Source organism: Photobacterium salinisoli (assembly GCF_003614885.1).
Taxonomy (GTDB): domain Bacteria; phylum Pseudomonadota; class Gammaproteobacteria; order Enterobacterales; family Vibrionaceae; genus Photobacterium; species Photobacterium salinisoli.
In genome coordinates this window covers 1,498,118-1,554,832 of the sequence record NZ_QZMS01000007.1, presented here as the reverse complement: position 1 = coordinate 1,554,832, position 56,715 = coordinate 1,498,118, and the positions used below count along the sequence as shown (strand labels likewise).

57 protein-coding genes and 1 riboswitch (1 of these 58 running past the window's edge) are annotated in these 56,715 nt (G+C 49.2%); of the genes, 39 read left to right on the top strand and 18 right to left on the bottom strand.

Features of this window, described 5'->3' with window-relative positions:
• Positions 1 to 50 precede the first annotated feature (50 nt).
• From udk to D6M16_RS07810, 4 genes are all read left to right on the top strand, one after another.
• Complete coding sequence (gene udk, locus D6M16_RS07825; RefSeq protein ID WP_120511312.1) at positions 51 to 695, top strand: uridine kinase; 645 nt, start codon at positions 51 to 53, stop codon at positions 693 to 695.
• A gap of 187 nt (positions 696 to 882) precedes the next feature.
• Entirely contained in the window at positions 883 to 1,479 is a 597-nt protein-coding gene (gene dcd / locus D6M16_RS07820; protein ID WP_120511919.1) for a dCTP deaminase, read from the top strand.
• 167 nt (positions 1,480 to 1,646) lie between these two features.
• The gene (locus D6M16_RS07815; protein WP_120511311.1) at positions 1,647 to 3,863 is read left to right on the top strand and encodes an AsmA family protein; all 2,217 of its coding nucleotides are present in this window, start codon (positions 1,647 to 1,649) and stop codon (positions 3,861 to 3,863) included.
• 154 nt (positions 3,864 to 4,017) lie between these two features.
• Entirely contained in the window at positions 4,018 to 5,061 is a 1,044-nt protein-coding gene (locus tag D6M16_RS07810) for a metal-dependent hydrolase (RefSeq protein WP_120511310.1), read from the top strand.
• Here D6M16_RS07810 and cobO read toward each other — a convergent pair whose 3' ends face one another.
• Positions 5,062 to 5,667 carry a cob(I)yrinic acid a,c-diamide adenosyltransferase gene (gene cobO / locus D6M16_RS07805; RefSeq protein ID WP_120511309.1) on the bottom strand — a complete coding sequence of 202 codons (606 nt, stop codon included), beginning with the start codon at positions 5,665 to 5,667 and terminating at the stop codon, positions 5,062 to 5,064.
• Between the two features lie 163 nt (positions 5,668 to 5,830).
• On the opposite strand from cobO, the gene D6M16_RS07800 reads away from it, so the two are divergent.
• Positions 5,831 to 6,313, top strand: a complete 483-nt coding sequence (locus D6M16_RS07800; RefSeq protein ID WP_120511308.1) for an outer membrane lipoprotein — start codon at positions 5,831 to 5,833, stop codon at positions 6,311 to 6,313.
• Positions 6,314 to 6,438: 125 nt separating this feature from the next.
• Here the strand turns inward: D6M16_RS07800 and D6M16_RS07795 are convergent, their stop codons facing one another.
• Together D6M16_RS07795 and D6M16_RS07790 are read right to left on the bottom strand one after the other, a co-directional pair.
• Positions 6,439 to 6,996: an NADPH-dependent FMN reductase gene (locus D6M16_RS07795; protein WP_120511307.1), complete on the bottom strand. Its 558-nt coding sequence runs from the start codon at positions 6,994 to 6,996 to the stop codon at positions 6,439 to 6,441.
• Positions 6,997 to 7,168: 172 nt separating this feature from the next.
• On the bottom strand, positions 7,169 to 7,501 hold the full coding sequence (locus tag D6M16_RS07790; RefSeq protein WP_120511306.1) for a YnfA family protein: 333 nt from the start codon (positions 7,499 to 7,501) through the stop codon (positions 7,169 to 7,171).
• Positions 7,502 to 7,787: 286 nt separating this feature from the next.
• Here D6M16_RS07790 and D6M16_RS07785 point away from each other — a divergent pair, with 286 nt between their 5' ends.
• From D6M16_RS07785 to D6M16_RS07775, 3 genes are all read left to right on the top strand, one after another.
• On the top strand, positions 7,788 to 9,278 hold the full coding sequence (locus tag D6M16_RS07785; protein WP_120511305.1) for a SulP family inorganic anion transporter: 1,491 nt from the start codon (positions 7,788 to 7,790) through the stop codon (positions 9,276 to 9,278).
• Between the two features lie 9 nt (positions 9,279 to 9,287).
• A complete protein-coding gene (locus tag D6M16_RS07780) occupies positions 9,288 to 10,139 on the top strand; it encodes a universal stress protein (RefSeq protein ID WP_120511304.1) in 852 nt (283 codons plus the stop codon).
• Between the two features lie 223 nt (positions 10,140 to 10,362).
• The gene (locus D6M16_RS07775) at positions 10,363 to 10,836 is read left to right on the top strand and encodes a low molecular weight protein-tyrosine-phosphatase (protein ID WP_162940951.1); all 474 of its coding nucleotides are present in this window, start codon (positions 10,363 to 10,365) and stop codon (positions 10,834 to 10,836) included.
• 122 nt (positions 10,837 to 10,958) lie between these two features.
• Here the strand turns inward: D6M16_RS07775 and rne are convergent, their stop codons facing one another.
• On the bottom strand, positions 10,959 to 14,237 hold the full coding sequence (gene rne, locus D6M16_RS07770) for a ribonuclease E (RefSeq protein WP_120511303.1): 3,279 nt from the start codon (positions 14,235 to 14,237) through the stop codon (positions 10,959 to 10,961).
• A 465-nt stretch (positions 14,238 to 14,702) separates the two neighbouring features.
• On the opposite strand from rne, the gene rluC reads away from it, so the two are divergent.
• On the top strand, positions 14,703 to 15,647 hold the full coding sequence (gene rluC, locus D6M16_RS07765) for a 23S rRNA pseudouridine(955/2504/2580) synthase RluC (RefSeq protein WP_120511302.1): 945 nt from the start codon (positions 14,703 to 14,705) through the stop codon (positions 15,645 to 15,647).
• Positions 15,648 to 15,653: 6 nt separating this feature from the next.
• On the opposite strand, the gene D6M16_RS07760 is transcribed toward rluC, so the two are convergent.
• Positions 15,654 to 16,235: a Maf family protein gene (locus D6M16_RS07760; protein WP_120511301.1), complete on the bottom strand. Its 582-nt coding sequence runs from the start codon at positions 16,233 to 16,235 to the stop codon at positions 15,654 to 15,656.
• A gap of 232 nt (positions 16,236 to 16,467) precedes the next feature.
• Between D6M16_RS07760 and yceD the strand changes: the two genes are divergently transcribed.
• From yceD to ptsG, 14 genes are all read left to right on the top strand, one after another.
• The gene (gene yceD / locus D6M16_RS07755; RefSeq protein ID WP_120511300.1) at positions 16,468 to 16,998 is read left to right on the top strand and encodes a 23S rRNA accumulation protein YceD; all 531 of its coding nucleotides are present in this window, start codon (positions 16,468 to 16,470) and stop codon (positions 16,996 to 16,998) included.
• 5 nt (positions 16,999 to 17,003) lie between these two features.
• Positions 17,004 to 17,174 (top strand): 50S ribosomal protein L32, encoded by a 171-nt coding sequence (gene rpmF, locus D6M16_RS07750; RefSeq protein ID WP_027253512.1) that lies wholly within the window; start codon positions 17,004 to 17,006, stop codon positions 17,172 to 17,174.
• A gap of 9 nt (positions 17,175 to 17,183) precedes the next feature.
• Entirely contained in the window at positions 17,184 to 18,212 is a 1,029-nt protein-coding gene (plsX, locus tag D6M16_RS07745; protein ID WP_120511299.1) for a phosphate acyltransferase PlsX, read from the top strand.
• Between the two features lie 5 nt (positions 18,213 to 18,217).
• Positions 18,218 to 19,174 carry a beta-ketoacyl-ACP synthase III gene (locus D6M16_RS07740; protein ID WP_120511298.1) on the top strand — a complete coding sequence of 319 codons (957 nt, stop codon included), beginning with the start codon at positions 18,218 to 18,220 and terminating at the stop codon, positions 19,172 to 19,174.
• A 114-nt stretch (positions 19,175 to 19,288) separates the two neighbouring features.
• Positions 19,289 to 20,212, top strand: a complete 924-nt coding sequence (gene fabD / locus D6M16_RS07735) for an ACP S-malonyltransferase (RefSeq protein WP_120511297.1) — start codon at positions 19,289 to 19,291, stop codon at positions 20,210 to 20,212.
• 91 nt (positions 20,213 to 20,303) lie between these two features.
• Positions 20,304 to 21,038: a 3-oxoacyl-ACP reductase FabG gene (fabG, locus tag D6M16_RS07730; protein ID WP_027253508.1), complete on the top strand. Its 735-nt coding sequence runs from the start codon at positions 20,304 to 20,306 to the stop codon at positions 21,036 to 21,038.
• Between the two features lie 157 nt (positions 21,039 to 21,195).
• Positions 21,196 to 21,435 carry an acyl carrier protein gene (gene acpP, locus D6M16_RS07725; RefSeq protein ID WP_027253507.1) on the top strand — a complete coding sequence of 80 codons (240 nt, stop codon included), beginning with the start codon at positions 21,196 to 21,198 and terminating at the stop codon, positions 21,433 to 21,435.
• Between the two features lie 89 nt (positions 21,436 to 21,524).
• Positions 21,525 to 22,763 (top strand): beta-ketoacyl-ACP synthase II, encoded by a 1,239-nt coding sequence (fabF, locus tag D6M16_RS07720; protein WP_120511296.1) that lies wholly within the window; start codon positions 21,525 to 21,527, stop codon positions 22,761 to 22,763.
• 63 nt (positions 22,764 to 22,826) lie between these two features.
• Positions 22,827 to 23,657, top strand: coding sequence for an aminodeoxychorismate lyase (gene pabC, locus D6M16_RS07715; RefSeq protein ID WP_120511295.1), 831 nt, complete (start codon positions 22,827 to 22,829; stop codon positions 23,655 to 23,657).
• Positions 23,651 to 24,661, top strand: coding sequence for an endolytic transglycosylase MltG (gene mltG, locus D6M16_RS07710; RefSeq protein WP_120511294.1), 1,011 nt, complete (start codon positions 23,651 to 23,653; stop codon positions 24,659 to 24,661). Before pabC ends, mltG begins: the two co-directional genes overlap by 7 nt.
• Complete coding sequence (tmk, locus tag D6M16_RS07705) at positions 24,662 to 25,300, top strand: dTMP kinase (RefSeq protein WP_120511293.1); 639 nt, start codon at positions 24,662 to 24,664, stop codon at positions 25,298 to 25,300. It abuts the gene before it with no gap.
• Positions 25,297 to 26,259, top strand: coding sequence for a DNA polymerase III subunit delta' (gene holB, locus D6M16_RS07700; RefSeq protein WP_120511292.1), 963 nt, complete (start codon positions 25,297 to 25,299; stop codon positions 26,257 to 26,259). The genes tmk and holB overlap by 4 nt, the downstream gene beginning before the upstream one ends.
• A gap of 28 nt (positions 26,260 to 26,287) precedes the next feature.
• Entirely contained in the window at positions 26,288 to 27,064 is a 777-nt protein-coding gene (locus D6M16_RS07695) for a TatD family hydrolase (protein ID WP_120511917.1), read from the top strand.
• Positions 27,065 to 27,519: 455 nt separating this feature from the next.
• Complete coding sequence (gene ptsG / locus D6M16_RS07690; protein WP_120511291.1) at positions 27,520 to 28,950, top strand: PTS glucose transporter subunit IIBC; 1,431 nt, start codon at positions 27,520 to 27,522, stop codon at positions 28,948 to 28,950.
• A 69-nt stretch (positions 28,951 to 29,019) separates the two neighbouring features.
• Here the strand turns inward: ptsG and D6M16_RS07685 are convergent, their stop codons facing one another.
• The 3 genes from D6M16_RS07685 to D6M16_RS07675 all read right to left on the bottom strand — a co-directional run bounded on the left by D6M16_RS07685 (position 29,020) and on the right by D6M16_RS07675 (position 31,750).
• The gene (locus D6M16_RS07685; protein WP_120511290.1) at positions 29,020 to 29,919 is read right to left on the bottom strand and encodes a LysO family transporter; all 900 of its coding nucleotides are present in this window, start codon (positions 29,917 to 29,919) and stop codon (positions 29,020 to 29,022) included.
• Positions 29,920 to 30,129: 210 nt separating this feature from the next.
• Positions 30,130 to 31,053: an HDOD domain-containing protein gene (locus tag D6M16_RS07680; protein WP_120511289.1), complete on the bottom strand. Its 924-nt coding sequence runs from the start codon at positions 31,051 to 31,053 to the stop codon at positions 30,130 to 30,132.
• 94 nt (positions 31,054 to 31,147) lie between these two features.
• Positions 31,148 to 31,750, bottom strand: coding sequence for an LON peptidase substrate-binding domain-containing protein (locus D6M16_RS07675; protein ID WP_120511288.1), 603 nt, complete (start codon positions 31,748 to 31,750; stop codon positions 31,148 to 31,150).
• 289 nt (positions 31,751 to 32,039) lie between these two features.
• Between D6M16_RS07675 and D6M16_RS07670 the strand changes: the two genes are divergently transcribed.
• Entirely contained in the window at positions 32,040 to 32,687 is a 648-nt protein-coding gene (locus D6M16_RS07670; RefSeq protein WP_120511287.1) for a TfoX/Sxy family DNA transformation protein, read from the top strand.
• A 213-nt stretch (positions 32,688 to 32,900) separates the two neighbouring features.
• Positions 32,901 to 33,218, top strand: coding sequence for a VF_A0006 family four-cysteine protein (locus D6M16_RS07665; RefSeq protein ID WP_120511286.1), 318 nt, complete (start codon positions 32,901 to 32,903; stop codon positions 33,216 to 33,218).
• Here the strand turns inward: D6M16_RS07665 and znuB are convergent, their stop codons facing one another.
• Together znuB and znuC are read right to left on the bottom strand one after the other, a co-directional pair.
• A complete protein-coding gene (gene znuB / locus D6M16_RS07660) occupies positions 33,219 to 34,004 on the bottom strand; it encodes a zinc ABC transporter permease subunit ZnuB (protein ID WP_120511285.1) in 786 nt (261 codons plus the stop codon). It abuts the gene before it with no gap.
• Positions 33,997 to 34,764 (bottom strand): zinc ABC transporter ATP-binding protein ZnuC, encoded by a 768-nt coding sequence (znuC, locus tag D6M16_RS07655; protein ID WP_120511916.1) that lies wholly within the window; start codon positions 34,762 to 34,764, stop codon positions 33,997 to 33,999. Before znuC ends, znuB begins: the two co-directional genes overlap by 8 nt.
• 100 nt (positions 34,765 to 34,864) lie before the next feature.
• On the opposite strand from znuC, the gene znuA reads away from it, so the two are divergent.
• Both znuA and mepM read left to right on the top strand, forming a co-directional pair.
• Positions 34,865 to 35,797 (top strand): zinc ABC transporter substrate-binding protein ZnuA, encoded by a 933-nt coding sequence (gene znuA, locus D6M16_RS07650; protein ID WP_420812211.1) that lies wholly within the window; start codon positions 34,865 to 34,867, stop codon positions 35,795 to 35,797.
• A gap of 6 nt (positions 35,798 to 35,803) precedes the next feature.
• Complete coding sequence (gene mepM, locus D6M16_RS07645) at positions 35,804 to 37,165, top strand: murein DD-endopeptidase MepM (protein ID WP_120511284.1); 1,362 nt, start codon at positions 35,804 to 35,806, stop codon at positions 37,163 to 37,165.
• Positions 37,166 to 37,281: 116 nt separating this feature from the next.
• On the opposite strand, the gene D6M16_RS07640 is transcribed toward mepM, so the two are convergent.
• Positions 37,282 to 37,710, bottom strand: coding sequence for an HIT domain-containing protein (locus D6M16_RS07640; protein ID WP_120511283.1), 429 nt, complete (start codon positions 37,708 to 37,710; stop codon positions 37,282 to 37,284).
• 165 nt (positions 37,711 to 37,875) lie between these two features.
• Here D6M16_RS07640 and D6M16_RS07635 point away from each other — a divergent pair, with 165 nt between their 5' ends.
• Positions 37,876 to 38,475, top strand: a complete 600-nt coding sequence (locus D6M16_RS07635; protein ID WP_120511282.1) for a DUF924 family protein — start codon at positions 37,876 to 37,878, stop codon at positions 38,473 to 38,475.
• Between the two features lie 5 nt (positions 38,476 to 38,480).
• Here the strand turns inward: D6M16_RS07635 and D6M16_RS07630 are convergent, their stop codons facing one another.
• Together D6M16_RS07630 and argS are read right to left on the bottom strand one after the other, a co-directional pair.
• Positions 38,481 to 39,533 carry a GGDEF domain-containing protein gene (locus D6M16_RS07630; RefSeq protein ID WP_120511281.1) on the bottom strand — a complete coding sequence of 351 codons (1,053 nt, stop codon included), beginning with the start codon at positions 39,531 to 39,533 and terminating at the stop codon, positions 38,481 to 38,483.
• Between the two features lie 129 nt (positions 39,534 to 39,662).
• The gene (gene argS / locus D6M16_RS07625) at positions 39,663 to 41,393 is read right to left on the bottom strand and encodes an arginine--tRNA ligase (protein WP_120511280.1); all 1,731 of its coding nucleotides are present in this window, start codon (positions 41,391 to 41,393) and stop codon (positions 39,663 to 39,665) included.
• A gap of 394 nt (positions 41,394 to 41,787) precedes the next feature.
• On the opposite strand from argS, the gene D6M16_RS07620 reads away from it, so the two are divergent.
• Positions 41,788 to 42,369 carry a VOC family protein gene (locus D6M16_RS07620; RefSeq protein WP_120511279.1) on the top strand — a complete coding sequence of 194 codons (582 nt, stop codon included), beginning with the start codon at positions 41,788 to 41,790 and terminating at the stop codon, positions 42,367 to 42,369.
• A gap of 53 nt (positions 42,370 to 42,422) precedes the next feature.
• On the opposite strand, the gene purU is transcribed toward D6M16_RS07620, so the two are convergent.
• Positions 42,423 to 43,256: a formyltetrahydrofolate deformylase gene (gene purU / locus D6M16_RS07615; RefSeq protein ID WP_027253486.1), complete on the bottom strand. Its 834-nt coding sequence runs from the start codon at positions 43,254 to 43,256 to the stop codon at positions 42,423 to 42,425.
• A 189-nt stretch (positions 43,257 to 43,445) separates the two neighbouring features.
• Between purU and D6M16_RS07610 the strand changes: the two genes are divergently transcribed.
• The 7 genes from D6M16_RS07610 to rnd all read left to right on the top strand — a co-directional run bounded on the left by D6M16_RS07610 (position 43,446) and on the right by rnd (position 51,094).
• A complete protein-coding gene (locus D6M16_RS07610; protein ID WP_120511278.1) occupies positions 43,446 to 45,398 on the top strand; it encodes a DNA repair helicase YoaA in 1,953 nt (650 codons plus the stop codon).
• Positions 45,399 to 46,103, top strand: coding sequence for a tRNA (adenosine(37)-N6)-threonylcarbamoyltransferase complex dimerization subunit type 1 TsaB (tsaB, locus tag D6M16_RS07605; protein ID WP_120511277.1), 705 nt, complete (start codon positions 45,399 to 45,401; stop codon positions 46,101 to 46,103).
• A 35-nt stretch (positions 46,104 to 46,138) separates the two neighbouring features.
• Positions 46,139 to 46,435: a chromosome partitioning protein ParA gene (locus D6M16_RS07600; RefSeq protein WP_120511276.1), complete on the top strand. Its 297-nt coding sequence runs from the start codon at positions 46,139 to 46,141 to the stop codon at positions 46,433 to 46,435.
• Positions 46,436 to 46,492: 57 nt separating this feature from the next.
• Entirely contained in the window at positions 46,493 to 47,044 is a 552-nt protein-coding gene (locus D6M16_RS07595; RefSeq protein ID WP_240435546.1) for a Slp family lipoprotein, read from the top strand.
• Between the two features lie 38 nt (positions 47,045 to 47,082).
• Entirely contained in the window at positions 47,083 to 48,000 is a 918-nt protein-coding gene (locus D6M16_RS07590; RefSeq protein ID WP_240435545.1) for an alpha/beta fold hydrolase, read from the top strand.
• 119 nt (positions 48,001 to 48,119) lie between these two features.
• Positions 48,120 to 49,817, top strand: coding sequence for a long-chain-fatty-acid--CoA ligase FadD (gene fadD / locus D6M16_RS07585; protein ID WP_120511913.1), 1,698 nt, complete (start codon positions 48,120 to 48,122; stop codon positions 49,815 to 49,817).
• Between the two features lie 155 nt (positions 49,818 to 49,972).
• Positions 49,973 to 51,094: a ribonuclease D gene (gene rnd / locus D6M16_RS07580; protein ID WP_120511274.1), complete on the top strand. Its 1,122-nt coding sequence runs from the start codon at positions 49,973 to 49,975 to the stop codon at positions 51,092 to 51,094.
• Between the two features lie 61 nt (positions 51,095 to 51,155).
• Here the strand turns inward: rnd and minE are convergent, their stop codons facing one another.
• From minE to minC, 3 genes are read right to left on the bottom strand one after another with little or no spacing between them, the layout of a single operon-like run.
• Complete coding sequence (gene minE, locus D6M16_RS07575; protein WP_027253478.1) at positions 51,156 to 51,416, bottom strand: cell division topological specificity factor MinE; 261 nt, start codon at positions 51,414 to 51,416, stop codon at positions 51,156 to 51,158.
• Positions 51,417 to 51,423: 7 nt separating this feature from the next.
• Positions 51,424 to 52,236, bottom strand: a complete 813-nt coding sequence (gene minD, locus D6M16_RS07570) for a septum site-determining protein MinD (protein ID WP_120511273.1) — start codon at positions 52,234 to 52,236, stop codon at positions 51,424 to 51,426.
• Positions 52,237 to 52,257: 21 nt separating this feature from the next.
• A complete protein-coding gene (minC, locus tag D6M16_RS07565) occupies positions 52,258 to 52,920 on the bottom strand; it encodes a septum site-determining protein MinC (protein ID WP_120511272.1) in 663 nt (220 codons plus the stop codon).
• Between the two features lie 238 nt (positions 52,921 to 53,158).
• On the opposite strand from minC, the gene D6M16_RS07560 reads away from it, so the two are divergent.
• Together D6M16_RS07560 and D6M16_RS07555 are read left to right on the top strand one after the other, a co-directional pair.
• A complete protein-coding gene (locus D6M16_RS07560; protein WP_120511271.1) occupies positions 53,159 to 53,440 on the top strand; it encodes a YcgL domain-containing protein in 282 nt (93 codons plus the stop codon).
• A 16-nt stretch (positions 53,441 to 53,456) separates the two neighbouring features.
• Complete coding sequence (locus D6M16_RS07555; RefSeq protein ID WP_120511270.1) at positions 53,457 to 54,428, top strand: lytic murein transglycosylase; 972 nt, start codon at positions 53,457 to 53,459, stop codon at positions 54,426 to 54,428.
• A gap of 108 nt (positions 54,429 to 54,536) precedes the next feature.
• Here D6M16_RS07555 and D6M16_RS07550 read toward each other — a convergent pair whose 3' ends face one another.
• On the bottom strand, positions 54,537 to 54,929 hold the full coding sequence (locus tag D6M16_RS07550) for an H-NS family histone-like protein (protein WP_027253473.1): 393 nt from the start codon (positions 54,927 to 54,929) through the stop codon (positions 54,537 to 54,539).
• A 374-nt stretch (positions 54,930 to 55,303) separates the two neighbouring features.
• Positions 55,304 to 55,483: riboswitch (Lysine riboswitch) on the top strand.
• Positions 55,484 to 55,588: 105 nt separating this feature from the next.
• Here D6M16_RS07550 and D6M16_RS07545 point away from each other — a divergent pair.
• A protein-coding gene (locus tag D6M16_RS07545; protein ID WP_120511269.1) for a Na+/H+ antiporter NhaC family protein crosses the window boundary here: on the top strand, positions 55,589 to 56,715 show its 5' portion. The gene runs 460 nt beyond the window's last position; only the first 1,127 of its 1,587 coding nucleotides appear in the window; its start codon is at positions 55,589 to 55,591; its stop codon lies beyond the right edge, outside the window.

Here is a 56,715-nt window from a genome sequence, read left to right as displayed (position 1 = left end):
ACTGAATTTGGGTAATAACCCGCTAGATATTCTTACAGGTGCTTTCTGATATGTCTGAACATTCACACCAATGCGTAATTATCGGGATTGCAGGCGCGTCTGCTTCCGGTAAAAGTTTGATTGCCAGAACGGTTTACAACGAACTTAGAGAAAAAGTTGGCGATCAACAGATCGGTGTTATTACGGAAGATTGTTACTATAACGATCAAAGTCACCTGAGTATGGATGAACGGGTTAAGACGAACTACGACCATCCCAATGCCCTTGACCACGACTTGCTTTGTGATCATCTCGAAACCCTGATTCGCGGTGAGGCCGTCGAAGTGCCGCAGTACAGCTATAGCGAGCACACCCGCATGACAGAAACCACCACGCTTACCCCAAAGAAGGTGATCATTCTGGAAGGCATCCTGCTGCTGACAGACCCTCGTTTACGTGACCTGATGCATGCCACCGTTTTTATGGACACCCCTCTGGATATCTGCCTGCTTCGCCGATTGCAGCGTGATGTGGCAGAGCGCGGCCGGACAATGTCATCGGTACTGCAGCAATACCAGAAAACTGTTCGTCCTATGTTTATGCAGTTCATTGAACCGTCTAAACAATATGCCGATATTATTGTGCCGCGAGGCGGCAAGAACCGCATTGCTATCGATGTACTAAAAGCGCATATTGCCCGCTTACTTAAAGCGTAAAGGTATGGCAAAGGCTGGCTCAGGTCAGCCTTTTTTGTCACCTGAATTCTGTGTTGTAATAAAAAGGCGTGACCTCATGTCACGCAAGCGGCTGCAAAGATAGACCTGCTGCGAGCAGGTCGTTATAGTGGCGGCAAACATTTCTGATAGTCTTTTTGATTTTTTTGCCCTGGAGATAACCCGCAACATGAGACTTTGTGACAAGGACATCAAGGCCTATCTTGATGAAGGTAAGATCAGTATTGAGCCGCGCCCCTCAAATGATGTGATTAGCGGTCTGACAATCGATGTCACCTTAGGTAATAATTTCCGTATTTTTACTGACCACGGTGCACCGTATATCGATCTCTCCGGCAAAAAAGAAGATGTTGCGGCACAGCTCGAAAAAGTCATGAGTGATGAGATTGAAGTCGCTGACGGCGATGCCTTTTTCCTGCATCCGGGACAACTGGCGCTGGCGGTGACTCACGAATCTGTTACTTTGCCGGATAATATTGTCGGCTGGCTGGACGGCCGTTCTTCACTGGCCCGCCTGGGTTTGATGGTACATGTCACTGCGCACCGTATCGACCCGGGCTGGTCTGGCAGAATCGTACTGGAATTCTATAACAGTGGCCGGCTGCCGCTGGCGCTGCGCCCGCATATGCCGATTGGGGCTCTAAGTTTTGAGGTCCTTTCAGGTTCTGCTGAGAAGCCTTATAACAAGCGCGCCAATGCGAAATATCACAATCAGCAGGGTGCGGTTGCCAGCCGAATCAATGAAGACGAGAAGAAACAGCGCTGATTATTGTCAGAAGCATATTAAATTGTAGACAGAATGATAAGGTCACCTTAACGGTGGCCTTATTTTTTGCTTTAATAAATCAGGTATTTTGACATTTTTTGTTGGCATTTTTAGTGTGTCACAGGTCAATAAATGTTGTTCAACATGGCACACACTCCGAGGACAAAATGAAAAAAATTCTCTATGTATTGCTGGCCATTGTGCTGGTTGTGGTGGTGGCAATCGGCGTTCTGGTGACGCTGGTCGACCCGAACCAATTTAAGCCTTTGATTACGGAACAGGTGAAAAAGGCCACCGGCCGTGATTTGGTCATTGAAGGGGATATCGGCTGGCGTTTTTTTCCGAGCGTAGGTTTCGCGATTGGCCGGACCGAGTTTCGTAATCCGGCAGGTTTTGATGAAGCGAACCTGGTTCAGTTCAATGAAGCCGGTGTGTCTGTGTCTGTACTGCCGCTGCTGTCTAACCGGCTGGAAATTGGTCAGGTCACGCTCAAAGATGCCCGTGTGTTTATTCAGACGCGCAAAGATGGTGTCAGTAACCTGGATGGCATAGGCGGTGATAAACCGGCCACAGACAGGGCGGCGCCAGACTCTCGTAAGACGGATGCTCAGCCGCCAGCTTCTGGTGAAGGTGAAGTGGTGGCCGAAGGCGAAACAGCAACCGGCGAGAAGTGGGTGATCAGCCTGGCAGGCATTGCGCTTGAAAACGCCAGTGTCAGCCTGCGTGACGATCAAGCAGGCACTGTGACTGCACTGGACTCGCTGAACATGAATCTGAGTCAGTTTGCGCCGGGTGAATGGGCGGATCTGAATTTTGATCTGGCGGGACAAAATGGTGCGATGCGCTTCTCTGCCCAGGGTAAAACCAGCCTGCAATTGGCGGAAACCCTGGACAACGCGGCGCTGAAAAACACTGAGCTTTCCGCCAGTATGACAGAAGCCGGCACACAGCTGGAGAATGTCACGGTAAAACTGGATGCTTTTAATCTGGGTGAGTGGAGCGAGGTGACGCTGTCTGCAAAGGGGCAAATCCCTGATCTTGCTTTCAACGCTGACGGTAAAACCCGGTTAATGGTCAGCCAGGATAAGACAAAAATTTCGCTGCAGGCGCTGGATCTGACTTCCGATCTGGAAGGTGCCGCTTTACCCCGACCGACGATGAAAGTGGCTGTGTCCGGTGATGCTGAATACGATCTCAAAGCCGCACTGGCGACCCTGAGCGGATTGACGGTTAAGGCGGATGAACTGGCATTGAACGGTGATGCCTCTTTCAAACAGGCGGATATTCCGGTGATCCGTTTTGCGCTGAGCAGTGAGGAGATTAATGTCGATAACTGGACAGGTGGCGAAGCAGAGGCTGCAGCCAATGAGGAGGCTGCATCAGCTGATACGTCGGATGCGGCACCGGCTGACAGTGCACCTGTCAGCGAACAGGAGCCGGATCTGTCGGTTCTGAAACAGCTGGATGTCGACGGTACTGTGACGGTGAAGCGCTTTGTGGCGGCAAACGCCAAGCTGAGCAATGTTGATCTGGCGATAGCGATTAAAAATGGCGTATTTTCGCTCAATAAGTTTGCAGCCCAGCTGTACGATGGGACAATAACCGCCACAGCCAGACTGGATGCGAACGGTTCAGTGCCTGTGTACCAGATCAGCAATGCCATCAAAGGTGTACAGGTACAGCCTTTGCTGGTGGATGTTGCCGAGAATGATATTCTGGCGGGCACGGGTAACATTGATGTTGAAGTGGCAGGCAAAGGCCTGGCGGAGTCGCGGCTCAAGAAGAACCTGGATGGGACAATTGCCATCAATTTTGCCGACGGTGCGGTTAACGGGATCAATATTGCCAAGATGATCCGTGAAGCCAAGGCCAAGCTGAAAGGTCAGTCAGATACTGTGCAGGACGAACCGAAAAAGACAGATTTCTCCGCGCTGACGGCGACCTTTATGCTGAAGGACGGCAAAGCGACGACCAATAATATGCATCTGGCTTCGCCTCTTTTGCGTGTCGATGGCAAAGGAAATACGGATCTGACCGAGCAGTCACTGGCGTTTCAGATTGATACCTCTGTGGTGGCCACCAGCAAAGGGCAGGGCGGTAAATCGGTAGACGAAGTCGCTGATATCACAGTGCCGCTCGATATTACCGGTACCTGGCAGGCGCCAGAGTATGCCATCAACTTTAAAGAGCTGGTAAAGCGAAACAGCGAGCTGGATAAGCGGGCGAAAGAGCTGGAAGCGAAAGCCAGAAAAGAAGCTGACAGGCTGGAAGAAAAGGCCAATAAGGAAGTACAGCGCGGGCTGGATAAACTGCTGGGTGACAAAGCCAGCGATGATAAAGTCAAAGAAGCCACGGATAAGCTGCTGAAAGGACTGTTTAACTAACGCGCAGTTTGCGAACAAGCCAATAATATCAGGGCCAGCCGGGTAAACCGCTGGCCTTTTTTATAACCGTCGCTATTTTGTTACTGATAATGTAGTTGGGCTATCTCTGACTGAGCGGTTTGGTACAATTTGAAAAAAATCATGGAGAGTGACCTTGGATTCAGTTACACAGGCGGCGTTGGGCGCTGCAGTTGCCGGCATGATAGCGGGCCGAAACGCTTCACCCAAAGTGCTGGTGGCCGGTGCCATGCTGGGCACGCTGCCGGATCTTGATGTGGTAATCGATTATGGCGATCCCGTTTCGGATATGGTGAAGCATCGTGGGTTCAGCCACTCTCTTTTTGTGCTGTTTCCGTTTTCATTGCTGCTGGCGTGGTGCTGGCACAGATGGCGGCCAGCCCCCTCATTCAGTTTCTTGCGGTTGTGGGGACTGGTCGCTGCCTGTTTAATCACCCATCCCATTCTGGATGCCTTCACCGCTTACGGCACTCAGCTCTTATGGCCTTTGCCTGTCAGCGTGGCGGTGTCCAGTATCTTCATCATTGACCCGCTATATACTCTGCCGCTGTTAGTGACGCTTCTGGCGGCATTGATGTGGCGTGATCGTATAGCCAGTTTGTGTAAAGCCGGTGTTATCTTGTCAAGTCTGTACCTTATCTGGTCGGTAGTGGCGATGCACATGATTGAGCAGAGAGTGGAAAATCAGGTGGCAGGCACCCCCCTGGAAGGCAAACCGGTTTTTGTCTCGCCAACACCTTTTAATACTGTGTTATGGCGAATTGTGGTGTTAGGCGAGGACAGCTACTGGGAAGGTTTGTCGTCACTGCTTGATGAGTCAGACACTGTGGACTTTCTCGAGAAAGCCCGTGGTCACTGGCCATTGACTGATAAGCCATCAACATTGCAGGCGCTTGAACGTTTTACTCGTGAGTTCATTCGCTATGAAGATAACGGCAGCCAGATCATCGCCACCGATCTGCGGCTGGGCATGGTAGATTATCTACCGTTCCGGTTCGTGTTTGCCAGCCGGGAGAATCATTCAGACTGGCAATTCCCGCTGCCAGTGCAATTGAACAGCCCAGCGGTGCGGATAAAACATTTACCTTCATTGTGGCTGCGTCTGTTAGGCAATCAGGATATTGATGCAGACCTCTGCCATGCGTCTGAGGTCTGTCATCATTCGGCGCCGTCGTCCTGATTACCAGTCTACGCCTTTGCGGGCTTTAATACCGCTCTCAAAGGCGTGTTTGATGTTGCGGACTTCTGAAACGGTATCAGCCATGTCAGTCAGGCGACGGTGAGCCGCGCGGCCTGTTACCACCACGGATTGCTCCGGCGGGCGCTGCGCAATCGTGTCAAGCACTTCATCAATATCCAGGTAGCCGTAAGTCAGCATGTATGTCAGTTCGTCGAGTAGAACCACATCATAACTGGCGTCTGTCAGCATTTTTTTACATTCCGCCCAGGTGGTCTGCGCCGCGATTGTGTCGGCTTCTTTGTCTTGCGTATCCCAGGTAAATCCTGTGCCCATGACAGCGAAAGTGACGCCGTGCTGTTCCAGCAGGTTCCTTTCACCATTGTCCCAGGTGCCTTTAATAAACTGACCGACACCGCATTTCTGACCGTGGCCGACCGCACGGGCAATCGTACCAAAACCAGAGGTGGATTTACCTTTACCGTTACCGGTAATGACTAGCAAAATCCCTTTTTCAGTCTGCGCGGCAGCCACTCGGGCATCGACTTCGTCTTTGACTTTTTGCTGCCGGGTTTTGTAACGATCCTGTTTATTGTGTTCGTCTGCCATAACTGCCTCTTTATGTTGGCGTGCCTGCGGAAAAGAAAAGAGGTGATTGTGTTCGAGCAGAGCAGAAGACGCAAGTGGGATTGGTGATTTAATGATGTGTTGACTCTCTCACTCCTTAGTCAATGGCAGGAAACAGGGATTGCTATACTTCTAGCGTGAACCCATGGCAGGTAAAGAAGGTGAAGTTGTGAAATATGTCCTTTTCGTCTTGTTTATTGTGGTGCTGGCAGTGAGCGGCTGCGCAAGAAACCCTTACGGTGATACCTATGGCCGATCTCAGGCACAGCAGATCCAGCAAGTAAAATACGGCACTATTGTTCAGATTGATCCTGTGACCTTGGAGGGTGAGCAGAATGTGATTGGCACCATAGCAGGTGCTGCCGTTGGCGGCATACTGGGCTCGAAAATTGGTGGCGGCAGCGGCTCAGATATTGCTGCCATCGGGGGTGGTTTACTGGGTGGTTATGCCGGGAGTAAAGCCTCACAGAATCTGTCTGAAAGTAACGGTGTTAACCTGACGATTAAACTCGATTCAGGCGAAACCATTGCTATCGTCCAGGCTGTCGATCCTAATATGCTTTTTCGGGTCGGGCAGAAAGTGCGGATTAATGTCACCGGCAGAACCGCACGGGTAGTGCCTCAGTAGTCCATGCTTTAACGCGGAGACCTCTATAATAAACAAGGCGTTAGCTCGGCTTGAACAGTCAGGTTCAGCCAGGCCGCGATATTGCGGCCTGGCTGATAGTTTGGATGACAGGGCCTGTGTGGTGTTTATGCCTTAGCGACAAGCTCTGCCATTCTTTGCAATTCCGTCAGCAAACCAGCGAGACCTTTATTCATCGCCTCATTGGCTTCCAGCACGCCTTCGTCATTAATGTATTGATTGTAAAAAGCAATTGGCACAGATGCTGACAGAGTCAGTGTGCCGACGCCAGACAGCAGCAACCGTAATGCCTGGGTTGAACGCAGTCCGCCAGACACTCCGCCATAACTGACAATACCGGCGGGCTTTCCAGCCCATTCTTTGGCCAGAAATTGAATGGCGTTGACTAAGGCGGCAGGGGGAAAGTAGTCGTACTCCGGAGTCACAAAGATAATGCCATCCGCTGCGGCAACGGTTTGGCTCCACTGCTTAGTATGGGCCTGGGTATATTTTTGCTGGGCAGGGTGATCAGGCTCGTCCAGTAAGGGCAGGTTCACTGTTTTCAGATCAGCAAATGCCACCTCAAACAGCCCTGCACTTTCTGCTTCTTGTACTACCCAGTTAGCAACCGGTAAACCACCACGGTTAGGCCGGGTACTGCCGAAAATTATCAGTAGTTTTTTCATATTTTTTCCTTGAATACTGACACAGGCTAATGACGTCAATGTTCAAGTGTAGTGGTGATTCGCTGTAAATGACGAAGGGCTAAGTACTTTTTTATGCCGCGGCAATAGAATTTGAGCTAAGACGGACAGTAAGGGCTGACAGAGACGCATCAGCCTTACCGGATGACAATATCTATGTATGCCTGGGGGCAAACATGATGATACACATGCCCGTTATGGCTACAGATGCACCGAGTAAATCCCAAAAGGTAGGGCGGACGCCGTCAACCAGCCATAGCCAGAAGATGGCAGCGAAGATATAAACCCCGCCATAGGCAGCGTATACCCGGCCGGACGCAGTAGGGTGCAAAGACAAAAGCCAGGCGAATATCGCCAGGCAGATAGCGGCAGGAAAAAGCAGCCAGATGGATTTGCCCTCCCTGAGCCACAAATAGGGAAGGTAGCAGCCAAGAATTTCTGCCAGTGCGGTGAATAAAAACAGCAGCAGGGTTTTCAGTTCTGTCATGGGGCGTATTTTCATTGTGGGTGATCAGCCGCCATTTAACCATAACAGCTTCTGTTAGGGGGAATTTACTGAAACAGCGGATACTTTTCATTCGGTGTACTCAGATTGCGTTTGATCCCGAACAGATTGGATAAAAAGGCATTTTTATTGACTAGGTCGAAAGGAGTGAATAGGATCACACTTTTTGCTTATCATGGAGAGACTGATGTCAATTACGCCGCCTTAGTCGACAACCCACCCCTCATCTTTCTAACCTCTTGTTAACACAATTTTTTTGAGAAATTTTATGATAGAAACGATAAAGCGCGATTGGTTGTCCAATGTGCGTGGTGATGTATTGTCCGGGCTTGTAGTTGCACTGGCTCTTATTCCAGAAGCGATTGCTTTTTCCATTATTGCCGGGGTTGATCCTAAAATCGGCCTGTATGCATCATTCAGTATCGCCGTCATTATTGCGTTTACCGGCGGCCGCCCTGGCATGATTTCAGCGGCCACCGGTGCCATGGCGCTGCTGATGGTGACTCTGGTCAAAGAGCATGGTTTGCAGTACTTGCTGGCAGCCACAGTATTAACCGGTATCTTGCAAATTGTTGCCGGGTATCTGAAGTTGGGCGATCTGATGCGCTTTGTTTCCCGTTCGGTCGTTACGGGATTTGTTAACGCATTAGCTATTTTGATCTTTATGGCCCAGTTACCTGAACTGACCAATGTGACCTGGCATGTTTATGCCCTGACGGCTGCCGGACTGGGTATTATCTATCTGTTTCCTTATTTGCCTTATGTCGGCAAAGTTCTGCCATCGCCCCTGGTCTGTATTCTTGTCATTACTGCGGTCACACTGACCTTTGGTATTGATATTCGCACTGTTGGTGACATGGGGCAGCTGCCTGACACCTTACCTGTTTTCCTGTGGCCGGATGTGCCGCTCAATCTGGAAACCTTATGGATTATCCTGCCATATTCAGTTGGGTTGGCTATAGTGGGTTTGCTGGAATCCATGATGACAGCCACAATCGTGGATGATCTCACCGATACCAGCAGCGATAAAAACCGGGAGTGTAAAGGTCAGGGGATAGCAAATATTGCGACTGGTTTCCTGGGCGGAATGGCCGGTTGCGCCATGATTGGCCAGTCGGTTATCAATATTAAATCCGGCGGCCGTGGCAGGTTATCAACCTTTATCGCGGGTTTGTTCCTGCTGATCATGGTGGTCTTTCTCAGTGACTGGATCAAGCAGATCCCAATGGCAGCGCTGGTTGCGGTCATGATCATGGTGTCTATTGGTACTTTTTCCTGGTCATCTATTAAAGACCTGAAGTCACACCCGCTTTCTACCAATATAGTGATGGTTACGACTGTCGCTGTGGTTGTGGCAACACACAACCTTGCTATCGGTGTGTTTGTCGGGGTTCTGCTGGCGGCCCTGTTCTTTGCCAACAAGATCGGCCACTTTATGGTGGTGAAGAGCGAGCTGGAAGAAAATGGCGAAGCAAGAACCTATCGTGTTGTGGGACAAGTCTTTTTTGCCTCTTCAGATCAATTTCTCGCCGCCTTTGACTACAAGGAAGTGCTGGAGCGTGTCACTATTGACCTGTCATCGGCTCACTTCTGGGATATCACAGCAGTCTCATCGCTGGACAAAGCCGTGCTTAAGTTCCGCCGTGAAGGCACCCAGGTCAATATTATCGGCATGAATGAAGCAACAGCGACCATAGTTGATAAATTTGGTGTTCATGACAAGCCAGAAGACGTTGAAAAACTGATGGGCGGCCATTAAGGAGATTTCATGACGCAATATATAACCGCATGTATAGACGGCCAGCATTACTCCCATGCTGTGGTGGAACTGGCTGCCTGGACGGCCAGGCGTTTGGATACGCCGCTAAAACTGCTGCATGTATTGGACAAAGACCGGTATCAGGCAGACTCGCAGCTGTCCGGGACAATTGGTCTGGGCAGCCGCGAAGCGTTACTGAAAGAGCTCAGCGAGCTGGATGAAAAACGTGCCAGGCTGGAAATACAACACAGTAAAGCTTTGCTCAATGATCTGGCCTCTCTTGTCACCGACACTGGCGTCCCTTCGCTGGTTAAGCAGCAACTGCATGGCCACCTTGTTGAGACGCTATTGGAACTGGAGCCGGAGATTCGGGTACTGGTGCTGGGCAAGTCCGGCGAGTTACACCAGAAAGATGCCAAGGCAATTGGCTCGCAGCTGGAAAGTGTGGTGCGGGCATTTTCAACCCATACCCTGATTGCGAACGGCGATTTCAATGAGCCGACAGAGTATCTGCTGGCGTTTGATGGCAGTGAAACCAGCCAGAAGCTGGTGCAGAAGGCCATTGATACCCCGTTACTGAAAGGAATGACATGCCACTTGGTGATGGTCGAAGATGCTGACAACAAACGCGATGCTTTTGAGTCGGCTGCTGAGACCCTGAACAATGCAGGCATTAATGTCATTAAAGTGTGCCTGACAGGATCAGTCGGCAGTGCGATTTTGCATTATCAGCAGGAAAAATCGATTGGCCTGATCGTGATGGGGGCTTTTGGCCACTCTAAACTGCGCCAGTTCTTTGTCGGCAGTAACACCACCCGGCTTCTGATTGATGCCACTGTCCCTATGCTGTTAATCAGATAACGCAGCAAAGAAACATCAGATACGTAGGCAAAGGGAGCGATTTCGCTCCCTTTTTTGATCTCTGTGGCACCTCAAGCAGTTGTGCTGAGTGTGAAACTTCAGAGCAAACAACGACGGGTAAGGCATAGACATGTATGGGGTTGTCTGGCGGTTGCATTTATCTTGCAGGAATGCGTAGTCTGTATCAAATACAAATGTAACCTGATGGTGATGAGGAATATTGATGTCAGAGATGAGAAAACCATCCGTGCTGTTAGTGTGCATGGGCAATATTTGCCGCTCGGCAACCGCAGAGGCTGTGTTGCGTGCTAAGGCAGTGAAAGCGGGTGTTGAGCTTGATATCGATTCTGCAGGAACGATTGGATTTCACGAAGGAAAGCGGCCGGACAGTCGTTCGCGTGCTGCCGGGGAAGCCAGAGGATACAGCTTTGCAGGGATTCGTGCCCGTCAGATATCTGTCGGTGATTTCGATAAGTTTGATTTAATTCTGGTCGCTGACAGGCAAAATTTATCGGATCTGACAGCCATCTGTCCGGCAGAGCATTTGTCTAAGCTGTCTTTGTTACTGGACTTCTCGGATGCAGAGGAAGAGGAAGTACCGGATCCCTATTATGGCGGCGAGGAGGGTTTCGAGCATGTGCTTGATTTGATCGAAACGGCTGCGGATAAGATAGTTGCCAGTCTGAAACAAAAGTGATCTTGTGTTAACGGTAGGGCTTATCGAGTTACAGGAGGTGGTGGGCGTTTCGTTAATACAGATACGTAAAACAAAAAAGCCATGCAAACGCATGGCTTTTTGTCTTTGTTGCGCTATCAGAATTAGTCTTGCGTCTCTGAGACCGCTTTGGTCATTGGCGCCGAAGCAACATTAGTTGCTGTCTGACTGCCTGCCTGACGAGTGTGAGCCAGACTGGTACGTAACGGTGCAATCGCCACCGGTGTTGTATCCAGAACTTGCTGCGGAGCAGGGGCTTTGGTCATCGGCGACACGCTGTGAATTCCACGCGGTGCGCTTGCCGTCACTTGTTGCTTAATGGCAACTGCCTCTTGGGCCGCAACGGGCTGTTCAATGTTCTCTTGCGGACTGGCTTCTTCTGCCTGCTTGTTCGCAACAGTTTCTGCAACAGTTTCCGCGACAGCTTCAGTGACAGTCTCTGCGACCAGAGGTGCGGCAACATCAGCGTCGGTAGCCGGGCTTTCAGAAACCTGAGTTGCTTCCGGTGCTTCAGTGGCCGTAGCTGGCGCTGCTTGAGCTTGCTCAACGCTGGCTTGCACTTGCTCACTTTGCGCTACAGGCTGACGAAGTGGCATGACTTTGCCCATTGCCAGTTCAGGCATTGCCACACCGCTTAGCGATGCAGTCTGTGCCGCGGCAGGTTCAGCCAGTAACGCTTCTGCTACAGGTGCTGCAGGTGCTTCAGTTTCTTCTGCAGTGTCCTCAACATGGACAGCAGGCTTGTCGTGACGAGGCCAGACTTTACCCATTGCCATTTCAGGAGACGCCACACCTGTCGTTGGGCGACGCTTAGGACGCTCAACAATGGAGACCACGTTTTCCATTTCGCCCAGGCTGTCAGACACTTCTTCTACCGCATGGGTAATGGCATCAGAGACGGCCTGATCGACCTGGTCTTCTTCCTGTTGAGGACGCGTATCGCGGATGCGACGACGACGTTGACCGCTGGCACGCAGGTGTCGTGGTGAGCGGCGGTTACGGCGTTGTCCTTCCTGACCTTCCTGAGCGTCTGTCTCCGACTGCACATCGGCAGATTCAAGCTCAGCGGCCGAGTTGGCTTCTTTAGCCATTTCGATACCGACGTTCTTAACACGGTTCGGCGTGTTATCGCTGACCGCAGCAGGTGCCTGCTCTGTGTCACCGGCTGGCTGCAGGTCTGCAGATTCCAGGCGGATCTTCTTATGCAGCTGGCGACGTTGACGGCGTTGTTTTACCTTCTCGGTCTTTGGTTGCTCAACGTTGTCGGTGGCCGCTTCAACGGTGTCAATTGCTTCTGCCGTTTCAGCTTGTTGCTGCTTTTCTTTTCGGCGTTGCTTTTGCACTTCATCGCGGCGTTGGCGCTTTTGCTCTTTGATTTCATCGTCAGCTAAGGTGCGCGGTGCAGCTGCTTTCACTGGCTTTTCAGCCTGAGCGTTACGGTCTTGCTTAGGACGCTCATTGCGGCGGCGTTGCTGACGCTGACCTTTTTCGCCAGCTTTAGTATCGCGTGAATCGCGATCGTCATCCTGACGGTTACGGCTCTGGCCCTGACGGCTGCCGTCTTTGCCGCGGCGGTTATCACGACGGTTGTCACGGCGGTTATCCTGTCTTGCAGCAGGTTTTGCCTCTTGTTTCTCCGCCGGCTTCTCTTCAGGCGTGCTGCTAAAGAGGCTGGCGAGCGCGCTGAACAGACGCTGGAACAGACCTGGCTTGCTTTCTGTTTTAACCGTCGGCTCAGCAACGGCAGGGGCAGGCTTAACAACCGGTGCCGGTGCTTTTGGCGCAGTGAATCCTTGCAGAACGGGCTCTTCACGCTTCTTGGTTGCGCGCTCTGGTGCGGTTTCTGCCGCTTCTGTCTCACGAGTGGCTTCCAGCACCTGCGGAATGTGGTAAGACAGAGTGTCTTTTTCTTCGCCGGTGCGCACACGCAGCACTTCAAAATGCGGTGTTTCAATATCTGCGTTAGGAACGATCACTACTTTCACATCGTGATATTTTTCGATGTGTTGTACAGAGCGACGTTTTTCGTTCAGCAGGTAGGATGCGACAGCAACCGGTACGATAGCCTGTACCTGGGAGCTGTTGTCTTTCAGTGCCTCTTCCTCAATCAAGCGAAGAATAGACAGAGACAGTGATTCGTTATCACGTACCACACCTGTACCCGTACAGCGAGGGCAGACATGGTGGCTGGCTTCTGCCAGAGAAGGACTCAGGCGCTGACGCGACATTTCCAGCAGGCCGAAGCGGGAGATACGGCCGATTTGCACACGGGCACGGTCCATTCGCACGGCTTCACGCAGGCGGTTTTCCACTTCACGCTGGTGACGAACCGGGGTCATATCAATGAAGTCGATAACTACCAGGCCGCCTAAGTCGCGCAAACGCAGTTGACGGGCGATTTCGTCGGCCGCTTCCAGGTTGGTCTGCAGTGCGGTTTCTTCGATATCACCGCCTTTCGTGGCACGGGCAGAGTTAATATCGATAGAAGTCAGGGCTTCAGTCGGGTCAATAACCACAGAACCACCGGAAGGCAGACGCACTTCACGCTGGAAAGCCGATTCAATCTGGCTTTCAATCTGATAGTGGCTGAACAGCGGCACTTCGCCTTCGTAACGTTTTACTTTGGGCAGAAAATCAGGGCGTATCAGCTTAATGTGATCACGGGCGCGGTCGAAGATTTTCGGGCTGTCGATCAAAATCTCGCCAATATCACGGCGCAGATAGTCACGAATAGCACGGGCAATGACGTTACTTTCCTGATGGATCAGGAAAGGAGCAGGGTGGGCATCGGCGGCTTCTTTCACTGCGCTCCAGTGATTGAGCAGTACGTTTAAATCCCACTCAAGTTCTTCAGCAGATTTGCCCACGCCAGCCGTACGTACGATCAGGCCCATGCCATCTGGTAGCTGAAGGGTGCTCAGTGCGGCTTTCAGTTGTGTACGTTCTTCCCCTTCGATTCGGCGTGATATACCGCCGGCACGAGGGTTGTTTGGCATCAGTACCAGATAACTTCCCGCCAGAGAGATAAAGGTTGTCAGCGCAGCCCCTTTGTTGCCGCGTTCTTCTTTATCCACTTGAACGATAACTTCCTGGCCTTCTTTCAGCACTTCCTTGATATTAGGACGGCCCTGATAGGAGTAGTTGGCTGGGAAGTAGTCGCGCGCAATTTCTTTCAGAGGGAGGAAACCGTGACGCTCGGCACCATAGTCGACGAAAGCGGCTTCAAGACTAGGTTCGATACGGGTAATGCGGCCTTTGTAGATATTTGCTTTCTTAGATTCGTGTCCTGGGCTTTCGATATCAAGATCGAATAGCTTTTGACCGTCCACTAATGCGACGCGCAACTCTTCCTTCTGAGTTGCGTTGATCAACATTCTTTTCATTCTGTGTACTCATTTATTGTCGTTGTTTTAGTGAGCCAATATTGGATTTTCTACCGATGTTGCCTGACCCCAAGTCTGATTTACGGTTGCAACCTCACGGTTGGATGTTTCAGGAGTGCTCTGTGGCTACACGTATCTGCCAGCTGTACTTAAAGATGGTATAAGACCATTAAAAGTGGCTTTAAGACCCTACGGTACTCAGCCGGTAACACCGCGTCATCGCGGTTGTATCTCTAACACCGATAAAAAATCTGCAATCGGAACACTAATAATGACTCTGCATGACTTATCGTCTTACGCCTATTGCAGCGACGCCAAGCAGAGCAGGATAAAAAACATTCATCATGACGAAAATATGACCGCCATGGCACGGAAAGTGGGAAATTCCCCTGTTCCAGACTGCAATCATAGCAGGGTGACTTTTTTGCGGCAATCTGCTTTATAGCCGTGATAGAATCTTAGGCTATGAAAGATGACAAACCAAAAGTGCAATTCATCGCTATTGCTGATGATTTTGCCGGGCAAAGGATTGATAATTTTCTCCGTGCCCGACTGAAAAACGTGCCCAAAAGTATGATTTACCGGATTTTGCGTAAGGGTGAGGTGCGAGTAAACAAAAAACGGATAAAACCGGAGTACAAACTTCAGGAAGGGGATCTGGTGAGAGTACCGCCTGTGACCTTGCCAGAGAAAGAAGCAGCGGCACCTGTCAGTACCAAACTGGACAAAGTTGCCGAGCTTGAAAATTGCATCATTTATGAAGATGAGCACATGCTTATCCTCAATAAACCGTCAGGTACTGCTGTACACGGTGGCAGCGGCTTGAAATTTGGGGCAATCGAAGCGCTGCGGGCTTTGCGTCCGGATGCGCGCTTTCTGGAGTTAGTGCACAGGATAGACAGAGATACTTCAGGTATTTTGCTGGTAGCAAAGAAACGTTCAGCCCTGCGTAAACTTCAGGAACAGTTCAGGCAGAAAACGGTTCAGAAATATTATTTTGCGTTAGTCATGGGGCAGTGGCCAAAAGAATGCCGTAAAGTCACCGCTCCATTGCTAAAAAACGAAGTCAACAGTATTGTTCGGGTTAATCCAAACGGTAAAGCGTCTGATACACGCTTTAAAGTACTGGAAAGTTTTAAAGAGGCGACGCTGGTGCAGGCCAGCCCGGTTACAGGTCGCACGCACCAGATTCGTGTGCACTGTCAGTACACAGGTCACCCCATCGCCTGGGATGACAGATACGGTGATCCGCGGTTTGATGCGTATACCAAGACGACCGGCCTGAACCGTCTCTTTTTGCATGCAGCAAATATCCAGTTTGAACACCCGCTATCGGGTGAGAAAGTGGAAATCAGTGCTCCCATGGATGCCATGCTCAACAGAACGCTGGAAGCGCTTCGTCAGCGTTAATTGCATTTAAAGGACGTCAATACCCTGTCGGGACAGCATCTCCCGTAAACTGATGAGAGGCAAACCGATCAGGGTATTGGGATCCCGGCCTTCAAGGCGGTCAAACAAGGCGATACCTAAGCCTTCGCTTTTGAAGCTGCCGGCGCACTGTAAAGGTTGTTCACGTTCAACATATCGTTGGATTTCAGCCAGTGACAGGCTGCGAAAATGCACGTGAAAGGGTTCACAAATGACGTCGCTACTGTCAGTCGCTGCGTTATAGACGCACAGACCTGTATAAAAAGTGACTGTCTGACCGCTGGCGGCGGCGAGTTGGGCGCAGGCCTGCTCTGAGGTATGAGGTTTACCCACGATCTTGCCGTTAATGACGCAGACCTGATCCGAGCCGATGATGAGGTGGGACGTATGTTCCTCCCGGCATGCCCTGGCCTTAGCTTCTGCCAGACGCTTTACCAGTACCTCAGCAGATTCATTCGGAAGCGGGGTTTCATCAATATCGGGTGATGCGCAGTCGAACGGTAAACCGAACTTCTCCAGCAGACTGCGACGGAAGGGAGAAGTAGAAGCCAGAAGTAGCGGTTGTTTCATGGTTTGACCCAATGTGTGTAGGTGTGTTCAGTGTGTATTTGCCCGCCAGAGATTGGCGGAGCAATAAGCTGAAATCTACGCTAGTTTTAACTCAGAACCAACCTTATTATACCTGCCGTACCATGGACTTGGACGGGCAAAGAAAACCCCCTGGGGGGAAATGGTCAAAAGCTGGGATTTCGGACACATTTCCTTTGACTCAAACCAATTAGAAGGCTAATATTCGCGCCCTATGCAAAAGGTAAAATTGCCGCTGACGGTAGATCCGGTCCGCGCTGCTCAAAAAAAGCTCGACTATGATGGCATCATCAAAGCCGAGCTTTTAGAGCGTCTGGCTGAATCGGCTTCCAGCGTTTTAAGTGATGCAAACGTCATCTTATCATTTGACTTTGACCAGCGTCATATCGCATTCATGCGTGGGCATGCTGATGTCGATGTGATGTTAACCTGCCAGCGATGTCAGGAAGAATTCCAACACCATTACAGTGTGGATTTCTGTTATAGTCCGCTCCTCAGACCCGAGGAAGCAGATGAGTTTCCGGAAGCTTATGAGCCGGCTGAAGTCGACGAAAATGGTGAGATCAATCTGCTTCAACTCATTGAAGATGAGCTGATTCTGGAGTTGCCGCAAGTGCCAATGCATGATGAAGCTGACTGTTCAGTCTCTGCATCAGGTATGAGCTTCGGTGAGATCCCTGTTGCTGATGAGCGTCCGAATCCGTTTGCAGTATTAAAAAACTTGAGTAAAAGTAATAAGGAGTAGGGTTAATGGCCGTACAAAAGAGCAAAAAATCACGTTCAGCACGTGGTATGCGTCGTTCACACGATGCACTGACTAGCGCTGCTGTATCTGTCGATCAGAACAGCGGTGAAACCCATCTGCGTCACCACGTGACTGCTGACGGTTTTTACCGTGGCCGCAAGGTTATCAACAAATAAGGTTGAACCTTGACTGGTCTAACCGTTGCACTTGATGCAATGGGTGGGGATTTCGGTCCTCAGGTAACAGTGCCTGCCGCCGTGCAGGCACTGTTACAATACCCGTCGCTAACTCTGCTTCTTTTCGGTGATCAAAGTGCAATCACCGCTCAGCTTTCATCGCTCAATTCTACTCATCATCCCCGTTTGACTGTTGTCCACTGCGATCGTGCCATCGCTGATCACACTCGTCCGTCTCAGGCATTACGCCAAAGCCAGGGTTCGTCTATGCGCCGGGCATTGGATGCTGTGGCAGAAGGTGACGCAGATGCCTGTGTCAGCGCAGGGAATACCGGCGCTCTTATGGCTTTGGCTCGCTATACTTTGAAGCAATTACCAGGTGTGGAACGGCCTGCTTTGGTGTCCGCGATCCCCAGCCGCCGCGGCGGTAAAACCTGGTTGCTGGATCTGGGTGCCAATGTGTCTTGCGATGCCGATACCTTGTTTCAGTTTGCGGTAATGGGCTCGGTTTTGGCCGAGCAGGAAATGACAGGCAGACCACCCAGAGTGGCACTGCTGAACATCGGATCTGAAGAAATTAAAGGTAACGATCTCGTAAAACGCTGTGCTTCTATGCTGAGCCGTTCACCGGATGTGCATTACATAGGCTATGTCGAAGGCAATGAGTTGTATGACGGAAAAGCCGACGTGGTTGTCTGTGATGGTTTCGTCGGTAATGTCAGCCTGAAAACCAGTGAAGGGGTTGCTAATCTGTTTATTGAGAGCTTTAAACAGGCGGTCAGCCAGCATCCTATCAAGCGATTGATCGCTAAGTGGCTGTTTAGTGACCTGTTCCGTCAGATACAAAGCCTGAACCCCGACCAGTACAATGGTGCAAGTCTGTTAGGATTGCGCGGTATTGTCGTTAAAAGCCATGGAAGTGCTGACATTGCTGCTTTTACCAATGCAATTGGTGAAGCGGTACATGAAATCAAACGGAAGATACCGGCAAAAATCAGTGACCGTTTGGAACACGTACTACTTGAGAGGCATTTTTAGTCTTCATGTATAGCAGAATATTAGGCACTGGCAGCTATCTGCCAGAGCAGGTTCGTACCAATGCGGATCTGGAGAAAATGGTGGATACCAGCGATGAGTGGATTGTCGCTCGCACCGGTATTCGTGAGCGTCGCATCGCGGCAGAAGACGAAACAGTTGCAGTAATGGGGTATCACGCTGCTAGCCGTGCAATGGAAATGGCTGGTGTAGCGGCTGAAGAGATTGATTTAATTATCGTTGCGACAACGTCAGCCAGCCATGCTTTTCCGTCTGCAGCCTGTCAGGTACAGGGAATGCTTGGCGTCAAAGGTTGCCCGGCATTTGATCTGGCAGCGGCCTGTTCCGGGTTTGTCTATGCCTTGAGCGTGGCGGATCAACATATCAAAACCGGCATGGCGAACAAGGTTCTGGTTATAGGTGCGGACGCACTGTCACATAAGTGCGACCCGAAAGACCGTTCCACCATCATTTTATTTGGTGATGGTGCAGGGGCTGTCGTGCTGGGCGCCAGTGAAGAAGCCGGTATCATTTCTACCCACTTACACGCAGATGGCCATTTTGGCGGTTTGCTCAGTTTGGCTGTCCCTGAACACGGTGAGACATTTGATTGTAATAAATGGCTCTACATGGCTGGCAACGAAGTGTTCAAAGTGGCCGTCACGCAATTGTCGAACTTGGTGACGGATACACTGGCAGCCAACAATATGGAAAAATCCGATTTGGATTGGCTGGTGCCGCATCAGGCCAATTTGCGCATTATTACAGCGACGGCGAAAAAGCTGTCAATGTCGATGGATCAGGTTGTCGTGACTCTGGATAAGCAAGGGAACACGTCAGCTGCAACGGTGCCGGCCGCTCTGGATGAAGCCGTCCGTGATGGTCGTATCAAGCGGGGACAGACACTGTTGCTGGAAGCCTTTGGTGGTGGATTCACCTGGGGTTCGGCACTGGTGAAATTCTGATAGCACCGCACGTTTTTTACTATGAGGCACAGGCGGAATTAATCAATAGCCGCCTGATTACCGCATCAATGATGGCATCTTGGATGCCATTTCTCTTTGTATAAGGATTCTCGAATGTCTAAGTTCGCGATTGTTTTCCCAGGTCAGGGGTCTCAGGCTGTTGGCATGCTGGCTGAACTGGCTGAGCAGTATGACAGCGTACAGCAAACTTTTGCACAAGCATCTGATGCTCTGGGTTATGACCTGTGGGCACTGGTTCAGAACGGTCCGGCCGAAGAACTGAATCAGACCCACCGTACCCAGCCTGCTCTTCTGGCGGCATCTGTGGCTATCTGGCGTGTCTGGCAGCAAGAGGGAGGCGCACAGCCTGCTGTTCTGGCGGGTCACAGCCTGGGTGAATATTCTGCTCTGGTTTGTGCTGGTGTACTGGACTTTAGCGATGCTATTAAGCTGGTTGAGCTACGTGGTCAATTGATGCAGGAAGCGGTGCCTGCAGGTGTGGGTGCCATGTCGGCGATCATTGGTCTGGACAATGACGCTATCGCTAAAGCGTGTGAAGAAGCGGCACAGGGCGAAGTGGTTGCACCGGTTAACTTCAATTCACCGGGGCAGGTTGTTATTGCCGGGCATAAAGCCGCAGTGGAGCGTGCGAACGAGTTGTGTAAAGCCGCAGGTGCGAAACGCGCATTGCCGCTGCCAGTGTCTGTCCCGTCTCATTGTGCGTTGATGAAACCTGCTGCCGATAAGCTGGCCGTCGCACTTGAGTCTGTGACTTTCAATACACCGGCAATTCCTGTGATTAATAATGCGGACGTTGCGACTGAAACCGATCCGGCCGCAATTAAGCTGGCGCTGGTCAAACAGCTATATGGCCCTGTGCGTTGGACCGAATCAGTGGAGCGCATGGCCGCTGAAGGCGTCGAACTGTTACTTGAAGTAGGGCCGGGCAAAGTGCTGACGGGTCTGACTAAGCGCATTGATAAGTCACTGAATGGTGCGGCTGTGAATGATCCAGCCAGTCTGGCAGCGGCTAAATAATCTGACGTTGTCGCGATAGCTGCTTGTCAGTACGCGGCAAACTGAATAATCAGCCTGTAAACAACGACAGGCTATATAAAGAGGAAATAACATGAGCCTGGAAGGTAAAGTTGCTCTGGTCACCGGCGCAAGCCGTGGTATTGGCCGTGCGATCGCAGAAATCCTGGTTGAACGTGGTGCTACCGTAGTCGGCACTGCTACGTCTGAAAGTGGTGCGGAAGCGATTAGCGCCTACCTGGGTGATAAAGGTAAAGGCCTGGCACTGAATGTCACTTCGCAAGAGTCGATCGATGCAGTACTGAAGCAGATCAAAGAAGAATTTGGTGACGTTGATATTCTGGTGAACAACGCCGGTATAACGCGCGATAACCTGCTGATGCGAATGAAAGATGACGAATGGCAGGATATCATCAACACTAATCTGACCTCGATTTTCCGTCTGTCTAAAGCTGTGCTACGTTCAATGATGAAAAAGCGTTATGGACGTATTATCAGCATTGGCTCTGTGGTCGGTACTATGGGTAATGCTGGTCAGGCGAACTATTCAGCGGCAAAAGCCGGTGTGATCGGTTTCACTAAATCCATGGCTCGCGAAGTGGCTTCACGCGGTATCACAGTGAACGCTGTGGCACCTGGTTTTATTGAAACAGATATGACCAAAGCCCTGAATGATGAGCAACGTGCCTCTACTTTGTCTGCCGTGCCTGCGGGACGTTTAGGCGAGCCGCGTGAAATTGCAGCAGCTGTTGCATTTTTGGCTTCTGACGATGCTGGTTACGTTACAGGCGAAACCCTGCACGTTAACGGCGGCATGTACATGATTTAAGCAAAAAAGTTGAAATCTTTTTGGATGCAGGTCAAACTCACGTAGATTTGACGCAGAATCGTGGTTTGACCAGCACCCTGAGTGTTGCAACTTTTACAGTAATGAATAAACTACAGCAAATCGCAATAGCGAACTCTTGTTAAGGAAATAGATTAGTATGAGCAACATCGAAGAACGCGTAAAAAAAATCATCGTTGAGCAGCTGGGCGTAGATGAGTCTGAAGTAAAGAACGAAGCTTCTTTTGTTGACGATCTGGGTGCTGACTCTCTGGATACTGTTGAGCTGGTAATGGCTCTGGAAGAAGAATTCGACACAGAAATTCCAGATGAAGAAGCTGAGAAAATTACTACAGTTCAGGCAGCTATCGACTACGTTGTAAGCGCTTCTGCTGAGTAATCTCAAGAACACTTCCAGGCGGTCTCCATGACCGCCTGATTTTCATTTGTAAATCCTTATTTAATACTTCAGTTCCCGGAGAATAAATCGTGTCTAAGCGTCGCGTAGTTGTAACTGGCATGGGTATGCTGTCGCCGGTTGGCAATACTGTCGAATCTTCATGGAAAGCCTTGTTGGCAGGCCAGAGTGGTATCAGCAATATTGAGCACTTCGATACGAGTGATTTTGCAACCCGTTTTGCTGGCATGGTCAAAGACTTCAATTGCGAAGATTACATGTCAAAGAAAGATGCCCGCAAAATGGATTTGTTCATCCAGTATGGCGTGGCTGCTGGTATTCAGGCGCTGAAAGACTCTGGTATTGAAGTCAGCGAAGACAACGCCAATCGTTTTGGTGTTGCTATCGGTTCAGGCATTGGTGGTATTGGCCTGATTGAAGTCAATCATCAGGCAATGCTTGAAAAGGGTCCGCGTAAAATCAGCCCGTTCTTTGTACCATCCACTATTGTCAACATGATTGCAGGTCACTTGTCTATCATGTACGGCCTGCGCGGTCCAAACATTGCAATTTCTACTGCCTGTACCACAGGTCTGCACAACATTGGTCACGCCGCCCGAATGATTGTATACGGTGATGCAGACATGATGCTGGCTGGTGGTGCAGAAAAAGCCTCAACACCGCTGGGTATGGGAGGCTTTGCTGCGGCGAAGGCTCTGTCTACCCGTAACGATGATCCTCAGGGCGCGTCTCGTCCTTGGGACAAAGATCGTGACGGTTTCGTCTTGGGTGACGGCGCTGGCATGATGGTGTTGGAAGAGTACGAACACGCAAAAGCGCGTGGTGCCAAGATTTATGCTGAGCTGGTTGGCTTTGGTATGAGTGGTGATGCTTATCACATGACCTCGCCAAGTGCTGATGGATCTGGCGGTGCCCTGGCCATGGAAGCGGCTATTCGTGATGCAGCGATTTCGCAAGATCAGATTGGCTATGTAAATGCACACGGTACCTCTACACCGGCTGGTGACGTTGCTGAAACGCTGGGCATCAAACGTGCCTTGGGTGCAGCGGCAGACAAGGTGCTTGTCTCTTCTACTAAGTCAATGACAGGTCACTTGCTGGGCGCAGCAGGTTCTGTGGAATCCATTATTACTGTTATGTCTCTGGTTGATCAGGCGGTACCACCTACCATCAACCTGGAGAATCCAGACGAAGGTTGCGACCTGGACTATGTTCCTGGTGAAGCCCGTCAGGTTTCGATGGAGTACGCCTTGTGTAACTCCTTCGGATTCGGCGGCACGAATGGCTCTTTGCTGTTCAAGAAAATCTAAGTCGATTCTGTTATGCTAGACGGCCCGGTCATCTAACCGGGCCGTTTTTTTATGGGGGTCGCAATGGTGTGGATCAACGATGTTGCAAAGGGCTTTGTGGAACAAGACAAGGTTGATGTGGCTGATCGTGCTTTTCAGTACGGCGACGGTTGTTTTACAACTGTGCTGGTTGAACACAGTGAACCCAGACTTTGGCCTCTGCACCTTGAACGTCTGCAAACGACCCTGAAAAGACTGGACATTGATGCACCAGACTGGTCGCCCCTAACAGATAAGGTGATGTCTCTTGCTAAGGGATATCCTGATAAAGGCGTGATAAAAATACTCATTAGCCGGGGTAGCGGATGCAGAGGCAGAGGCTATAGCCCTGCTGGCTGCCATCAAACCCTGGTCATTATTTCCGACTTTGCCTGGCCATCCTTTTACAAGAGGTGGCAACAGGAAGGTATTGAGTTAGGTGTCTGTCAGCAGCGACTCGGGCTTTCTCCCATGTTAGCCGGTTTAAAGCACCTGAACCGTTTGGAGCAGGTGTTGCTGAAGCAGGAAATCGAAGGGAATGGCTGGCTTGATGCTGTCGTGCTTGATGCGAATGGTCATGTTGCTGAAACCAGCGCCTCCAATATTTTCTGGCGCTGTGGCAATACATTGTATACGCCGACTTTGGATCTGGCTGGGGTGCATGGCTTAATGCGGGCGCATGTTTGTCAACAGGCAAGCGCTTTGGGCTATTGTCTAGAGTTTGTCAAAAGCCCGCTCGACACCTTGCTTTGCGCTGATGAAGTCTTTATTACTAATGCGTTGATGGCCCTGGTGCCGGTCACGAAAATCCAAATGAAAACGTACACTGAACACAGTGCGTTAAAAGCGATAACGAAGAGGTTGTACACGTGCTAAAGAAGCTGGCATTGGTTTTTGTACTGCTGGGGGCCATCCTGGCAGGTGGTGCAGGTTGGACGTATGTGCAGGTAAGAGCAAGTATTGACCAGCCATTGCTAAAAAATACTGAACCATATCTGACGGTCAGACAAGGCTCTACCTTCCGCGGATTGCTTTACCAGCTAATTCAGATGGGATTGATCGCCGATTCTCCCTGGACGCGCTGGATCGGGCGGATCGAACCGCAACTGGCTCAAATTAAAGCGGGCACGTATTCCATTGAGCAGGCGCGCACCCTGCGCGATGTCCTGAAGACAGTGGCCTCGGGCAAAGAGCACCAGTTTGCGATCACCTTGCTGGAGGGAGGCCGTTTTTCCGACTGGCTGGCAGAGCTGGAAAAGGCCCCAATGCTGAAGAACGACACATCCCAGATGACAGAACAGGATATCGCCAAAGCTATCGGCGCCGATGTCGATAAGCTCGAAGGGTATTTGTTACCTGAAACCTATCACTATACCGCGGGTACTTCTGATCTGGCTTTGCTTAAACGCGCTTATAAGCATATGACAGAGCTGCTTGATAATGCCTGGAAAGACAGGGACGATTCGATCCCGCTCAGTAATCCTTACGAAGTCTTGATTATGGCTTCCATTATTGAGAAAGAAACGGCGGTTGATGAAGAGCGGGCTAAAGTGTCTTCTGTCTTCATGAATCGTTTGCACAAAGGGATGCGTCTTCAGACGGACCCGACGGTGATTTATGGCTTAGGAGAGAAATTTGACGGCAATATTCGCAGAAAAGATTTGCGAACACCGACACCTTATAACACCTATACCATAGACGGTTTACCACCTACGCCCATTGCTATGCCAAGCGCGGCCTCGGTCAATGCTGCGGTGAAACCCGCTCAGACCGGCTACTACTATTTTGTGGCAGACGGTAAAGGTGGCCATACTTTCTCAACAACATTGAGCGAGCATAATCGTGCTGTTCGCCATTATCTGAAGATATTAAAACAATAAATGAACGGAAAATTTATCGTCATCGAAGGCCTGGAAGGGGCGGGTAAAAGTACCGCGATTGCCACTGTGCTGGACACGCTCTCGGCACGGGGAATTAACGACATTCAGTCAACCCGTGAACCAGGAGGGACGCCACTGGCCGAACAAATGCGAGCACTGGTGAAAGAAGGGCACCCGGAAGAGCCTCTGACTGATATGGCTGAGCTGCTGTTACTGTATGCGGCGCGTAGTCAGTTGGTTGAAAATGTCATTAAGCCTGCGCTGCGCGCGGGTCATTGGGTAGTGGGGGACCGCCATGATATGTCATCGCAGGCCTATCAGGGCGGTGGCAGGGGATTTGACCCTGAGCTGATGTCGGGGATTAAAACCATGGTGCTTGGCGATTTCGAACCGGATCTGACCATTTACATGGACATTGACCCTGAACTGGGTCTGTCGCGGGCTCGGGGACGCGGGGCTTTAGATCGTATTGAAAAAATGGATCTGTCTTTCTTTGAACGAACCCGGGAGCGGTTTTTAGCACTGTCTCGTAATAATCCCAAAGTGGTGATTATTGATGCCTCCCAATCGCTCGAAGCTGTCACCTCGGATATTCGCCAGCAGTTGAATACCTGGCTGGCTCAGCAGGAGTCAGCATGAGTTATCCCTGGCTGACAACAGTCTGGCAGCAATGGCAGCAGCTTTTGAGTCAGGATCGCTTACATCATGCCATGCTGTTGATATCACCCGCAGGGTGCGCCGGGGATGTACTGATACGTCAGCTGGCAAAAACCGTGCTCTGTCAGAATGGTGTTGAAGAGCCCTGCGGGATCTGCCACAGCTGCCAGCTGTTTGAAGCCGGTACCCATCCAGATTGTCACAGTATCAGCCCGCAGGATGGCAAGGCCATTGGCGTTGATATGGTCCGTCAGTGTAATCACTGGGCGTGGGAAACCTCTCAGCTGGGCGGTAAGCGAGTGGTTTTGATTGAGCAGTCTGAGCATATGGGGGAGGCGGCAGCGAATGCCTTGCTGAAAACACTGGAAGAGCCGCCGGCAAACTGCCAGTTCATCTTAACCGCCACTGAGCTGGATCGCTTACTGCCAACAATTAACAGCAGATGCAACAAGTGGCGTCTGCCTCTGCCATCTGAACAGGATGTTAAGCGCTGGGTTGAAAATAAGCTGATGCAGTCAATCAAACTGGAGGCGGTCCGGCTTAACGGCAATGCGCCCCTGGCGGCCTTAGCATTTATTGAGCAGGGACAGGATATCCGCCATCAGAATCTGCTGGCCGAGTTTCATCAATTTTTGTCTCCCCCCTTTAGTGGCCTGTTTAGTGTGGCTGACAGCTGTATGAAAGATGGCCACTCGAGCCTGAAATGGCTGAGCTATTTTCTGGTTGATTGCCTGAAAGTACGGCAAGGTGCTGAGCAACACTTGATTCATTGTGAATCAGCACCTTTGGTCAGGCAGGTTGCCGGGCTACTTACCACGGCCACATTGCTGGCACAGTTAAAAGGGCTCAATGCCCTGATTCGAGAACTGGAAACCCATCCCGGTCTCAATGATGAATTGTTGATCTCTGACTGGTTGTCAGGCTTTATCAGTGCAACATAAATACACCGAAACGCGAGAGGATATTCAGGTGCTAGTAGATTCCCATTGCCACCTTGATAAATTGAATTACAACGAGCTGCATACTGATGTCGCAGATGTACTGGCAAAAGCTCAGGCTCGGGGGGTAGAGTATTTTCTGTCTGTCGGTGTCACCCTGAACAGTTTCCCTGCCATGATGGAAATGATCGCCCCTTTTGATAATGTGTTTGCATCTTGTGGGGTGCATCCGCTTGATATTGAAGCGGGTTTTGATTATGACCAACTGAGAAAATATGCCAGTGATGACAAAGTTGTCGCTATTGGTGAAACCGGGTTGGATTATCATTACCAACCAGAATTGGCCGAACAGCAGCAGGACATTTTCCGCCAGCATATCCGTTTGGCGATTGAGCTGAACAAGCCGTTGATCATTCACACCCGCATGGCGCGTGAAGATACCATTCGTATTTTGCGTGAAGAAGGTGCTGAGCGCTGTGGTGGTGTACTCCATTGTTTCACGGAAAGCCTGGAAATGGCAGTAGCGGCGATTGAGCTGGGTTTCTATATTTCGATTTCGGGCATTGTGACTTTCAACAAAGCGGCAGAGCTAAAAGATGTGGTGAGCCGTTTGCCTCTGGAGCGGCTATTGGTGGAGACCGATTCGCCCTACTTAGCGCCTGTTCCTTATCGCGGTAAAGAAAATCAGCCTGCTTATGTAAAAGAAGTTGCAGAGTATATAGGCTTACTGAAAGGGGTTTCGGCCGATGAGGTTGCCAGAGTATCGAGTGAAAACTTTTTTCGACTTTTTTCGCAGGCAAAAAGATAAAACTGGAAAAGAGGAGCTCCGGCTCCTTTTTTTTGAACTAATTTTATAACTTTTGCTCTTTTATTTTATTTCCTCTCTCATATCCACTCTTTTCTCAATATTTATCAAATATTTCATAAAATCTTCATTCGTTACATGAAGAAACATGGGATACAAAAGTGAAATATAATTACATCTAAACTAAAGGTCTTGTTTTTAAGCTAAGTGTATGTATTTAAATGACTAAGTTTGTTTTTATTGAGGCTTTTGAGTCAGTTGTTAATTGTGATCTATGCGTCAAACTGAAACTTACTTTCATCTTCGGTTGGCAATATTGATTAATGTCACGTTATATTTAGCGCCGCATTTTATACTTATGCCGAACAATAAAAATGAGCGGTGCTAGCATTATGACTACGGGGGTAGGTCGCTGGAAACCGCTGAAACAAAACAAACATCTCACTCAGGAGCACAATATGTTTAAGAACTTTTTTGCTAACCTGCAGAAGGTCGGTAAGGCGCTGATGCTGCCTGTATCGGTTCTGCCGGTAGCGGGTATTCTGTTAGGTGTGGGGGCCGCTAACTTTAGTTGGTTGCCTGAAGTGGTATCTCACCTGATGGAACAAGCTGGTGGCTCAGTATTTGGCCAGATGGCATTGCTGTTTGCCGTTGGTGTGGCACTGGGCTTTACGAAAAATGACGGTGTAGCCGGTCTGTCTGCTATTGTCGGTTACGGTATCATGGTTGCCACCCTGAAGGTGATGGCCGATGTCATGGGTGTCGATAAAATCGAGACCGGTGTGCTGGGTGGTATCCTGGCTGGTAGTGTGGCGGCCTGGGCGTTCAACCGCTTTTTCAAGATTCAGTTGCCTGAGTACCTGGGTTTCTTCGCGGGCAAACGTGCCGTGCCTATCATTACAGGTTTCCTGTCAATTGCGCTGGGTGTTGTGCTGTCATTCATCTGGCCGCCAATTGGTTCGGCGATTGCAACATTCTCCGACTGGGCTGCCAATCAGAACCCTGTACTGGCGTTCGGTATCTATGGCGTCGTTGAGCGTTCTCTGATCCCATTTGGCCTGCACCACATCTGGAACGTTCCATTCTTCTATGAAGCGGGTTCTTGTGTGACCAATTCCGGTGAAGCAGCTCGTGGTATCATGACTTGTTTCCTGACAGCTGACGATGCTTCCCGTGCCGCAGGTAACGGTTTTGGCCAGCTTGCGGGTGGTTACCTGTTCAAAATGTTTGGTTTGCCAGCGGCAGCGTTTGCTATCGCTCATTGTGCTAAACCTGAAAACCGCGCCAAAGTGATGGGTATCATGGCATCTGCTGCCCTGACATCTTTCCTGACGGGTATTACAGAACCTATTGAGTTCTCATTCCTGTTCATCGCGCCAATCCTGTATGGTATTCACGCTTTGCTGGCGGGTCTGGCATATGTGCTGACCAATGCGCTGGGGGTTGTACACGGCCATACTTTCTCAAACGGTTTCATCGACTTCATCGTTCAGATGCCTCGTGCTGAGAACGTGTGGACACTGGTCATTCTGGGACTGTGTTATGCCGTACTGTATTACGTGGTATTCACTTTTGTTATCCGCGCCCTGAATCTGAAAACACCGGGTCGTGAAGACGAAACGGCAGATGTTGAAACAGCAACGGGTTCTGAGCTGGCCGGTGAACTGGTTGAAGCCTTCGGTGGCAAAGCTAACATCACTAACCTGGATGCCTGTATTACACGTCTGCGTGTCAGCGTGGCTGATACCGAGATCGTTGATCAGGACAAACTGAAACGCCTGGGTGCGGCCGGTGTGGTTGTGGTCTCTGGTGGTGTGCAGGCTATCTTCGGGACTAAGTCTGACAACTTGCGCACAGAAATGGATGAGTGGATTCGCAATCACGCTTAATCTGCGGTGACGGTTTCCTTTTAAACCATAATCAAAGCCTGGCCTGCGCCAGGCTTTTTGCATTCAGGTTTAAAGCGACAGAAAAAACAGCATTAGTACCGGTACCAACAGGCTGAGAATAAATCCGCTGACTATCGCAATCGGCACACAGCGAATGCCGCCGCAGTTCTGGATAATGGGTAAAGTGAAGTCCATTGCTGTTGCGCCGGCATAACCGATGGCAGTGTTGGGAAAGCGTGAAATAACGGCGGGTATCATGGTTAACGCAACCAGCTCCCTCAGCAGCTCATTTAAGAATGATGCTCCTCCGTATACAGGTCCAAGACCATCCCCCATCAAAATACCTGCCAGCGAATACCAGCCGAATCCTGAGGCCATTGCCAGTCCGTGATTCAGGGGAATACCCAACAGCCAGGCGGCGAGTAGCCCGCCAGGTAAAGAGGTCGCAATAATCACTAAAGCGATCAGCATACCTTGCTTGTTGAGCAGAATCTGCCGCAGCGTCATGCCGCTGTTACGCAGCTGGATACCGATTAAAAACAGCAGGAGTAAAAGAATGATTTCACTTGCCTGGTCAACCCAGCTCAAATCCATATTCAGCAACAGTCCAACGACGAGCCCGGCGGCGACGACCAATATCAGCTTGGCTGACTCCAGCAACATTTTTGCTTTTGGAAGCTGCTGGTGGCCATGTTCTGTTTTCAGTGGATAGCGTTTATCAAGCAGCGGCAGTACAAGCAGGTTTGAAGCGCTGATACAGAGGAAGACAGTGATTGTGAATAACAGGATCTGACTGAGATTCTCGCCCAGGTTGTCCAGCCCGGCCAAGCTTAACCCCATCAGCGACAGAATCACCAGTACCAGGCGTGATGTCTGCGCATTAATAAACTGAAGCACTGAGTCTTTTCTGACCGGTATGAGGTAGCCAACGATAAGTGGCAGGAAAATAAATAGCATTCCTGAAAACATGAGTATCCTTACAATACGTTGCCTGTTCTGGCGAAGAAAAACACCCAGATACTGCTTGGTTGTTGCAGTCCTGACAATGAACCATTTTTGTCAATGGGCTGTTAATGAAATCAGAAGCTTATCAGGCTGCTGAATGCAGGGTCAATAGAGCGCTGTGTGTCTACAGCGCTGGAGTGGAGGAGATCAGGCTGGCATGGGGTTACTGACAGATTAAAAACCACTGCTGAGCAACACATGGTTGATTTGGCTGTTAAATTCGTCATCGGGCAAATTGGTCAGGGTAAACATGACTTCTGCGCCAGCCAGGTCCAGTTCAACCTCGTGCTCGTCGATGGCATCATCATTGTTTTTAAAGAGTAATAAATGATTAGCCATGCGGGCGACATCCAGATAAGTGATGTCATCTTCTTTTTTGTGAGCAGGAAAAAAACGCTTATTACAGGCAACTTCAAGGTAATCCTCATCGAAGCCCCAGTGTTTCAGGATATCCAGACTGGATTTGTTACAGCAGTGCTCGAAGACGTATTTGGCAAAATTGATATCCAGAAAATTCCCGCTATCAAGGTAGCTTTGGTATTCATATATCAGACTGAATAAACCAATGTCGGCAAATAATCCGGCCAGCAGGGCTTTCTCAGGCTCAATTTTCAGCTCCGGACGGTATTGCAGCAGGTTCTGGGTAATTAATGCCATGGAACCGGCCAGTTGCTTCGAGCGGCTGGCGCTGTTTATTAACAGAGATTTGCATTCAATATCAAAGCTACTTTGCAGCTTTATGTCCAAGACGGTTTTTGCTGTGATGATATCTCTGACACGGAAAATACCAAGCCGGCTGACAGCGGTTTGAATATCATGGCAGACAATATTACGGCGATTAAACATCATGGTATTAGAGGTTTTTATCACTGTTGCGGCCATACCGGGGTCGTTAAGCAGTATGGTGGCTGCATCACGAACGGTAGAGTCGTCTCTGTTACACAAGGTCTGCAGTTCTGTCAGTACGTCAGGAATAGGCGGCAGCTTCAGACGATTTTCTTTAATCGCGTCCTTCACTAACGCGTGAAACTCTGATTGCAGGCCTGTCAAAATTTTGTCGTTTTCAGGTTTTAACCAGAAAAAAGATACATGCGGCATGAGGGAACGTTAACCTATGAGATTTTGCTTATTTTATCTTGGTCAGATGAGTTGAGTACACCAGACCAGGTGATTTTTGAGAACAATGTAAGGGTTAGTTGATATCGTCATCAAATAACTGGTTATTATCGAGTAGCTTGAGTAAAAAACGAGCAGTGAGGGCGGGGGAATCCTGAGCAATTAATAGCTGTTTATAGTGAACTTCGAGCGGAAGTGATTCAATCCAGCGCTGACATACCCAACTTAAGTCATCGAACTCACTGATTGGATATAAGGCGCCGATTTCGGGCATAGTGGCGAAAAAGAGTTTCAGTTTGTCCACTAAACACTGATGTTTGTCTGTTAAAGGTGTTGGCGGCCATGCTCTGAATGGGAGGTAGTCAGCAATCAGCAGGCGATCACTTTCATGTCTTACCGATAAAATCCGTATTTTGGTTTTACCTTCAACGACAATGCTGAGCAAGCCATTAGTTAACGCGTTAAAATCGACCACCCGGACTTTGGTTGCGATAGCGGGAATACGGGTAATGGTTTCGTCGTCATCCTCTTCTTCACTGCGCATGCATAATGCAAAGTCACGTTGTCCTTCAATCGACTCTTTCAGCATTCGCTGGTAACGCTGTTCTGCAATGGTGATTTCCAGTTTGCCTTCAGGTAACACATGGTTGGCAGAAGGAAACAGGGCAATATCAGGCATATTTCTCTCGTCCTTTCTCCCTTTACTCTTTTAACCTTAGTCGTTATCACAGTGTAAAACGATCTGCCGTAGCGGAAAATGACATAGTATTCGCCATTAATCCTTATTGATATAACACTTTAATTGCCTGAAATTGCATTCATTTTTTCTTAATAATTTGCTCTGAATCTCACTTTTATCTGTACTTTGTTTCATATGTGGAATTTGCAATTTCAGTGTGACATCGTTGCATATGATAGTTGGCGTTGGTTTTAGATCGACAAAGAAGAATAAATTTAGGAATTATGTTATGTCGATTACAAAAGAAACATTCATAAATTACCTGGATACCTTTGTACCGAATGAACAGCGTTCTATGTTTGGCGGGACAGGTATCTTCGTTCAGGGGGCCATGTATGCTCTGCTGTCGAATGAAAAGCTTTATATTCGTGGAGGAGAGAAGCTGGATCAGCAACTGCTCGAATTGGGCTGCCACAAGTTCAAACATGTGAAGCGCAGTACGGTGGCAGTCGTGAATTATTACGATATTTCACCTCTTTACTCGTCCCGGTTATCGCTTTGTAATGAGCTTATTCAAAGCTCAATCGCGATAGCATTGCAGGAAAAAACAGTCAAAGGAGCATCCCGTAACAAGCGGTTGCGTGATCTTCCGAACTTGCGTTTGACCCTCGAAAGGATGATGAAGAAATCCGGTATTGATGATGTAGAGGTTTTTCATCAGATGGGAGCGGTGGATGCGTATCTGCAGGTAAAACAGACGCAGGGGAAAAATGTTGATCAGAAACTGCTGTGGATGTTTGCAGGAGCCATCCAAGGTTGCCATTGGACATTGCTGAATGAGTCGCATAAAAATGTGTTATTGCAGCAACTCGAACAGAAAAAGCAACATTTCAAACCTCCGCGTGGTATTGAGCAACATCCTTGTGATCTTATCTGATTGATAATTAATGAAAAGGACTTGTTATTGCCTTAAGTCCTGAGGCTAGTGGTAAAGTCTTTCGCAGAAAATAAATCCGGGTGTGTGCAAACCACCCGGATTTATTATGTTCAGCGCAGCAATGATGCAGGACGGGGTCTTTATTTTGTCAGTGTCATCTATCTTTAAATAGTGAAGATGGGGTTAACCTGAGTTGCGGTGAAGATGTGAGAGATGAATGACCTGATCAGGGTTGGGTATATGGCCTGCTGGCTCAGTTGCAGTCCTGTATGGGCTGCGGGTTTTGCTGAACAGCGCGAACAATATAATGACTGCATACTTGAGTATGTTTCTGCCGCTGAGGAGGCGGCGGCAATTACCTGGCTGACCAATGCCTGTCGTGAACTTTATCTGGATAATATTCTGCTGACAGAGAAAGACAAACAATACTACCAGTGCCTGCTCGAATTCATGCCGAAATCGAGCAGGCTTGAAGCCACATTAAGTATCAAGCAGGCCTGTCAGGACAGACACCGCTCTTTCTTACGCTGATCAGGCCTCTGAGCGTTTTGTCTGGCTCAGCAAGAACAGCAAGGCAGCAGAGACGACCACGGATGGGCCTGCCGGGGTGTCGTAATGCCATGACAGTAACAAACCGAGCACCACAGCAATGCAGCCCAGCACTGCGGCAATGACTGCCATACTTTCAGGACTTTGCGCAAAGCGGCGCGCTGTGGCTGCCGGTATGATAAGTAACGATGTGATAATCAGTGCGCCGACAAATTTCATTGCGACTGCTATCACCATGCCGACCATCAACATCAGTAATAAGCGCATCAGATCGACGTTAACCCCTTCAACCTGTGCAAGATCTTCATTGACTGTCATCGACAGCAGCGGGCGCCATAATGCAATCAAAGCCCCCATGACCAGGGCACCGCCAGCATAAATCCATATCAGATCATTGGTTGTCACCGCCAGCAAATCGCCAAAAAGATAAGCCATCAAATCGATGCGGACATGATCCATGAAACTGATGGCAACTAAGCCTAACGACAGCGCACTGTGGGCGAGAATGCCCAGTAACGTGTCAGTGGCGATATAACGTTGCTTTTGTAAACTGACCAGAATGACTGCCAGGGTCAGACAGCAGATGACTAAAGCAAGGTTGAGGTTGATATTAAACAAGAAGCCGAGTGCTATGCCCAGTAATGAGGCATGAGACAGTGTATCGCCAAAGTAGGCCATTTTACGCCAGACAACAAAGGAGCCCAGAGGCCCGGCTAACATAGCGATGCCAATGCCTGCGGCAAAGGCGGGTAGCATAAATTCAAGCATTGTGTTTTCCGTGCTGGCATGGACCTACCAGGCTACCGCCCAGATCGTGTTCGTGATTGTGATGATGGTGATAGAGAGCAAGCTGCTCACTTTGCTGTGTGCCAAAGAGCGCCACATAAGAAGGGTGGCAGGTAATCGACTCCGGTTCACCTGAACAGCAGACATGGTGCTGCAGGCAGATGACATGATCGGTTTTAGCCATAACCAGATGAAGATCATGAGAAACCATCATTATCGCGCAGTTCAGTTTATCTCTGAGTGATTGAATTAAACTGTAGAGTTCAAGCTGACCATTGACATCGACGCCTTGTACCGGCTCATCAAGTACCAGCAAGTCTGGGTTTTGCAAAAGTGCGCGAGACAGAAGCACTCTTTGCGTTTCACCGCCCGACAAGCTGTGCATGTTACTGTGTATCAGGTGTGCGCTGCTTGCCAGCGCCAGCGCATCCAGACGTTGCTGAGCGCTGTATCGCCCGCCAAGGGCCATAAAACGGTCAACGGTAAGGGGCAGCGTGTCGTTGAGCTGCAGTTTTTGCGGTACGTAGCCAATGCGTAGTCCAGGTGAGCGAATGACTTTGCCAGATGTGGGCTTGCGCAAGCCGGTTATGACTTTCACCAGCGTGGACTTGCCTGCCCCGTTCGGACCTATAAGCGTCGTGATCTGGCCTCGTTCAAGCTGGAGTGAAACCTGATCAAGGATGTGGCGGCCTGAAGCAGTAACAGTCACATTCTGAAGTTCTACCAAAGGTTTGGTGGACATTATACTGGCCATAAATGGGTGTGAATCTCGTTGCTATCGGTTGGTGTTATATTATAACATTATCAAACTTCTTTTCATTGAATATTTTTAGGGTAGGTAGATGTTGCGTTTTCGAGCCTGGTACTTTGCGGCAATGGTGTTGGTACCCTTTGCGGTTTCGGCAAACAATGTGCATGTTGTGACCACTGTACATCCGGTGAATCTGATCGTGCAGGAACTGGTCGAGGGTGCAGGCCAAAGCGAAACCCTGTTACCTGCTGGCAGCTCCCCTCATGACTATGCTTTACGTCCATCTGATGTGGAAAAGCTGAAAGCCGCAGATCTGGTGGTTTGGGTCGGCCCGGAACTGGAATCCTTTCTGACTAAGATACTCAGTGGGCAGGAAAATGCGCTTTCACTGACTTCACAAGAGACCATTTCTTTCCGGGATTATGAAGGTCATGAAGACCATGACAGTCACGAAAGTCATGGCGGTCACGATAGTCATGAAGGTCATGAAGGGCACGAACACCATCATGATGGCATCGACCCGCACCTTTGGCTGGGGCCGGAACAGGCAATTCAGGTCGCAAAAGTGATCAGTGCTGCATTGATTGAACAGGATCCGTTGAATCGTGCGCAATATGAGGCTAACCTGTCCCGGTTCATTGTCAGTGTTAATGATACTGTACAGAACCTGAAAGAGCAGCTTCAGCCTGTGCGTCATAAAGGGTACTACGTTTTTCACGATGCCTATGGCTATTTTGAAGAAACGTTTGGTTTACATAATCTGGGACACTTTACGGTTTCACCGGATCGCCGTCCAGGCGCAAAAACCTTGATCGCTATCCGCAATACGCTAAAAAAATCACAGGTTAATTGTATTTTCAGGGAACCGCAGTTCTCACCTGCGGTCATTAACAGTGTCATAAATGGCAGTGACATCAAAATTGGAACCCTGGATCCCATGGCAACGGATATTGCCCCTGGCCAGGGAGGTTATGTTCGATTCCTGCAAGAACTCGGACGAAGTTTTACCGAATGTCTTAAATAAATAACAATGAAAATATTTACGGTTGCAGCCCGACGGTTTTATCAGCTCCCCCGTCAACACCGAATTGCGCTTGCTTCTACATCACTTATCGTTGCGGCTGCCCTTATGTGGCAGCCTTCTGTCGTCCATTCCCCCTCTTACGGTTCGCGCAGCGATGCTGAGCAGCGGCGTGAAGTCCCGCTGCTGCAAGAAGAGATCCTGTCACTGTCCGAACAAAACAGTGAACCGCTTGGTGTCGTGCTTGACCCAGAAGACCCAGATTTCCAGGTGCCCAAAGATGAGCTGGAACAACAGCTGGATCAGGCCACTGATGTTGCGCATTCCCACAAAGTGTCTTCCGGCGAAACCTTGGGTGAAATCTTTACTCAGTATGCGTTGCCTATTTCCGACATGTACAAACTGATCGAGGCAGATAAATCTATCCAGTTTTTACGTGTCGGACAAAATATTGGCTGGTCGCTGGATGAAGAAGGGCGGATCGGCGAGCTGTCTATCGAACGCAGTGCGAAACTGACGGATACTTATACGCTGACCTCAAAGGGTTATGAGCATAAAGAAGTGGAGCGTACCGGCGAATTTAAACCTGTACGTTTAACAGGGCGTGTTTCCGGCAGTTTCTATCAGTCGGCCCGTTCAGCCGGTCTGTCACCAACCCAAATTCAGACGCTGGTCAAAGCGCTGCAGTGGCGGTTTGATCTAGGTAAAGAAGCACGTAAGGGCGACCGCTTTGCCATTACGCTTGAACGCGAATTTATTGATGGTAAAGCGGTGGGTCAGGGTGAAGTGAAGGCCCTGTACTATATGAACCGTGGTCAGGAACTGTTTGCCATGCGCTATGACGATGGTGAGTTCTATGACGAGGATGGTCGAAGCCTGAATCGGGCACTGAGCCGGTATCCGACCCGGAAGCGTTTTCGGATCAGTTCATCCTTTGATCCTCATCGCAAGCATCCCATCACACGCAGAGTCTCGCCACATAACGGAACTGATTTCGCAACGCCTGTCGGTACGCCCGTACTGGCTACAGGCGATGGTGTGGTAGTCAAAGCGCAAAAACATGCTTTGGCGGGTAATTTCATCATGATCAAACACGGCCGGGAATACTCAACCCGCTACCTTCATCTGAGTAAGATATTGGTAAAAGTCGGGCAGAAAGTCCGTATGGGCGACAAAATCGCATTGAGCGGTAATACCGGACGTTCCACCGGTCCGCATCTTCATTATGAGTTGCTGAAATACGGACGTGCAGTGAACGCTATGAAGGTACCGCTGCCTCAGGCTGAACCTGTGCCCAATAAAACCCGGACCGATTATCGCAAACTGGCGAACCGGGAAAGACAGAACCTGCTGGCGGTTATGCCGGGGTGACAAAAAAAACGCATCATTCGATGCGTTTTTTTGCTTTAAAGGCTGTGTTACAGCGACGGGCTTATCGTGCGTTCAGTGCTGGATGCATTAACCTATCGACTGCTCGGCTGGGCTATCTATGCCGGCGTAAAGCCGTCTATCTGACCAAATAGTAATTTCAGCCTTTCAACCAGTTGTTGTCGCTCTTGTTCGCTGCGCAGGCTGCCGTCGGTATTTCCCCAGACTGGCCCTGGCCAGGCAATGTCTGTCGTAAAACGGGCGATATGATGGATATGAAGCTGAGGTACTAAATTGCCTAAGGCACCAATATTGATTTTATCTGGGCTGAAATAGGTCTCAAGCAGTTGGGCTGTTGAGCTGGACTCTATCATCAACTGTTGTTGATCCGTGGCAGACATATGATGAATTTCACGCAGTGCGTCATATCTGGGGACCAGAATCAACCAAGGACCAATGGCTTCTTTTGACAGTAGCACACGGCAAAGCGGTAAATCGCCAATCAACTGAGTATCCGCGCTTAGTCTCGGATGAAGGGTGAAACTCATGGAAATATTCCTTCTTTCTATTAAGTGCTTCACAAGTCAGCTATCAGGTCACAACAAAAAACCATCGCACCGTGCAAGCTCGCCCTAGGATAAACTAGAACATATAAGCACGGAAGCGGCTTAACTAACTCAGAGTCATTGTTATGACACAGGCAGGGGGAAACCATGGCAGAGTGTGAGGAAGTGCTTACCTATTGGTTCGGAAACCTGAAAGGGGAAGTCACCGAACAGGATAAGCAGTCACTGTGGTTTAAAGGCGGGGATGCGGTAGATCGTGAGATCACGGAACGTTTTCGGGATCTGGTCAGCCGTGCTGGTCAGGGTGAGCTTAATGCATGGACAGAAACGCCTAAGGGCACGTTGGCGCTGATTATTTTGCTTGATCAGTTCAGTCGTAATATCTACCGGGGTTTAGCGGCCGCTTTTCGCTATGACTCTTTGGCGCAGGCAATATGCAAACGTGGGCTGGCGAAGAATTTTGATCGCGCGTTGACCCCTATTGAGAGAGTGTTCTTTTATTTGCCGTTAGAGCACTCAGAAGCACTGGAAGATCAGGAAGAGAGTGTGTTCCGTTTTGATCAATTACGTCAGGAGGTCATGGAAGGACACAAGGCTAAATTTGACGAGTTTTATCAGTACGCCGTCAGCCATTTCCAGGTCATTAAAAATTTTGGCCGGTTTCCTCACCGCAATGCTGTTTGTGGCAGATTATCGACTCAGGATGAGATCAGTTATCTGCACCAAGCCCCGAGATATGGACAGTAAACGGGTTATAAAACAGGCAGCACCCGGTTTCGGCCAAGGTTTTTTGCCTGCAATAGATATTTATCGGCTCTGGCCAGCACTGCCAGGCCGTTTTCTTTTCCTGTTTGTTCGGCAATACCAAATGACGCTGTGATAGAGCTAACGGTGTTTCCCGATTGTTTGTCCTGCACAGCAATGCCGGAGAGGGTCTTACGTAATTTTTCAGCTTTGTCTCTGCTTTGTTGCAGGTTGGCGCCTGGTAAAATAATGACGAACTCTTCGCCGCCGTAGCGATAGGCCTGCATACCTTGCTCGCACCAGACCTGGAGGTGTCGGGCAACAGAGCAGAGTACTCGATCGCCCATTAAATGGCCAAATTCATCATTGAAGGTTTTAAAGTTATCAATATCCAGCAAGATCAGACTGAAAGCTGTGCCGTGCTGGATACAACTGCTGAGATCTTGCTGAAAGGCGCGGCGGTTGAGCAGTCCGGTCAAGGGATCTTCGTTGGCACATTTGAGGCTGTCTTTCAGGGCTTTTCTCAGATTCTCAATTTCTTTATTCGCGTTTTCCAGTTGCTGGTTCAAAAGCGTACTGGATTGATGCATGTGTCTGGATTCACCCAGTAATTCTTGTACCAAATCATTGGCTTCATGCACGTTAACCCCCTGATCGGCTTTCTGGCTCAGCCGCTGGCAGGTCCGGGATAACGCTTGATGGAATGCCTGCGTTTCTTTTCGAGATCCGCTCATGGTGTGGCAAAGCTCATCCATGATGGCTTGCAGGCTATGGCTTATCTGTCCTTGTTCACTGGCAGGGTGATGGGCCAGATGGGTTCGGTAAAGTGAATCACTCAGGCTGGGAGGGCAATGGCCGTATTGCGCTAAACTCTGGTCTATGGCCTGAGTGAGAATAGGGTTCTGATTCGTGGTATAGCTGTACCACAGTGCGTAATTCACCGGTGTCGTGGGGACTTTATGTTTGATCATCAGTGGAATGGCTTTACGTAAGGTCTGAGTTGACGTGAGAAATTCGTCAGTCATACCGTCGTCGGTTTCGTGTGAGTCATTGAGGCTCATTGCAACATTCCATGTAACAGAAAAAGGCCGGTACCCAAAAATTTGTATCAAAAAAGCCTTCTAAGAATACCCCAGAAGGCTGTCTATGTTTAGCTTTGCTTAATTAGATAAATGTGATGTTCTGCCAGATTACATACGTTCCAGTGTTTCAATACCCAACAGATCCAGTCCTTGTTTGATGGTTTTTGCTGTCAGCAGCGCCAGTTTCAGGCGGCTTTGCTTAACGGGCTCATCGGCATTCAGAATTGGACAGGCCTCGTAGAAGCTTGAGAAATTACCTGCCAGCTCAAACAGGTAGCTGCACATAACGTGTGGATGACCTTCACGGGCCACTGTTTCTACAGCTTCTTCGAATTGCAGCAGTTTTGACAGTAGCACTTGCTCTTTCTCGTCATTAATCACGACAGGGTGCGTCAGCTCACTTTCGTTCAGACCTGCGCGTTTAAACACAGAAATGACACGGGTATAGGCGTATTGCATGTAAGGCGCGGTATTACCTTCGAAGGCCAGCATGTTATCCCAGTCGAACACGTAATCTGTAGTACGGTGTTTTGACAGGTCGGCATACTTAACAGCGGCCATAGCGACGGTCGATGCAATCTTGGTTTTCTCTTCAGTATCGAGCTCAGGGTTTTTCTCTTCGATCAGGACCTTAGCGCGTGATTCCGCTTCATCCAGCAGATCAGCCAGGCGAACGGTACCGCCAGAGCGTGTTTTGAACGGACGGCCGTCTTTGCCCAGCATCATGCCGAAAGCGTGGTGCTCCAGCGACACATCGTCAGGGATGTAACCAGCTTTGCGGACAATAGTCCATGCCTGCATCAGGTGTTGGTGCTGACGTGAATCGATAAAATAAAGTACACGGTTTGCATTAAAATGCTCATAGCGGTATTTCGCACAGGCAATATCCGTGGTTGTGTACAGGAAGCCACCGTCACGTTTCTGGATGATAACCCCCATAGGCTCACCATCTTTGTTTTTGAACTCATCCAGAAAAACGACCTGAGCGCCATCGTCTTCAACGGCCAGCCCTTTCGCTTTCAGATCGGCGACTATGTCTGCCAGCATGTGATTGTACATGGACTCGCCCATCACGTTGTCGCGGGACAGAGACACATTCAAACGATCGTAGTTATACTGGTTCTGCTCCATGGTCACATCGACCAGTTTCTTCCACATATCGGCACAGTATTGATCGCCACTTTGCAGTTTCACTACATAGTTACGGGCGCGTTCTGCAAAGGCTTCATCTTCGTCATACAGCTTTTTCGACTCACGATAAAATGCTTCAAGATCGGCCAGCTCCATAGAGATCTCGCCAGACTCTTGCTGCACTCGTTCCAGGTTGGCAATCAGCATGCCAAACTGGGTGCCCCAGTCACCGATGTGATTAGCACGAATAACATTGTGACCGAGAAATTCCAGCGTACGTACCACAGCATCACCAATGATGGTGGAACGCAGGTGACCAACGTGCATTTCTTTCGCGACATTAGGTGCAGAGTAGTCGACAACAATATTTTGTTTTTCCTGTGTAGCTACACCCAGGCGCACGTCAGTCAGTGCTTCTTCTGCTTGTTCGGCAAGCCAGGTTTTATTCAGAAAGATGTTAATGAAACCTGGGCCGGCGATTTCGACTTTCTCGGCGATATCGCCCAGATCGAGTTGATCGATGACTTTCTGTGCAAACTCGCGCGGGTTAGTTCCCAGTTTTTTCGCTACACCCATTACACCGTTGGCCTGATAATCACCGAACTGTGCTTTGGCTGACTGACGAACCGCTGCCGGGCTGCCTGCCGGGGCACCGGCCGCTTCGAGCGCCTGGGAAACTTTATCGTTAATGAGTGCTTGAATGTTCACACGTCTATCCTTTAAATCGGTCTGTAGCCTGGGTGCCAGGCAAAAGTCTTGGGTATTCAATAAACTATGCAGTTTGGTCTTACACCTGAACCGGTCGGAAGCGTGGTCAGCAATACACCAGAAAAGGTGAAAACAACCCTGTCTGATGTTTTATGAAAAAGGTCATCCGGGTAGTGCTGACGGGAGCTTGCTGGCTGCACAGGCGGCTGCATGGATACTAAAAATAGTTAGCTGTAATAATACCCATAAATACGGGGCAGTTGGCAAGGTGTAAAGTCGATAGAAGCTGAATTTTTTCTCATGGCTATGGCAGGCTGAAGGCTTGTTGCTCAGGCTTTTGCTGACAAAGATTCTGTGGATAATGGGCGGCCTGAGATCAGTGAGGAGAAATCACATGCAAGATTTACAGCAGGCAAATCTTAAACCGGAACAGATGCTGGCACAATTACCTGAATTTATGGGTAAAATTGAGAGGCTTGCTGAACAGCTTGGGTTGGATCTTTCAGCTTGTCAGGCCGATCACATTGCCCTGCGCGTTAATAGTACGGCGTTAGCGACGGCATTGCATCAGGCATGGCTGGCACACGGTGAAGAGTGGTCAACCAATGTGATCAATGGCCGGCCTATTGTTGTGATTGGTTTTCATCAGCCTGTGCAAGCGGGTCAATGGCAGATTGAAGCACTTGAACTGCCTTATCCGGGCGATAAAACATACCCGGTTCAGGGGTGGGAGCATGTTGAGTTTGTCGTGCCTTGTCAGGCGTCAACCACAGAGGAATTAAAAATGGCTCTGGATGCGCGTTTTCCCGGATTGGACTGGGACAACCTGAAGCAAGCCGGTATTGAAGTGAAAGCCAGCTCACCGGCAGGAGAGAAAGAGCGGTTGGCTAACCCGACCTTTGCTTTTAAGAAAGACGGCGTATGCATTAAGCTGCATCCGTGTTCACTGAAAGCTGTTATCGAGAGTGAAGGCTGATCTGAGCCATAAAGCCAGGGCGGAGAAGTGAGGAACACTTTTCCGCCACAGGTTTACAACACCACGGTACGATTACCGTAAACAAATACTTTATCTTCTACTACCAGGCTGAGTGCCTTGCTCAGAACAGATTTTTCGACATCACGGCCTGAGCGGGCCATATCTTCTGCACTGTAGTTATGATCAACCGGAATGACGTTCTGGGTAATGATTGGCCCTTCATCCAAATCATTGGTGACAAAATGGGCTGTGGCACCAATGATTTTCACCCCGCGCTCATAGGCTTGCAAGTAAGGTTTAGCACCAATGAAAGCAGGAAGGAAACTGTGATGAATATTGATAATTCGGTGCGGAAACTGAGCCACAAAACCAGGCGTAAGAATACGCATGTATTTTGCCAGCACCACATAATCGGGAGAATACTGGTTTACACAGTCCAGTAATTTGGCTTCATGCTCTTCACGGCTTAAACCTTCATGGCAGACATGGTGAAAAGGGATGTCAAACTTTTCAACCAGGCCAGCCAGTTTGTCGTAGTTGCCAACGACAGCGGCAATCTCAATATCCAGTGTACCGTCATAGGCTTTGACCAGGATATCTCCCAGGCAGTGAGCTTCTTTGGTCACCATAATCACGACTTTCTTGCGGGCAGAACTCACCAGGCGACGATGGCTGCCTTCTGGCAGGGCGCGATCCAGATCAAACAGAAAAGTCTCATCATTAAACACGCCTTCCAGCTCAGTGCGCATAAAGAACTGCCGATGGCGGTGATCGACGAATTCTTTGTTATGGATAATGTTGAGTTGATGTTTGTAACAGATGTTGGTGATCTTAGAAATCAATCCCATGGCATCCGGGCAATCGGTGAGCAGGGTTTTCTTTTCCATGGTGTCCTTATGTTGCGTGCATATATGTATTAGTTGTGTCATTAATTATTTACATGGCTTTGATTTCGACGTCAAAAGGTTTTGTGATCTGACTCAATAATTTTTGCGGGCAACTGCTGCTGGCTGTTACGGGGCAATCTTGGCATAATCTCGAAAGATACTGGATAAATAACCAATAGATTGGCGCTCATGATTGCAAAATTCTTTCAACCCGGCGGTGCATTGGAAAAGGCGATACCTGGTTTTCAGGCACGTCAGCCTCAGATTGATATGGCAGAAGCGGTCGGGCGGGCAATTAAACACCAGCAGCAACTTGTGGTAGAAGCGGGTACAGGCACAGGCAAAACCTTTGCGTATCTGGTGCCAGCCTTGATTAAGGGCCATAAAACCATTATCAGCACCGGCTCGAAAAACCTGCAGGAACAGCTTTTCTACCGGGATTTACCTTTGATGACACAGGCGCTGGGCTATACAGGCAAAGTGGCATTACTGAAAGGGCGCTCAAATTATCTCTGTCTGGACAGGCTCAGCCGTCAGATTACTGAAAGCCACGGTGGGTTTGTTGATCAGGGCATGCTGAGCCAGCTGGTGACGATTCGCAGCTGGTCTTCAGCCACTAAAACCGGTGATATCAGCGAATGTGATTCCATTGCGGAAGACAGCCCGGTGATCCCGACTATTACTTCCACCAACGATAACTGCCTGGGGCGTGAGTGCCCGTCTTTTGAAGACTGCTTTGTGGTGAAAGCGCGGCGAAAAGCCATGGATGCGGATGTGGTGGTCGTTAACCACCATTTGTTTATGGCGGATCTGGCGATCAAAGAGACAGGCTTTGGCGAGCTGATCCCGGAAGCCGATGTGTTTATTTTTGATGAAGCCCATCAGATCCCTGATATCGCCAGTCAGTATTTCGGTCAAAGTCTGTCGAGCCGGCAAGTGCAGGATCTGGCCAAAGACATTACCATTGGCTATCGCACTGAAGCGCGGGATATGCGTCAGCTGGAAAAAACCGCTGACAGGCTGAGTCAGGCCGCGGCTGATATGCGTTTGGTGATGGGAGAACCCGGCTATCGCGGCAACTGGCGTGAAGCGGTGAACAGCCCGGCCATTCAACGTGAGCTGACGCGGCTGAATGATGCGCTGGATCTGGCGCATGACGTGCTCAAACTGGCACTTGGGCGCAGTGAGCTGCTGGACGCTGCCTTTGAGCGAGCCACCTTGCTTAAAGCCAGGCTGACACGTCTGTGCGATACCTCTATCACCGGCTATTCCTATTGGTATGAGTGTACCCCCCGCCATTTTACTTTGCATATTACGCCGTTGTCGGTCGCAGAAAAGTTTCATGAGCAGATAGAAAAGCAAAAAGGCGCCTGGATATTTACCTCAGCGACACTGGCCGTTGATGAAGATTTCAGTCATTTCAGCCATCGCTTAGGGCTGCAGCCTGCGGAGCAGATGTCGCTGACCAGCCCGTTTGATTATCAGCAGCAGGCGTTGCTCTGTGTTCCTCGCTTTTTACCTGAGCCCAACAGTCACGGGCTGGCGGCCAAATTGGTAACTCTGATGGCGCCTGTGATTGAGGCCAATCAGGGGCGGTGCTTTTTCCTTTGTACCTCACACCAGATGGTACGGGATCTTGCAGAAGGGTTTCGCGCCTGCCTCGATTTGCCTGTACTGGTTCAAGGAGAAACCAGTAAGCAAAAACTGCTTTCAGAATATCTGGAATTGGGAAATGCGCTGCTTATTGCAACAGGTGCGTTCTGGGAAGGTATTGATGTTAGAGGGCAGGCGCTGAGCTGTGTTATTATCGACAAACTTCCCTTTACCGCGCCGGATGACCCGTTATTGAAGGCGCGGATAGAAGATTGTCGTCTGCGTGGCGGGGACCCCTTCGCGCAAGTTCAGATACCGGATGCGGTCATTACCCTCAAGCAGGGGGTAGGACGGTTAATTCGAGACCAGCAGGATAAAGGTGTGCTGGTTATCTGCGACAATCGTTTGGTCACGCGCCCTTATGGCGCTGTATTTTTGAGAAGTCTGCCGCCGATCCCCCGCACGCGGGATGTTGACGGTGTCGGACAATTTCTGTCTGGATTGCACGCCGAGCAGGATGCAGCAGACAGCCAGCATTCAGAGGCTTGAATGAGCAGTAAGATTTTAGCGGTTGATACCGCGACTGAAAATTGTTCTGTTGCGCTTTTAGTGGGCAGTGAAGTGATTGCGCGTTGCGAATTTGCGCCGCGTGAACACACCACCAAAATTTTGCCTATGGTTGATGAAGTCCTCGCCGAAGCGGATTTGCGTTTAACCCAGTTAGATGCGCTGGCGTTTGGTCGTGGCCCTGGAAGCTTTACCGGTGTGCGGATTGGCATTGGTATTGCTCAGGGACTGGCATTTGGTGCCGGTTTGCCCATGGTCGGTGTGTCTACACTGGCTGCCATGTCCCAGGGAAGTTACCGTTTGCATCAGGCCTGTCATACCCTGGCGGCGATTGATGCGCGTATGGGCGAAATTTACTGGGGACAATATCAGCGTCAGCAAGATGGTGACTGGTTGGTACTGGGTGAGGAAGCCGTACTGCATCCTGAGCAGGTATCAGAGCGTTTGATTGCTGTACCGGATACCTGCTGGTTTACAGCTGGAACCGGCTGGCAAACCTATCAGGAACAATTACAGGCGTTGGCTGTCGAAAAACAAGCCAGCACAGTGCTTTACCCTGAAGCTCAGGATATGGCATGGCTGGCACAATTTGCTCTGCAGCGTGGTGAAGCCGTAGACGCTGAACATGCCAGCCCTGTCTATCTGCGCGATGAAGTGACATGGAAAAAATTGCCCGGCCGTGAATAATGGTTAATCACAGCTAACAAGACACACAGGTCAATATGGTCAACATACCCCGTTTACCGACAGCAACGCAGGCGCCGCAACGATCGAAGCGAACCGATAAGCAGCGAAAGGCTGAGCAGACCGCTACACCTGTTTCTCAGCCGACTGTGATTGCTAAAGCGGTAGCGGAAACGATCAAGGATCAGGCTTTTATCGAAGAGGTTCAGGCCAAAGTGCAGTACGACAGCCCGCAGGGTAAAAATAAGCAGGCATTGTCGGCTTATCTCGACGTGCTGCACCAGGCTAAACGGGAAGAATACTCTCATTTGTTAGGCGTGGATTTTTACGTTTGAGCTTCGATGCCGGCAGAGTATCAGTCGCGAATTTCTCTTTTTGAAAAGGATCCTGTGGTGAAAAAATCTATATTGGCACTTGCCTTGATGGTACTGAGTGGTTGCAGCCAGCTGCCAGACAATTTGCAAACTTCGACCGAGACACCAGTCACTGATTTAACCGTAGTGATTGAAGACCCTCAGGGCGTACAGGGTAAAGAGGTTCGCCTGGGAGGTGTGATAGCCTCTGTCGCTAACGAAGCGTCACGCACGCGGCTGGAAATTGCCAGCCTGCCCATAGACAAATCAGGTAAGCCTGAGCTGAACGCGGCACCCCAGGGACGATTTATCGCTTATATCGATGGCTTTGCCGATCCCATCGAGTACGCTCAGGGTAAACTGGTGACCGTTGCCGGCCAGTTGCGAGGAAGTGAAGTGGGTAAGATAGGTGATTTCGATTACACCTATCCTGTGGTGTTTGCAAAAGGCCAGCAGATCTGGCAAGTCAAAGAGCAGATACGTGTTGATGATGTGAGTGCCTACTACCGTTGTCTTGGTATCCGTTGCCAGTACATCCACTATGGTTTGAGGCCGGATAATCTGGATGTCCAGTATCGCGTTACCCCCTAGTTAAAGACTACCTACCTGATTGAACAGCGAATCTGACTATGATGTATGAAAGCCGTTTACCGCTGGCTGACACTGAGCTGGCGGTAATCACGTCTTTTTCTCCTTGCCGGGAAAGCATAAATCAGGGTGTGCTTATACCAATAAGCGACTCTGACAGAGGTCGTCCGACGCTTTTGTTTCTGCACGGATGGCACGATAACGCAGCCAGCTTTTCTGTGCTGTTTGAGCCACTGGCTGCGAGGTTTAATCTGGTTGCTCTGGACTGGCCCGGGCATGGTCTGTCTGCACATCGTCAAACAGATAATTATTATTATTTCATGGACTATGTCGATGATCTGGCTCAGATCATACAGTCTCTGTCATCTCAAAACCTGATGCTGGTTGGCCATTCTTTGGGCGCACTGGTTGCGGCAGCCTATGCTGGTGCCTTTCCCGAATCGGTCACTGGACTGGTGCTGATCGAAGGGCTGGCGCCGCTCCATGAAAGAGCTGAGCTGGTGCCTGAAAGGTTGCGTCAGGGGATTGAAAGCCGGATCAGGCGCAGGCAACGCCAGCCTGCAGAACTTAAACTGGATTCGTTTGAGGCCGCATTATCTGTTCGTTGTCGGGTTAACGGATTAACACCCGAGCAGCTCAGACCACTGGTCCAGCGAGCGACCTATACCGATGGCCAATACTGGTACTGGCGTCACGACGATAAATTGCGCTGCGACTCGTTGTTCAGGATGACAAAGGAGCAGGTTAAGGCGCTGATGCGGCACATTGAGTGTCCGGTATTGTCAGTGATCGGTGATAAAGGCTTTTCTTATCTGAAAGAACCGGATGCTGGCTTGTCATGGCTGAAACGGGCCGTACAGGTAGTGATACCCGGTGGTCATCACTGTCATCTTGATAGCCCGCAGCTTGTCTGTGAGCAGATTTTGCTGCTCAGCTCAAAAATCAATAAGCTGGTCTAATCAGTTGTGTTAATTCAATGTTAATTGTGCTGTAATGCTTGTATAGAACAAGTGTTTGAATGTCCCGCTACAGCCATTTTTGGCGCTTGAAGCCCTAATAAATATAAGGAGAGTGCATGGTGGATAAGGTTTGGCTTAACCGCTATCCGGATGATGTACCGGCTGAAATCAACCCTGATACTTACACGTCATTGGTTGAACTGTTTGAACAGTCCATCCATAAATATTCCGATCAAACGGCCTATATCAATATGGGCCAGGTGATGACTTTCAGAAAACTGGAAGAACGCAGCCGTGCATTTGCGGCCTATCTGCAAAATGACCTGAAACTCGAAAAGGGTGATCGGGTGGCTGTCATGATGCCAAACCTGCTTCAGTATCCTATCGTGCTGTTCGGTATTCTTCGTGCCGGTTGTGTGGTGGTTAATGTCAACCCACTCTATACACCACGCGAACTGGAGCATCAACTGAATGACTCTGGTGCAAAAGCCATTGTGATTGTGTCGAACTTCGCCCATACGCTGGAGAAAATCGTCGACAAAACCAGCGTCGGGCATGTCATTTTAACCAGTCTGGGGGATCAGCTTTCCCGGCCAAAAGGCACGCTGGTTAATTTTGTGGTGAAGCACATTAAAAAGATGGTTCCTAAATACCACTTGCCGCATGCCACCTCACTGAATCATTCCCTGAAGCGCGGGCGCAGAATGCAATACGTGAAACCTTTCATTTCAGGAGAGGATATCGCATTTCTGCAATACACCGGAGGGACAACTGGCGTAGCGAAAGGTGCAGTGCTGACGCACAGAAATATGATTGCCAATGTGCTGCAGGCGAAAGCGGCCTACGGACCCATTTTGCATGATGGCCGTGAATTGGTAGTAACAGCGCTTCCGCTGTATCACGTTTTTGCTCTGACGGTGAACTGTTTGCTGTTCATTGAAATGGGTGGCCAGAATCTGCTGATTACCAACCCCAGAGATATTCCAGCTTTCGTCAAAGAATTGAAGCGTTATCCGTTCACTGCGCTGACTGGCGTTAACACACTGTTCAATGCGCTGCTCAATAATGAAGATTTTCTGGAACTGGACTTCAGTCGTCTGCACCTGTCTGTAGGTGGCGGTATGGCTGTACAGCGTGCCGTTGCGGAGAAATGGTTAGCAACGACCAAGAACTATTTGCTGGAAGGTTATGGTCTGACTGAGTGTTCACCGCTGGTGGCCGCTTATCCGCATAATCTGACTCAATACAATGGTTCAATCGGTTTGCCTGTGTCTTCGACAGATATTCGTATTGTGGATGAAGAAGGTAACGTTCTGGCGATTGATCAAACCGGCGAACTGCAGGTCAAGGGCCCTCAGGTCATGAAAGGTTACTGGCAGCGTCCTGAAGCCACGCGTGAGGTGCTGACAGAAGACGGTTGGTTATCGACAGGCGATATTGTGCGCTTTGACGAAGACGGTTTCTTGCATATCGTTGACCGCAAGAAAGATATGATCCTGGTCTCCGGCTTTAACGTTTATCCTAATGAAGTTGAAGATGTCGTCGCCCTGCACAGCAAAGTGCTGGAAGTGGCGGCAATCGGCCAGCCGGATGAAGCCTCGGGTGAAGTGGTCAAGGTTTGTGTAGTGAAACGTGATCCCAGCCTGACCCGTGAAGAATTGTTGTCGCATTGCCGTCAATACCTGACCGGTTATAAAGTGCCTAAAGTGGTGGAGTTCAGAGATGAACTGCCCAAAACCAATGTCGGTAAAATTCTGCGCCGGGCACTGCGTGAAGAGTCAGATAAGGTAGCGCAAAAAGAGACAGCACAAGCATAATCCTGAAATTTAGGATAAACTTGTTTCAAGTTCAGTGCCGGCTTAAATAGCCGGCACTTTGTTTTGTGCCAGCTGTCAGTATTCATCAGAAAATGGCGTTAAGACACAAAGAAAAACAGGCTGGTATCTGCTTGTTATGTTGAAAAAGGTGAGTTTTGAAATTTGAGATTATAACCACGAATGACAGACTGGCTGAGGTTTGCCAGCAGGCAAGTCAACAACAGGCGGTAATGTTGGATACCGAATTTGTTCGTACCCGGACCCTGTTTGCTCAGTTGGGGCTGATCCAGCTTTATGACGGCGAACTTTTATCTTTGATTGATCCCCTCAAGCTGACAGACATGTCGCCGTTATGGGCGTTACTGAAGGACCCTGATGTCGTGAAAGTGCTGCATGCCTGCGGTGAAGATCTGGAGGTGTTCCAGTCTGTTGCCGGTTGCATGCCATCACCTATGCTGGATACTCAAATCATGGCGGCCTTTATAGGTCATGGCTTGTCCACGGGCTTTGGTGCCTTAGTGCAGGAATATCTGGGTATTGAACTGGAAAAAGGCGAAGCCAGAACGAACTGGCTTGCTCGTCCCCTGAGTGATAAGCAACTCGATTATGCCGCCGCAGATGTTTTTTACCTGCTGCCTCTCTATCAGCAGCTTCTGGCAAAAGTGGAAGCGAAAGGGTGGATGGATGCCCTGCGTCAGGAATGCGCAACCATGCTGGTGAAACGCAGCCGTGTTCCTGATCCGGAGCAAGTTTACACAGACATAAAGAATGCCTGGCAGCTATCTCCTAAACAATTGGCTATCTTACAGAAGCTGGCTTCCTGGCGTCTTCAGGAAGCGAGAAAGCGAGATTTGGCGCTTAACTTTGTGCTGAAAGAGCTGCATCTTTGGAAAATTGCCCGTTATGAGATCACTTCAAAAGCGGTGATGGCTCAGGAAGGATTTGATGAGCGCGAGATTCAAAGACATGGCAACCGTTTAATTTCCATTGTGAAAGACGTTGAAAAAATGAGCCAGCTGGATTATCCGCAGCCACTATTCCGTCTGATGGAAATGCCCGGTTACAAACAAATGGTCAAACGCATTAAAGATGAAGTGAATGCCGTGGCGAAAGAAACAGGGCTGGCGACTGAGTTTCTTGCCTCGAAGAAGCAAATTAATCAGTTGCTGAGTTGGGCATGGAAGAAGGGCTGTCCAGAAGATCAGCTGCCTGAAATCTTGTCTGGCTGGCGAAGAGCACTGTTTGCTCATCGGGTCTTGCCTCTGGTTCAGGCTTAAAGCTGATACGGTAAAAATTAAATCAGCATTTGAAAAAATCCCCGGCGAACCGGGGATTTTTTTATTTTTCATCGGGCAGGGTGACATTGAGTTCCAGTACCGACAGGTCTTCTTCTTTCTGATCGAGGTGTACCGTCACATGCTCAGGAGAGACATCGACGTAACGGCGTATAACCTCCAGAATATCCTGTTTGAGCTGGGGCAGATAACTCGGATTACCCATACTCGCGGAGCGACGTTCAGCAACAATGATCTGCAGCCTTTCTTTCGCCACACTCGCGGTCGACTGTTTTTTGGGGCGGAAGAACTCTAGCAAAGCCATAGTGTGGTTAGCCTCCAAATATGCGTTTCAGGAAGCCTTTTTTCTCTTCCTCTAAGAATCGGAATGGGCGGTCTTCACCCAGTAAGCGTGCAACAGTGTCCTGGTATGCCTGACCTGCATCTGAATCGTCGTCAAGGATAACGGGTTCACCTTTGTTTGATGCATTCAGAACAGACTGGCTTTCAGGTATGACGCCCAGCAGTGGAATGTGCAGAATTTCTTCAACATCTGCAACACTGAGCATATCTCCATGAACTACACGTGAAGGGTTATAGCGAGTCAGCAATAAATGTTGTTTAACCGGCGATTCACTGTTTTCGGCTCGACGGGATTTAGAATCGAGAATGCCAAGAATACGGTCTGAATCACGTACAGAGGCCACTTCAGGATTGGTGGTGACTATGGCTTCATCGGCAAAGTATAAAGCCATCAGAGCGCCTGTCTCTATGCCCGCCGGTGAGTCACAGATGATAAAGTCGAAACCCAGTGCATCTAATTCAGACAAGACTTTTTCGACCCCTTCTTTACTCAGGGCATCTTTGTCTCTGGTTTGTGAAGCCGGCAACACGAACAGGTTGTCGACACGCTTGTCTTTAATCAACGCCTGATTAAGTTTGGCCTCGCCATTGATAACATTAACGAAATCATAAACAACGCGGCGTTCACAGCCCATAATCAGGTCCAGATTCCGCAGGCCGATATCAAAATCAATGACGGCCGTTTTTTTACCTTTTAAGGCCAGGCCGGACGCAATGGCCGCACTGGAGGTCGTTTTACCAACCCCACCTTTACCTGAGGTCACCACGATAATTCGTGCCATCTGTATTATTCCTTTTCAAAGTTATACAGCCAGATGCTCTATATTTAAATTGTTGTCAGTCAGAGAGATAGCGACACTTTTTCCCCAAAAAGCGTCTTCAATTTTGTCGCTTAGCCAATAATTACCAGCAATAGATATCAACTCCGACTGTAAATTATGGCAGAAAATCTGAGCATGAGTTTCGCCGCTGGCGCCGGCAATCGCCCTACCACGCAAACACCCATAAATATGGATACATCCATCAGCAATAATTTCAGCACCTGCACTGACATGATTCAATACGACTAGATCGCAATTTTTTGCATAAATCTGCTGCCCCGATCTAACCGGGGTACGAATCACTTTTGCAGGCTCCATGACCGGACTGGTGGCTCTGGCCTGCTTGGCCGCATTCATGATGGCAAAGCCGGCTGATTTTGCCTGTGCCTGCTGGTGAGATGGCTTGCAGCCACTGATCCCTACAGGGATCATACCCGCATCCTGAATGCCTTTCCGAAGTTGTTCGAAATCAAGTGCTCTGCCAGCCTGACTGACATCAATCACCAGCGGCGCATGGGCAAAGAATGCCGGTGCTTGCTCCACTTTGTCCTTCAGGAAACTGATTGCCTGTTCTAAGCCGCCGTCAGCCAAGTGTAAAGATGAGAGCGTGTAACTGCCCCCTTTTAGTTCTGCCGTTTTTGTCATGGCTTATTCATCTTACGCGGACAATTTCGCGTTCAGGTACGTTATCACATAGGTTATAGCATGTTATATTCCCGGGAAGGTCTCAGCAAGTTCTCCTTGTCAGAGTTCGGTATAAAGTTTAAATGATAGCCACAATAGTGAATGCAGAACGCAGATGCGTCCTGATCATGATTCGGGTTGGAATGTTTTCTGCTTTTTGTGGTCAGATAACGGTGATTGGTAACCTGCAGGTCAGCTCATGTTTTGTGCAATTTATAAAAGTTCTAAAAAAGAAAACACCTATTTATATATCAATACCAAAGATGATTTTTCAGATGTACCTGAAGCCTTATTGAACACTTTTGGTACACCTCAGTTTGTAATGGTGCTAAAACTGAGTAATGAGAGGAAGTTAGCATTGGCGGATATCAATAAGGTACGGGAAATGCTCTCGACCCAGGGTTATTATCTGCAAATTCCGCCACCTGTGACTAACCTTCTAGACGAATACAAAGCAAAAAAGTCAGAAAATAATACATGACGATGAAAGGGTGGATATGCGTAAGCAATGGGTAGCTGTCTTTGTGTCCTTAGGACTGGGCCTTGCATCGCCGATACTGTCGGCTGATGAAAGTTTTGATAATTATGTCTCCGGGCTAAAGCAAGAAGCGCGTGAGAAGGGGATTGATGATTCGATTCTTGAATCCGCCTTCGCTGATGTCACATTCATTGAACGTGCAGTTAAAGCTGATAAAAATCAGCCAGAAAAGAAATTAACGCTGGATGAATATTTACCCAGAGCCGTTCCCCAGTGGAAAATTGAACAGGCGAACAAGTATTATCAGCAGCATAAACAGGCACTGGATCGTATCGGGCGTCAGTATGGTGTTCAGCCTAGGTTTATCGTGGCATTGTGGGGAGTGGAAAGTAATTTTGGCCGCTTAACCGGCTCCTATAATGTCATAGAAGCGTTGACGACGCTCGCCTATGAAGGTCGCCGTGAAGCCTTCTTCCGTGAGCAGGTAATGGCGGCTTTAACTATTTTACAGCAAGGCCATATTGCTGCAGCAGATATGAAAGGCTCCTGGGCCGGTGCAATGGGACAGCCTCAGTTTATGCCGACTTCATACCTGACCTTTGCCGTTGACGGAAATGGTGACGGTAAAGCCGATATCTGGAAAACGGAAGATGATGTTTTTGCTTCTGCAGCCAATTACCTGAGCAAATCAGGCTGGGATGACAAATACACATGGGGACGGCAGGTACGTATTCCTGAGGGATTGAGCGACAGCCTCAAAGGTGTGGAATCCCAAAAGGTGAAATCGCTGTCAGAGTGGGAGCAACTGGGTGTTCGCCGGTTAAATGGTACTGCGCTACCTAAGGTGGATGTCAGTGCCTGGCTGGTGCAGCCAGACGATAATCACGGCAGAGCTTACTTAGTGTACGGTAATTATCAAACATTATTAAAATGGAACCGGTCGCATTATTTTGCGTTAGCCGTCAGCACGCTGGCAGACAGTATTCGATAGCTGCCGATTTAGCTGAACAAAAAAACGACATTCAGAATTAATTGCGAATAATAAAAAACCCGGCATTAATGCCGGGTTTTTTGATGGGAGCTTGATCAAACAGATTGATTACAGTTTGAAGTCGTCCAGAGATTTACCTTCATCCAGTGCTTTTTTAAGAGCGCTTGGAGTACGGCCTTGGCCTGTCCAGGTTTTCTCTTCACCGTTTTCATCGATGAACTTGTATTTAGGCGGGCGAGCTGCACGCTTAGTTTTTGCTTTACCGATGTTTGCCATCAGTTCTTCAGGATCAATACCATCAGCCAGTAGCATATCTCGGTATTGCTTCAGTTTTTCTTCGCGCTCTTTTTCTTTCGCGATTTCTTCCGCTTCTGATTCTTCACGTTCATCAACCACGGTCTGAAGTTTTTCCAGGGCTTCTTTCAGCTGCTCCAGTGAATATTCGCGAGCAAGTGCACGAAGACTACGAAGGTTTAATAGCGCTTTCATTGCATCAGACATTTCAAATTTCCTGTTGGCGTTATACTAATTATTAGTGAGTCACTTTATATCTGCAATAGTAATACTTTTTAAACCCAACTGCCAAATAAAAATGTCAATTTACATTATTAATCAGGCGGTTTTTTATACTTGTTCTTTATCTTTAATCAATGAATGGTGTCCCCATTCGTTTTTTTGCTTGTTAATAAAATGGGTAAGTGCGAATATTTTAACTTGCTGTAGTGCTAATAATTTCATATTAAATTACAGTATGTTTTTGGTGTAAATGTAAGTAAATACAGAAGATTAGTGCAGTTGTATTAACTCAAAGTAGCAGATATTGGCTTTCTGTAGTTGCAAATCAGATAACAAAAAGTAGAATACGCGATTCCTTGACTAAGGGTAGAGGTGCATTATCTATCAGTAACTGGCGGGAGGTGACCCCGAGGAACGTCAGTGAAAGGAGCTAATGCCGAAGTAAGGCTGGTCTGTCAAATCACCTTGCTGGGGTTGTCACCGAAAGGGACAACACTGCCATAGTAACTTACAATTAACTATGGAGCGCTACTGTGGGGTCTGGAGGGACAACAGTTTCTTTCCTATATCGCTTCCCATCACGGTTGACATTGGTACCGTGTTTAACAGTAGATCTCCAACCACGATCGGTTGTAGTAGAGATCATGAACCTAGTAGATTTTTCCCAATCCTCCATTTCCATCTTGCCGCCCCTTGTGGCGTTGAGCCTTGCTATTCTCACTCGACGAGTTCTTCTCTCGCTGGGTATTGGCATTTTGATCGGTGCGTTATTACTGACTGATTTCAGTATGTTCAATACTGTCTCTTATTTGAGAAACAAAATTGAAGGGCTGTTTATAGATGGCGATAGCATCAATACCTGGAATATGAGTATTGTTGCTTTCTTGCTTTTATTAGGAATGACCACAGCGTTACTGACGCTCTCTGGCGGTACGCGTGCCTTTGCACAATGGGCGCAAACTAAGATTAAAAGTAAACGCGGTGCAAAACTTTTAGCGGCTTTTCTTGGCGTGTTTATTTTTGTCGATGATTATTTCAACAGTCTGGCAGTGGGTTCGATTTCCCGGCCTGTTACCGACCGCTTTTATGTTTCCCGTTCAAAACTGGCTTATATTCTGGACTCCACTGCCGCACCTATGTGTGTACTGATGCCTGCATCCAGTTGGGGGGCATATATCATTACAGTGGTGGGTGGCATTCTGGTTTCACATGGTGTGACTGAGTATTCTGCGTTAAGTGCTTTCATGCAATTGGCACCGATGAATTTTTACGCTGTGTTTGCGCTGCTGATGGTATTTGTTGTTGCCTGGTTCCAATTAGATGTTGGTTTGATGAAAAAGCATGAGGTTCAGGCAAGTCATGCTCGCGGGTTTGACAATGATGAAATGCACGCTGAAGCCAAAGATTTGAACGATGAACTTGAAATAGAAGAAAGTGAAAATGGAAAAGTGGGCGATCTCATTATTCCTATTCTGGTGCTGGTGGCAGCCACATTATTCTTCATGATCTTCACCGGCTATCAGAGTTTGCAGGCTGACGGTAAGACGTTTTCTATTCTCGGCGCATTTGAGTCTACCGATGTCGGTGCCTCTTTGTGTTACGGCGGCCTGTTGGGGTTATTATCGGCACTGGTTGCCGTTGGACGTCAGGCCATTCCGGTAAAGCACATTTTGCATGCTTTGTGGATTGGTGCTAAATCCATGTTCGGTGCTATTCTTATTCTGTTTTTCGCTTGGACTATCGGTAGCATAATCAGTGACATGGCAACAGG

What these genes read in the sequence shown, in the direction of transcription:
- udk (WP_120511312.1), top strand. Translation starts at nt 51, where the DNA reads ATGTCTGAACATTCACACCAATGCGTAATTATCGGGATTGCAGGCGCG.
- dcd (WP_120511919.1), top strand. Translation starts at nt 883, where the DNA reads ATGAGACTTTGTGACAAGGACATCAAGGCCTATCTTGATGAAGGTAAG.
- D6M16_RS07815 (WP_120511311.1), top strand. Translation starts at nt 1,647, where the DNA reads ATGAAAAAAATTCTCTATGTATTGCTGGCCATTGTGCTGGTTGTGGTG.
- cobO (WP_120511309.1), bottom strand. Translation starts at nt 5,667, where the DNA reads ATGGCAGACGAACACAATAAACAGGATCGTTACAAAACCCGGCAGCAA.
- D6M16_RS07800 (WP_120511308.1), top strand. Translation starts at nt 5,831, where the DNA reads ATGGCAGGTAAAGAAGGTGAAGTTGTGAAATATGTCCTTTTCGTCTTG.
- D6M16_RS07795 (WP_120511307.1), bottom strand. Translation starts at nt 6,996, where the DNA reads ATGAAAAAACTACTGATAATTTTCGGCAGTACCCGGCCTAACCGTGGT.
- D6M16_RS07790 (WP_120511306.1), bottom strand. Translation starts at nt 7,501, where the DNA reads ATGACAGAACTGAAAACCCTGCTGCTGTTTTTATTCACCGCACTGGCA.
- D6M16_RS07785 (WP_120511305.1), top strand. Translation starts at nt 7,788, where the DNA reads ATGATAGAAACGATAAAGCGCGATTGGTTGTCCAATGTGCGTGGTGAT.
- D6M16_RS07780 (WP_120511304.1), top strand. Translation starts at nt 9,288, where the DNA reads ATGACGCAATATATAACCGCATGTATAGACGGCCAGCATTACTCCCAT.
- D6M16_RS07775 (WP_162940951.1), top strand. Translation starts at nt 10,363, where the DNA reads ATGTCAGAGATGAGAAAACCATCCGTGCTGTTAGTGTGCATGGGCAAT.
- rne (WP_120511303.1), bottom strand. Translation starts at nt 14,237, where the DNA reads ATGAAAAGAATGTTGATCAACGCAACTCAGAAGGAAGAGTTGCGCGTC.
- rluC (WP_120511302.1), top strand. Translation starts at nt 14,703, where the DNA reads ATGAAAGATGACAAACCAAAAGTGCAATTCATCGCTATTGCTGATGAT.
- D6M16_RS07760 (WP_120511301.1), bottom strand. Translation starts at nt 16,235, where the DNA reads ATGAAACAACCGCTACTTCTGGCTTCTACTTCTCCCTTCCGTCGCAGT.
- yceD (WP_120511300.1), top strand. Translation starts at nt 16,468, where the DNA reads ATGCAAAAGGTAAAATTGCCGCTGACGGTAGATCCGGTCCGCGCTGCT.
- rpmF (WP_027253512.1), top strand. Translation starts at nt 17,004, where the DNA reads ATGGCCGTACAAAAGAGCAAAAAATCACGTTCAGCACGTGGTATGCGT.
- D6M16_RS07740 (WP_120511298.1), top strand. Translation starts at nt 18,218, where the DNA reads ATGTATAGCAGAATATTAGGCACTGGCAGCTATCTGCCAGAGCAGGTT.
- fabD (WP_120511297.1), top strand. Translation starts at nt 19,289, where the DNA reads ATGTCTAAGTTCGCGATTGTTTTCCCAGGTCAGGGGTCTCAGGCTGTT.
- fabG (WP_027253508.1), top strand. Translation starts at nt 20,304, where the DNA reads ATGAGCCTGGAAGGTAAAGTTGCTCTGGTCACCGGCGCAAGCCGTGGT.
- acpP (WP_027253507.1), top strand. Translation starts at nt 21,196, where the DNA reads ATGAGCAACATCGAAGAACGCGTAAAAAAAATCATCGTTGAGCAGCTG.
- pabC (WP_120511295.1), top strand. Translation starts at nt 22,827, where the DNA reads ATGGTGTGGATCAACGATGTTGCAAAGGGCTTTGTGGAACAAGACAAG.
- tmk (WP_120511293.1), top strand. Translation starts at nt 24,662, where the DNA reads ATGAACGGAAAATTTATCGTCATCGAAGGCCTGGAAGGGGCGGGTAAA.
- holB (WP_120511292.1), top strand. Translation starts at nt 25,297, where the DNA reads ATGAGTTATCCCTGGCTGACAACAGTCTGGCAGCAATGGCAGCAGCTT.
- ptsG (WP_120511291.1), top strand. Translation starts at nt 27,520, where the DNA reads ATGTTTAAGAACTTTTTTGCTAACCTGCAGAAGGTCGGTAAGGCGCTG.
- D6M16_RS07685 (WP_120511290.1), bottom strand. Translation starts at nt 29,919, where the DNA reads ATGTTTTCAGGAATGCTATTTATTTTCCTGCCACTTATCGTTGGCTAC.
- D6M16_RS07680 (WP_120511289.1), bottom strand. Translation starts at nt 31,053, where the DNA reads ATGCCGCATGTATCTTTTTTCTGGTTAAAACCTGAAAACGACAAAATT.
- D6M16_RS07675 (WP_120511288.1), bottom strand. Translation starts at nt 31,750, where the DNA reads ATGCCTGATATTGCCCTGTTTCCTTCTGCCAACCATGTGTTACCTGAA.
- D6M16_RS07670 (WP_120511287.1), top strand. Translation starts at nt 32,040, where the DNA reads ATGTCGATTACAAAAGAAACATTCATAAATTACCTGGATACCTTTGTA.
- D6M16_RS07665 (WP_120511286.1), top strand. Translation starts at nt 32,901, where the DNA reads ATGAATGACCTGATCAGGGTTGGGTATATGGCCTGCTGGCTCAGTTGC.
- znuB (WP_120511285.1), bottom strand. Translation starts at nt 34,004, where the DNA reads ATGCTTGAATTTATGCTACCCGCCTTTGCCGCAGGCATTGGCATCGCT.
- znuC (WP_120511916.1), bottom strand. Translation starts at nt 34,764, where the DNA reads ATGTCCACCAAACCTTTGGTAGAACTTCAGAATGTGACTGTTACTGCT.
- znuA (WP_420812211.1), top strand. Translation starts at nt 34,865, where the DNA reads ATGTTGCGTTTTCGAGCCTGGTACTTTGCGGCAATGGTGTTGGTACCC.
- mepM (WP_120511284.1), top strand. Translation starts at nt 35,804, where the DNA reads ATGAAAATATTTACGGTTGCAGCCCGACGGTTTTATCAGCTCCCCCGT.
- D6M16_RS07640 (WP_120511283.1), bottom strand. Translation starts at nt 37,710, where the DNA reads ATGAGTTTCACCCTTCATCCGAGACTAAGCGCGGATACTCAGTTGATT.
- D6M16_RS07635 (WP_120511282.1), top strand. Translation starts at nt 37,876, where the DNA reads ATGGCAGAGTGTGAGGAAGTGCTTACCTATTGGTTCGGAAACCTGAAA.
- D6M16_RS07630 (WP_120511281.1), bottom strand. Translation starts at nt 39,533, where the DNA reads ATGAGCCTCAATGACTCACACGAAACCGACGACGGTATGACTGACGAA.
- D6M16_RS07620 (WP_120511279.1), top strand. Translation starts at nt 41,788, where the DNA reads ATGCAAGATTTACAGCAGGCAAATCTTAAACCGGAACAGATGCTGGCA.
- purU (WP_027253486.1), bottom strand. Translation starts at nt 43,256, where the DNA reads ATGGAAAAGAAAACCCTGCTCACCGATTGCCCGGATGCCATGGGATTG.
- D6M16_RS07610 (WP_120511278.1), top strand. Translation starts at nt 43,446, where the DNA reads ATGATTGCAAAATTCTTTCAACCCGGCGGTGCATTGGAAAAGGCGATA.
- tsaB (WP_120511277.1), top strand. Translation starts at nt 45,399, where the DNA reads ATGAGCAGTAAGATTTTAGCGGTTGATACCGCGACTGAAAATTGTTCT.
- D6M16_RS07600 (WP_120511276.1), top strand. Translation starts at nt 46,139, where the DNA reads ATGGTCAACATACCCCGTTTACCGACAGCAACGCAGGCGCCGCAACGA.
- D6M16_RS07590 (WP_240435545.1), top strand. Translation starts at nt 47,083, where the DNA reads ATGATGTATGAAAGCCGTTTACCGCTGGCTGACACTGAGCTGGCGGTA.
- minE (WP_027253478.1), bottom strand. Translation starts at nt 51,416, where the DNA reads ATGGCTTTGCTAGAGTTCTTCCGCCCCAAAAAACAGTCGACCGCGAGT.
- minD (WP_120511273.1), bottom strand. Translation starts at nt 52,236, where the DNA reads ATGGCACGAATTATCGTGGTGACCTCAGGTAAAGGTGGGGTTGGTAAA.
- minC (WP_120511272.1), bottom strand. Translation starts at nt 52,920, where the DNA reads ATGACAAAAACGGCAGAACTAAAAGGGGGCAGTTACACGCTCTCATCT.
- D6M16_RS07560 (WP_120511271.1), top strand. Translation starts at nt 53,159, where the DNA reads ATGTTTTGTGCAATTTATAAAAGTTCTAAAAAAGAAAACACCTATTTA.
- D6M16_RS07555 (WP_120511270.1), top strand. Translation starts at nt 53,457, where the DNA reads ATGCGTAAGCAATGGGTAGCTGTCTTTGTGTCCTTAGGACTGGGCCTT.
- D6M16_RS07550 (WP_027253473.1), bottom strand. Translation starts at nt 54,929, where the DNA reads ATGTCTGATGCAATGAAAGCGCTATTAAACCTTCGTAGTCTTCGTGCA.